48 protein-coding genes and 2 tRNA genes (2 of these 50 running past the window's edge) are annotated in these 57,035 nt (G+C 64.1%); 19 read left to right on the forward strand and 31 right to left on the reverse strand.

The genetic code is table 11. From position 1 onward, the window contains the following. From I6L39_RS13030 to I6L39_RS13060, 7 genes are all read right to left on the reverse strand, one after another. Positions 1–848: the 5' portion of a hydrogen peroxide-inducible genes activator gene (locus I6L39_RS13030; RefSeq protein ID WP_042077305.1), read on the reverse strand. 67 nt of this gene lie to the left of the window's left edge; 848 of the gene's 915 nt are visible here — the first part of the coding sequence; it begins with the start codon at positions 846–848; its stop codon lies beyond the left edge, outside the window. A gap of 300 nt (positions 849–1,148) precedes the next feature. Then, complete coding sequence (locus I6L39_RS13035; protein ID WP_042077307.1) at positions 1,149–2,114, reverse strand: alpha-L-glutamate ligase-like protein; 966 nt, start codon at positions 2,112–2,114, stop codon at positions 1,149–1,151. Positions 2,115–2,117: 3 nt separating this feature from the next. Continuing rightward, positions 2,118–3,656, reverse strand: a complete 1,539-nt coding sequence (locus tag I6L39_RS13040; protein WP_042077309.1) for an inactive transglutaminase family protein — start codon at positions 3,654–3,656, stop codon at positions 2,118–2,120. Between the two features lie 3 nt (positions 3,657–3,659). Next, positions 3,660–4,418 (reverse strand): ATP-dependent zinc protease, encoded by a 759-nt coding sequence (locus tag I6L39_RS13045; RefSeq protein ID WP_197068412.1) that lies wholly within the window; start codon positions 4,416–4,418, stop codon positions 3,660–3,662. 82 nt (positions 4,419–4,500) lie between these two features. Beyond that, positions 4,501–5,478, reverse strand: coding sequence for a tRNA 5-methoxyuridine(34)/uridine 5-oxyacetic acid(34) synthase CmoB (gene cmoB, locus I6L39_RS13050; protein WP_216989876.1), 978 nt, complete (start codon positions 5,476–5,478; stop codon positions 4,501–4,503). Further along, the gene (gene cmoA / locus I6L39_RS13055; RefSeq protein ID WP_209793528.1) at positions 5,475–6,218 is read right to left on the reverse strand and encodes a carboxy-S-adenosyl-L-methionine synthase CmoA; all 744 of its coding nucleotides are present in this window, start codon (positions 6,216–6,218) and stop codon (positions 5,475–5,477) included. Before cmoA ends, cmoB begins: the two co-directional genes overlap by 4 nt. A gap of 334 nt (positions 6,219–6,552) precedes the next feature. Then, entirely contained in the window at positions 6,553–7,401 is an 849-nt protein-coding gene (locus I6L39_RS13060) for a DUF72 domain-containing protein (RefSeq protein WP_216989877.1), read from the reverse strand. Positions 7,402–7,833: 432 nt separating this feature from the next. On the opposite strand from I6L39_RS13060, the gene aspS reads away from it, so the two are divergent. From aspS to I6L39_RS13075, 3 genes are all read left to right on the forward strand, one after another. Next, positions 7,834–9,600, forward strand: a complete 1,767-nt coding sequence (aspS, locus tag I6L39_RS13065; protein ID WP_216989878.1) for an aspartate--tRNA ligase — start codon at positions 7,834–7,836, stop codon at positions 9,598–9,600. Positions 9,601–9,704: 104 nt separating this feature from the next. Continuing rightward, entirely contained in the window at positions 9,705–10,445 is a 741-nt protein-coding gene (locus tag I6L39_RS13070; protein WP_042077319.1) for a YebC/PmpR family DNA-binding transcriptional regulator, read from the forward strand. Positions 10,446–10,749: 304 nt separating this feature from the next. Then, the gene (locus I6L39_RS13075; protein WP_216989879.1) at positions 10,750–12,375 is read left to right on the forward strand and encodes a phosphoethanolamine transferase; all 1,626 of its coding nucleotides are present in this window, start codon (positions 10,750–10,752) and stop codon (positions 12,373–12,375) included. 461 nt (positions 12,376–12,836) lie between these two features. Here the strand turns inward: I6L39_RS13075 and I6L39_RS13080 are convergent, their stop codons facing one another. From I6L39_RS13080 to nagB, 3 genes are read right to left on the reverse strand one after another with little or no spacing between them, the layout of a single operon-like run. Further along, positions 12,837–14,051, reverse strand: a complete 1,215-nt coding sequence (locus I6L39_RS13080; RefSeq protein WP_042077322.1) for an ROK family protein — start codon at positions 14,049–14,051, stop codon at positions 12,837–12,839. Positions 14,052–14,055: 4 nt separating this feature from the next. Beyond that, on the reverse strand, positions 14,056–15,201 hold the full coding sequence (nagA, locus tag I6L39_RS13085) for an N-acetylglucosamine-6-phosphate deacetylase (RefSeq protein ID WP_216989880.1): 1,146 nt from the start codon (positions 15,199–15,201) through the stop codon (positions 14,056–14,058). A gap of 9 nt (positions 15,202–15,210) precedes the next feature. Further along, the gene (gene nagB / locus I6L39_RS13090; RefSeq protein ID WP_216989881.1) at positions 15,211–16,011 is read right to left on the reverse strand and encodes a glucosamine-6-phosphate deaminase; all 801 of its coding nucleotides are present in this window, start codon (positions 16,009–16,011) and stop codon (positions 15,211–15,213) included. 271 nt (positions 16,012–16,282) lie between these two features. Here nagB and nagE point away from each other — a divergent pair, with 271 nt between their 5' ends. The 3 genes from nagE (at position 16,283) to glnS (ending at position 22,523) form a co-directional block, all read left to right on the forward strand. Next, positions 16,283–17,737 carry an N-acetylglucosamine-specific PTS transporter subunit IIBC gene (gene nagE / locus I6L39_RS13095; protein WP_042077327.1) on the forward strand — a complete coding sequence of 485 codons (1,455 nt, stop codon included), beginning with the start codon at positions 16,283–16,285 and terminating at the stop codon, positions 17,735–17,737. A gap of 121 nt (positions 17,738–17,858) precedes the next feature. Beyond that, positions 17,859–20,522, forward strand: a complete 2,664-nt coding sequence (locus tag I6L39_RS13100) for a beta-N-acetylhexosaminidase (RefSeq protein ID WP_216989882.1) — start codon at positions 17,859–17,861, stop codon at positions 20,520–20,522. 339 nt (positions 20,523–20,861) lie between these two features. Continuing rightward, complete coding sequence (glnS, locus tag I6L39_RS13105) at positions 20,862–22,523, forward strand: glutamine--tRNA ligase (protein ID WP_216989883.1); 1,662 nt, start codon at positions 20,862–20,864, stop codon at positions 22,521–22,523. 101 nt (positions 22,524–22,624) lie between these two features. Here the strand turns inward: glnS and fur are convergent, their stop codons facing one another. Further along, positions 22,625–23,053: a ferric iron uptake transcriptional regulator gene (gene fur / locus I6L39_RS13110; RefSeq protein WP_042077333.1), complete on the reverse strand. Its 429-nt coding sequence runs from the start codon at positions 23,051–23,053 to the stop codon at positions 22,625–22,627. 232 nt (positions 23,054–23,285) lie between these two features. On the opposite strand from fur, the gene I6L39_RS13115 reads away from it, so the two are divergent. Beyond that, on the forward strand, positions 23,286–23,759 hold the full coding sequence (locus tag I6L39_RS13115) for a DUF4442 domain-containing protein (protein WP_216989884.1): 474 nt from the start codon (positions 23,286–23,288) through the stop codon (positions 23,757–23,759). 64 nt (positions 23,760–23,823) lie between these two features. Here the strand turns inward: I6L39_RS13115 and fldA are convergent, their stop codons facing one another. The 4 genes from fldA to I6L39_RS13135 are packed head-to-tail and all read right to left on the reverse strand — an operon-like array spanning position 23,824 to position 25,747. Next, the gene (fldA, locus tag I6L39_RS13120; RefSeq protein ID WP_042077336.1) at positions 23,824–24,348 is read right to left on the reverse strand and encodes a flavodoxin FldA; all 525 of its coding nucleotides are present in this window, start codon (positions 24,346–24,348) and stop codon (positions 23,824–23,826) included. A 40-nt stretch (positions 24,349–24,388) separates the two neighbouring features. Then, a complete protein-coding gene (ybfE, locus tag I6L39_RS13125) occupies positions 24,389–24,685 on the reverse strand; it encodes a LexA regulated protein (RefSeq protein ID WP_005325670.1) in 297 nt (98 codons plus the stop codon). A 20-nt stretch (positions 24,686–24,705) separates the two neighbouring features. Beyond that, positions 24,706–24,927: a DUF2788 domain-containing protein gene (locus I6L39_RS13130; protein WP_042077338.1), complete on the reverse strand. Its 222-nt coding sequence runs from the start codon at positions 24,925–24,927 to the stop codon at positions 24,706–24,708. 55 nt (positions 24,928–24,982) lie between these two features. Continuing rightward, the gene (locus tag I6L39_RS13135; RefSeq protein WP_209793594.1) at positions 24,983–25,747 is read right to left on the reverse strand and encodes an alpha/beta fold hydrolase; all 765 of its coding nucleotides are present in this window, start codon (positions 25,745–25,747) and stop codon (positions 24,983–24,985) included. Positions 25,748–26,037: 290 nt separating this feature from the next. Here I6L39_RS13135 and seqA point away from each other — a divergent pair, with 290 nt between their 5' ends. Both seqA and pgm read left to right on the forward strand, forming a co-directional pair. Next, on the forward strand, positions 26,038–26,550 hold the full coding sequence (gene seqA, locus I6L39_RS13140; RefSeq protein ID WP_201996801.1) for a replication initiation negative regulator SeqA: 513 nt from the start codon (positions 26,038–26,040) through the stop codon (positions 26,548–26,550). 53 nt (positions 26,551–26,603) lie between these two features. Next, complete coding sequence (gene pgm, locus I6L39_RS13145) at positions 26,604–28,253, forward strand: phosphoglucomutase (alpha-D-glucose-1,6-bisphosphate-dependent) (protein WP_128273094.1); 1,650 nt, start codon at positions 26,604–26,606, stop codon at positions 28,251–28,253. A gap of 78 nt (positions 28,254–28,331) precedes the next feature. Here the strand turns inward: pgm and I6L39_RS13150 are convergent, their stop codons facing one another. Next, the gene (locus tag I6L39_RS13150) at positions 28,332–29,213 is read right to left on the reverse strand and encodes a DMT family transporter (protein ID WP_042077344.1); all 882 of its coding nucleotides are present in this window, start codon (positions 29,211–29,213) and stop codon (positions 28,332–28,334) included. A gap of 97 nt (positions 29,214–29,310) precedes the next feature. On the opposite strand from I6L39_RS13150, the gene I6L39_RS13155 reads away from it, so the two are divergent. Then, positions 29,311–29,793, forward strand: coding sequence for a MarR family winged helix-turn-helix transcriptional regulator (locus I6L39_RS13155; RefSeq protein WP_042077345.1), 483 nt, complete (start codon positions 29,311–29,313; stop codon positions 29,791–29,793). 44 nt (positions 29,794–29,837) lie between these two features. Here the strand turns inward: I6L39_RS13155 and mltB are convergent, their stop codons facing one another. The 10 genes from mltB to I6L39_RS13205 form a co-directional block, all read right to left on the reverse strand. Beyond that, a complete protein-coding gene (gene mltB / locus I6L39_RS13160) occupies positions 29,838–30,935 on the reverse strand; it encodes a lytic murein transglycosylase B (RefSeq protein ID WP_216989885.1) in 1,098 nt (365 codons plus the stop codon). Between the two features lie 96 nt (positions 30,936–31,031). Further along, the gene (locus tag I6L39_RS13165) at positions 31,032–31,634 is read right to left on the reverse strand and encodes a CDP-alcohol phosphatidyltransferase family protein (protein ID WP_042077347.1); all 603 of its coding nucleotides are present in this window, start codon (positions 31,632–31,634) and stop codon (positions 31,032–31,034) included. Further along, the gene (locus I6L39_RS13170) at positions 31,627–32,298 is read right to left on the reverse strand and encodes an ATP-binding cassette domain-containing protein (protein WP_216989886.1); all 672 of its coding nucleotides are present in this window, start codon (positions 32,296–32,298) and stop codon (positions 31,627–31,629) included. The genes I6L39_RS13165 and I6L39_RS13170 overlap by 8 nt, the downstream gene beginning before the upstream one ends. 2 nt (positions 32,299–32,300) lie before the next feature. After that, the gene (locus I6L39_RS13175; RefSeq protein ID WP_216989887.1) at positions 32,301–33,950 is read right to left on the reverse strand and encodes an ABC transporter permease; all 1,650 of its coding nucleotides are present in this window, start codon (positions 33,948–33,950) and stop codon (positions 32,301–32,303) included. A gap of 3 nt (positions 33,951–33,953) precedes the next feature. Then, complete coding sequence (locus I6L39_RS13180; RefSeq protein WP_216991793.1) at positions 33,954–35,123, reverse strand: ABC transporter substrate-binding protein; 1,170 nt, start codon at positions 35,121–35,123, stop codon at positions 33,954–33,956. A gap of 20 nt (positions 35,124–35,143) precedes the next feature. Then, positions 35,144–37,294 (reverse strand): FAD-dependent oxidoreductase, encoded by a 2,151-nt coding sequence (locus I6L39_RS13185; protein ID WP_216989888.1) that lies wholly within the window; start codon positions 37,292–37,294, stop codon positions 35,144–35,146. Next, positions 37,291–37,866: a carboxymuconolactone decarboxylase family protein gene (locus I6L39_RS13190; protein ID WP_216989889.1), complete on the reverse strand. Its 576-nt coding sequence runs from the start codon at positions 37,864–37,866 to the stop codon at positions 37,291–37,293. The genes I6L39_RS13185 and I6L39_RS13190 overlap by 4 nt, the downstream gene beginning before the upstream one ends. Continuing rightward, positions 37,856–38,566, reverse strand: a complete 711-nt coding sequence (locus I6L39_RS13195) for a DUF1499 domain-containing protein (RefSeq protein ID WP_216989890.1) — start codon at positions 38,564–38,566, stop codon at positions 37,856–37,858. The genes I6L39_RS13190 and I6L39_RS13195 overlap by 11 nt, the downstream gene beginning before the upstream one ends. A 134-nt stretch (positions 38,567–38,700) precedes the next feature. Further along, entirely contained in the window at positions 38,701–38,979 is a 279-nt protein-coding gene (locus tag I6L39_RS13200; RefSeq protein ID WP_209793545.1) for a peptidylprolyl isomerase, read from the reverse strand. 121 nt (positions 38,980–39,100) lie between these two features. Beyond that, complete coding sequence (locus I6L39_RS13205) at positions 39,101–39,475, reverse strand: hypothetical protein (protein ID WP_042077360.1); 375 nt, start codon at positions 39,473–39,475, stop codon at positions 39,101–39,103. Between the two features lie 536 nt (positions 39,476–40,011). Here I6L39_RS13205 and I6L39_RS13210 point away from each other — a divergent pair. Next, complete coding sequence (locus I6L39_RS13210; RefSeq protein ID WP_216989891.1) at positions 40,012–41,787, forward strand: autotransporter assembly complex family protein; 1,776 nt, start codon at positions 40,012–40,014, stop codon at positions 41,785–41,787. Between the two features lie 76 nt (positions 41,788–41,863). Continuing rightward, complete coding sequence (locus I6L39_RS13215) at positions 41,864–45,673, forward strand: translocation/assembly module TamB domain-containing protein (RefSeq protein ID WP_216989892.1); 3,810 nt, start codon at positions 41,864–41,866, stop codon at positions 45,671–45,673. A gap of 127 nt (positions 45,674–45,800) precedes the next feature. Here the strand turns inward: I6L39_RS13215 and I6L39_RS13220 are convergent. Together I6L39_RS13220 and I6L39_RS13225 are read right to left on the reverse strand one after the other, a co-directional pair. Continuing rightward, a tRNA-Tyr gene (locus tag I6L39_RS13220) sits at positions 45,801–45,885 on the reverse strand. A gap of 31 nt (positions 45,886–45,916) precedes the next feature. Then, positions 45,917–46,001, reverse strand: a tRNA-Tyr gene (locus I6L39_RS13225). 126 nt (positions 46,002–46,127) lie between these two features. Here I6L39_RS13225 and I6L39_RS13230 point away from each other — a divergent pair. After that, positions 46,128–46,652, forward strand: a complete 525-nt coding sequence (locus I6L39_RS13230; RefSeq protein WP_216989893.1) for a VC2046/SO_2500 family protein — start codon at positions 46,128–46,130, stop codon at positions 46,650–46,652. Between the two features lie 75 nt (positions 46,653–46,727). Here the strand turns inward: I6L39_RS13230 and raiA are convergent, their stop codons facing one another. After that, positions 46,728–47,060 carry a ribosome-associated translation inhibitor RaiA gene (gene raiA / locus I6L39_RS13235; protein ID WP_216989894.1) on the reverse strand — a complete coding sequence of 111 codons (333 nt, stop codon included), beginning with the start codon at positions 47,058–47,060 and terminating at the stop codon, positions 46,728–46,730. Between the two features lie 392 nt (positions 47,061–47,452). Here raiA and I6L39_RS13240 point away from each other — a divergent pair, with 392 nt between their 5' ends. From I6L39_RS13240 to yciA, 5 genes are all read left to right on the forward strand, one after another. After that, positions 47,453–49,972 carry a bifunctional diguanylate cyclase/phosphodiesterase gene (locus tag I6L39_RS13240; protein WP_042077365.1) on the forward strand — a complete coding sequence of 840 codons (2,520 nt, stop codon included), beginning with the start codon at positions 47,453–47,455 and terminating at the stop codon, positions 49,970–49,972. Between the two features lie 83 nt (positions 49,973–50,055). Further along, positions 50,056–51,972 carry a transglycosylase SLT domain-containing protein gene (locus I6L39_RS13245; protein WP_216991794.1) on the forward strand — a complete coding sequence of 639 codons (1,917 nt, stop codon included), beginning with the start codon at positions 50,056–50,058 and terminating at the stop codon, positions 51,970–51,972. Between the two features lie 177 nt (positions 51,973–52,149). Further along, a complete protein-coding gene (locus tag I6L39_RS13250) occupies positions 52,150–53,148 on the forward strand; it encodes a LacI family DNA-binding transcriptional regulator (RefSeq protein ID WP_216989895.1) in 999 nt (332 codons plus the stop codon). A gap of 246 nt (positions 53,149–53,394) precedes the next feature. After that, on the forward strand, positions 53,395–54,207 hold the full coding sequence (locus I6L39_RS13255) for an NAD-dependent epimerase/dehydratase family protein (protein ID WP_216989896.1): 813 nt from the start codon (positions 53,395–53,397) through the stop codon (positions 54,205–54,207). Positions 54,208–54,345: 138 nt separating this feature from the next. Further along, positions 54,346–54,744: an acyl-CoA thioester hydrolase YciA gene (yciA, locus tag I6L39_RS13260; protein ID WP_029314261.1), complete on the forward strand. Its 399-nt coding sequence runs from the start codon at positions 54,346–54,348 to the stop codon at positions 54,742–54,744. A 6-nt stretch (positions 54,745–54,750) separates the two neighbouring features. Here yciA and I6L39_RS13265 read toward each other — a convergent pair whose 3' ends face one another. Beyond that, positions 54,751–54,975: a hypothetical protein gene (locus I6L39_RS13265; protein ID WP_042077371.1), complete on the reverse strand. Its 225-nt coding sequence runs from the start codon at positions 54,973–54,975 to the stop codon at positions 54,751–54,753. Between the two features lie 111 nt (positions 54,976–55,086). Here I6L39_RS13265 and I6L39_RS13270 point away from each other — a divergent pair, with 111 nt between their 5' ends. After that, positions 55,087–55,932 carry an endonuclease/exonuclease/phosphatase family protein gene (locus I6L39_RS13270; RefSeq protein WP_216989897.1) on the forward strand — a complete coding sequence of 282 codons (846 nt, stop codon included), beginning with the start codon at positions 55,087–55,089 and terminating at the stop codon, positions 55,930–55,932. 69 nt (positions 55,933–56,001) lie between these two features. On the opposite strand, the gene I6L39_RS13275 is transcribed toward I6L39_RS13270, so the two are convergent. Then, on the reverse strand, positions 56,002–57,035 hold the 3' portion of the coding sequence (locus I6L39_RS13275) for a LysM peptidoglycan-binding domain-containing protein (RefSeq protein WP_244462930.1). The gene runs 223 nt beyond the window's last position; 1,034 of the gene's 1,257 nt are visible here — the last part of the coding sequence; its start codon lies off the right edge, out of view; its stop codon occupies positions 56,002–56,004.

Consider the following 57,035-nt stretch of genomic DNA (forward strand, 5'->3'; position numbering starts at 1 on the left):
CGGGTGGTGCTGGGGCGCCACACCAGGCCTATCTCCCGATAGGGCTTCTCCCCGGGCAGGGGGATGGCCACCAGATCCGAGTTGTCGAGGATGCCGGCATCTATGGCCATCTGGGGCAGGAAGGTGGTGCCGAGGCCCGCGCCCACCATCTGCACCAGGGTGTGCAGGCTGGTGGCGGCGAAGGGGTTGATCTTGCTCTTGTCCCGCAGCCGGCAGGCGCTCACCGCGTGCTCCGTCAGGCAGTGCTCCCGCTCCAGCAGGAAGATGCTCTGGTTGGGCAGCTCCTTGTAGTCGAACGGCATGTGCAGAGTGGCAGCCATATTTGACGGCATCACCATATGGAAGGGATCTATGCCCACCATCTTGCTGTGGAAGCCGCCGATCTCCACCGGCAGGGCCAGGATCAGCAGGTCGAGCTGGCCCTGCTCCAGCTGCTTGAGCAGGTTGGTGGTGGTGTCCTCCCGCAGCAGCAGCTCCAGATCCGGATAGGCCTTGCCGCACACCTGCAGCAGCTTGCTCAGCAGGAAGGGGGCTATGGTGGGAATGCAGCCGAGCCGGACGGTACCGTGCATGACGCCCCCCTGCTGCTGCCCCAGCTCCATCAGATCCCGGGCGTCGGAGAGCAGGTTGCGCGCCCGCGCCACTATCTCCATGCCGACCGGCGTCATGATGAAGCTCTTGTGATCCCGCTCCACCAGCTGCAGGTTCATCATGTCCTCCAGGGTCTGGATCCCGGTACTCAGGGTGGACTGGCTGACATGACAGGCCTTGGCGGCGCGGTTGAAGTTCTTGTGCTCGTCCAGAGCGACCAGATATTGCAGCTGTTTCAGGCTGGGCCAACGTTGCATAGGAGAAACCCGATCGATGCTATCTATTTGATTTGATTAATCTACCATCGAGAGACCGCTTTGTCGCCGACATTAGGCGCCCTCCTGGCAGGCGCAGTGCCTCACGGGACTGGGGGATGGCGCCCGCCCGGAGCGGTCGTGGCAGCTACCCCCGTCTGGAGCTTATCCCCTCGTGCCGTGTCGTTGAAGGGGCGCCGCCACGGGATGTGACGGGGATCGGCCTTCCCCGGCTCCGGTGAGGAGCGGCCATAAAAAACGCGCCAGGGGCGCGTTTTTGCAAGGGAAGGACGATGTCATCGCCTACTCGTCGAAGATGCCGAAGTGATCCTTGGCGAAGTTGACCCGCTGCTCCACGTTCATCTTGACCTGGCCCAGCTTCTCTATGGTCTTGAGGTTCGGCACCAGGCCGCGGCCGTTGGCGATCTGGATGGCGAGGCCGGGACGGGCGTTGAGCTCCAGCAGCATGGGGCCGCGGAACTTGTCCAGCACCATGTCGGTGCCGATGTAGCCCAGGCCCGACATCTCGTAGCAAGAAGCTGCGAGCGTCAGCAGGGTGTCCCAGTGGGGCACCTTGAGCTCGTAGAGATCCAGGCCGGTGTCCGGGTGGTGGCGCAGCGGGCTGCCAAACTGCACCGCCCGCAGGGCGCGGCCGGTGCGCAGGCACAGACCCACCCCCACGGCGCCCTGGTGCAGGTTCGCCTTGCCGTCGGAGGCCGAGGTGGAGAGGCGCATCATGGCCATCACCGGGAACCCCTTGAAGATGATCACCCGGGCATCGGGTACCCCTTCGAAGGAGTAGCCGTCGAACACGTCGTCGAAGTTGATGAGCCCTTCCACCAGCGCCACGTCGGGCTTGCCGCCCAGGGAATAGAGGCCCGCCAGTATGTTGGAGACATGGCGCTCCAGATCCTGGCCGTTGCAGGCGCTGCCGTTGGGCTTGTAGAAGAGGCCGTCCTCCTGGCGCAGGATCACCAGGATCCCCTTGCCGCCGGAGCCGCGGGCCGGCTTGATGCAGAAGCCCGGCCACTCCTTGACCAGCGCCGTGATGCGGCCCACGTCGTGCTGCTCGCGGATGGTGCCGATCAGTTCCGGCACCGTCACCCCGGCGTCCAGCGCGATGCGCTTGGTCTTGAGCTTGTCATCCACCAGCGGGTAGAGACGGCGCGGGTTATAGCGGCTGATGTAGGAGTGGTTGCGCTTGTTCATGCCGAGGATGCCTGCCTGGGACAGGCTCCACGGACTGGTGTATTTCTGCCAGAACCACATCTGTTACTTGTCCTTACCCGGGGTGGCACCAGACTTCATCTCGTCCACCAGCGGCTTGAAGCGCTTGAGTTCGCTCAGCTTGTAGCCGGTGTAGTTGCCCATCAACAGCACGGTCGCCATCAGCACCAGCTGCAGGCCGAGGAAGTTGAAGGTGAGGTGACGGATGAGCTCGTTGTCCATGGCGAGGTAGGCGATGACGGCCACCAGCAGGGAGCCGCCGCCCTGGCGGAACACCTCTTTCGGGCCCTCTTCCTCCCACAGGATGGACATGCGCTCTATGGTCCAGGAGAGGATGATCATCGGGAAGAAGGTGATCTTCATGCCGTCGGTCAGCCCCAGCTTGAAGGCGAAGGCCGAGAAGATGCCGATCATCGAGATCACCATGATGATGATCGCCGATATCCGCGCCACCAGGAGCAGGTTGAGCCGCGAGAGGTAGGAGCGGATCACCAGACCCGTGCCGACGATCAACAGGAAGCCCACCAGACCGGTGACGAGGGAGGTCTGGATGAAGGCGACCGCGATCAGCACCGGCATGAAGGTGCCCGAGGTTTTGATCCCCACGATGACCCGCAGGAACACCACCATCAACACGCCGATGGGGATCAGCAGCAGCCCCTTGAACAGGGCCTGCTCTTCCAGGGGCAGGCTGTGGATGGAGAAGTTCATCATCTCCGATTTTTCAAACTTCTGGGCCAGGGCCACGTTCACCGGCTGCTCCTGCTCGATCATCGAGAAGGTGACGCGGGAGTTGTGGCCGCCGGTGACGTCCAGCAGGGCGCCGGAGTTGTACTCCCACAGCAGCAGGTTGGCCGGTTGACCCTGTTCACCGCTTTGCGGGTTGAACAGCTTGTAGTCGGTCGGGCTGTTGAACACCTGCAGGTAGTCCACCAGCTCCTGACGGCGGCGGCCATCTTCCAGGCTCAGGGCATGGACGACGCGGGCCGGGACGTCGGCGTTGTTCAGCAGCTCGGCGATCAGGTTGGCACGGCTCTTGTGGGATTTCAGCAGCTCGGCGTTCTGCTCCTGCTTCTCGATCTCCTTGATGATCTCGCGGGTCAGGGTGTAGCCGTCGGCGGAACGCTCCTGGGCGCGCTCCAGGATCTGCTTCATGGCGGTGGCGTAAGGCTCGCTCTCGATCTGCTTCTCGATGGCGGGCGGCTGCGGATTCGCGGCCGGCTTGGCGTGGGCATCCGCCATCATGTCGACGCGGTAGTAGAGCTCCTGGCGGCCGGAGGCACTGCGGATGGACCACTCGGCGCGGGCATCCCCGTCCTTTTCCACGAACGACAGGCCATAACCCGGGCTCGCGGCGTTCTCGTTCATCAGGGTGAAGCCGGGCTGGGTGCCCGGAATGGCCAGGGAGGCGATGACGGGTTCGCCGGTCGCCTCGAACTCGAGCTTGGCCTCGATGGACCAGATCTGACGTTTTTCACCGGGCGTGAGGGGCACGTCCAGGGCGACATGGTGATAAAACGTCATTCCCAGGCCGACGATGAACAACAGGGCGACCAGCAGATAGAACGGCTTACGGGAAACCATGGATTATTTCACATCCTTGAGCTTGGGTTTGGGTTGGATATATTCGCGGGCCACGTCGACCACGGCGATGTCTTTGAGGAACTCACGGCCCAGCAGCACGGGGAAGGTCATGTCGCTGCGGTCTTTCAGGGTAAACTCGGCCTTCTCGGTCATGTCGCCGATGCGCACGGTGAGGCGCACCACGGGACGGCGGTCGAGGTCGTCGGCGGAGGCCTGGCGCACCCGCACGTGGCGCACCAGAGGCGCCTCGATCTGGATCTTGTCGTCCATCTCCTGGTGGCTCAGGAAGAAGCGCACCCAGTTCTTGCCGTTGCGCTCGAAGATGGTGATCTCCTGGGCGCTGATGGAGGAGGTGGTGGCACCGGTATCGACCCGGGCCTGGAAGGCGTCGTTGGCGGCGTCAACCCAGATCCACTCGGCTTCACCCACCAGCAGCTTGCCGTCTACCGTGTGACCCTGGCTCGGGGCTGGGCACTTCTCGGTGGGGATGGGCATGGCCTTGGGCGGCTCTGGCGGCAGTTGATCGAGCTTGCTGTCGACTTTGTTCACGGACTCTTTCATGTTGGTGACATCGGTGTTGAGCTGAACCAGCAGGTGCTGTTGCTGCACGTACTGCTTCTGTTGCTGTTCCATGGATGTTTGCAGGCGTTGCTCGCTCAGGGCAATCTCGTTGCGCAGCTCGGCCAGCGTCAGGGTCGGGACCGGGGGGGCTTTTTCCATACTGACACACCCGCCGAGACTGAGCAGGGAGAGCAGGGTCATTCCTTTTAATTTGCTTTTCATGTCATTCATTTAACTGTGCTTCCTGGAATTGGGTCAGTGTAACTTCCACAGCCGCCATCGGCTAGTCTTTGGCCTTTCTGGCGATCAGTACGGCACGCTTGGGTGCCGGGTATCCTTCGACCGTGAGTGCGGGATTGTCTGGGTCCAGATAATCACTCAGGGATTCGTTAATCATCCAGTCGGTACGACGCTGTTCGTCGATGCTGGTCATATTCTCGTCGACGATGCGCACCTCGGTGAAGCCGCAGCGCTCGACCCAGCGCTTGAGGGCGGCGCTCGAGGGGAGGAACCAGACGTTGCGCATCTTGCCGTAGCGATCCGCGGGCACCAGCACCTGGTTCTCGTCGCCGTCCACCACCAGCGTCTCCAGCACCAGCTCGCCGTCGTCTTTCAGCTGGTTGCGCAGCTGTTCGATGTGCTCGATGGGGGACTTGCGGTGATAGAGCACTCCCATGGAGAAGACGGTGTCAAACGCCCGCAGCGCCGGCAGCTCCTGGATGCCGAGGGGCAGCAGGTGGGCGCGCTGGTCGTTGCCGGCGAAGTGGCGAATGGCCTCGAACTGGCAGAGGAAGAGCGGGCTGGGGTCTATGCCGACCGCCAGTTTCGCCCCTTCCCCCACCATGCGCCAGAGGTGGTAGCCGCTGCCGCAGCCCACGTCCAGCACATAGCGCCCCTCGAGGGGGCTGATGTGGGGCAGCACCCGATCCCACTTCCAGTCGGAGCGCCACTCGGTGTCGATGTGGATGCCGTGCACATGGAAGGGGCCCTTGCGCCAGGGCATGAGCTGGCGCAGCAGGCTCTCGGTCTTCTTGCGCTCCCCCTCGCCCAGGCTCTCGTCCCCGCCGATGGCGACCCGCTCTTTGAGCTCGATCTGTCCGGGGGGCACGACCGGCAACTTGGCAAGGGCACGGTTCCAGCGCGGCAGATCCCCGTGCAGGTTGTCGTGCTGCCAGGCGTGCAGCTGGGCCGGCAGGGTGTGCAGCCAGTGGCTCAGCCGGTTCTTGGCGATCAGTTGATAGAAGTTGGCGAAGTCGATCATGGCTGGGTCGGGTCGCTGGCTTTGATGGCGATCATGGAGCCGAAGTTGAAGCACTGGAACCAGAGATCCTGATGGGTGAAACCGGCGTCCCGCAGGCGCGCCTGATGGACCGCCAGGGTATCGGTGCGCATCACGTTCTCAAGGGCGGTGCGCTTCTGGCTGATCTCCAGCTCGCTGTAGCCGTTGGCCCGCTTGAAGTCGAGGTGCAGGTCGATGAGCAGCTCGTTGACCTGCTCGTCATCGAAGCGGAACTTCTCGCTCAGGATGAGGATGCCGCCGGGGCGCAGGCCGTCAAAGATGCGCTGGATCAGGGCCGCCCGCTTCTCGGGCGCGACGAACTGCAGGGTGAAGTTGAGCACCACCACGGAGGCGTTCTCGATGGCGATGTCGCAGATGTCCGCCTCGATGAGCTCCACCGGTACCTCGGACTTGAAGCCGGAGAGGTGGGCGCGGGCCCGCTCTATCATGGGGTGGGAGAGATCCACCGCCGTGATGCGGCAGCCGGGCTGATTGACGTGACGGCGCATGGCTTGGGTCGCGGCGCCCAGGGAGCAGCCGAGGTCATAGAGGCGGCTCTGGGGCTGGGCGTAGCGGGCGGCCATCATGCCGATGGCGGAGATGATGTTGCTGTAACCGGGCACCGAGCGCTGGATCATGTCGGGGAAGACGTCGACGACCTGCTCGTCAAAGCAGAAGTCTCCCAGACGGGCGATGGGGGCGGCAAAAATCTGATCGTGCATGCTGACGCAACCTGACAGCCGGTGGAGTCCACGGCTGTTTTGTTCAATTGAATCTTGGGTAGACGGGCATCGAAATGGCGTCGTCACCGGTTGACGAACGGGGTGGCTTGCTCCGGGATCCTTCGGGCTTGCCCTGCTCGCAACGGGCCATGGTCCGGGCCCTGCCTTGGTGCCGGGCACTGGTGGGCAACGCATTGCCATGCACCCAGGGCCGGGACCTTACTTGGGGCGCTAGTGTAGAGGAAAGGTCGGCGTTTGTCTTGACGCCAAGCCCCGTGGGGCCACAAAAAAACGGCTTTTTTTAGCGTCGGGGAAGGGGCGGGGAGAGCGCCGCTCAAAAGGGCAGCACACCCTGGTGCGCGCGATCGTTTTCTCCCGGCCAGGGGGCCATCTCCTGGCCGAGCAGGCGGCTGATCTGCCGTGCGAGTTCGGGGGCCCGTGCGTTGTCGGCGGTGTGGACAAAGAGGTAGAGATCCTTGCCCTCCCGGAGCCATTGTTGCCAATGGGGCAACCAGGACGGCAAAAAGGGGTGATTGTCCTCGGGTTGAGGCAGACCTATCAGGCGCACTACAGGGTGGTTTGCCGTGGCCAGCAGGTGGACCGGCAACCTGGGTTTCTTGCCCTGGGCGTCCACCAGGGCGGCCGAGGTGGCGGGCACCGAGAACAGCGGGCGGCTGTCGAGCATGATGCGGTTCACTCCCTTCTCCATCAGCATCCGGTTGAGGGCGCGCTCCGCCTCCCCCTTGGCGAAGAAATCGGGGTGGCGCACCTCGAGGGCATAGCTGAAGTCCTTCGGCAGCCGCTCGAGGAAGGCTGTCAGGCGGGCAAGCCCGTCGGGCCCGAAACGGGCGGGCAGCTGCAGCTTGAGCAGCCCGAGCTTGGGGTGCAGTGGTTCGAGCAGGCGGATAAAGGCCACCACCTGTTTGTCTGCGCTCACCAGATCGCTCTGGTGGCTGATTTCTTTCGGAAACTTGAAGCTGAAGCGAAAGTGGTCAGGCACCGCATCGGCCCAGCGCCGCACCGTATCAGGGGTCGGCGAGGCGTAGAAGGTGGTGTTGCCCTCCACTGTGTTGAACACTCGGGCGTAGTGGGCGAGGTGCTCGGCGGGCCTGGCGCCCACCCCCAGCAGTTGACCGGGCCAGGCCGGGTGCGACCACTGGGGCAGGCCCAAATAGAGGCTCATGATGGTTCCTGTCGGCAGCTTGGCGCACGTTTATCCCCCCTTTTTGCGCCAGAACAACAAAAAACAGGGTAAAGGGGGCTGCGGGCCATTTTACCCAAATGGAGGTTTTCCTCTATAATGCCAACCCTTTTGTTTGCCAGATTGTCGTGATGCGCGCGACCGTGCCCCCCGGGTGACGGTGATCGCGGCCCGGCAGTGGCCAGACAACAACGCTTGCCGATGGCTTCTCGCCCACTCGTCATCCCTGCCGGGAGCGGGGGACCAGCCTGCCTTGGCGGCCAGATTCCGGCTCAGGGAAGCCGGATGACACGAGACTGATTTCAAACCGGGCAAGAAGCCGGATCTGGCCAGCTGTGATACGGACGGTGCTTGCCAGTCGTGCCCGGCGACTCAAGATGAACCGTCTCTCTACCATTTCGAAGGAAGAAGTCCATGCGCTCTATCTATTGCGGACAGGTCAATGAGGCCCATGCCGGGCAGACCATTACATTGTGCGGTTGGGTCCATCGTCGTCGCGATCTCGGCGGCCTCATCTTTATCGACATGCGCGACCGCGAGGGCATCGTGCAGGTGTTCTTCGATCCGGACAAGCCGGACGCCTTCGCCCTGGCCTCCGAGCTGCGCGGCGAGTTCTGCATCCAGGTGACCGGCGTGGTGCGCACCCGTCCCGAGTCCCAGCGCAACAGCGACATGGCCACAGGTGCCATCGAGGTGTTCGCCCACGAGCTCACCATCATCAACCGTGCCGAGCCGCTGCCGCTGGACTTCAACCAGGTCAACAGCGAAGAGGTGAGCCTCAAGTACCGCTACCTGGACCTGCGCCGTCCCGAGATGGCCAAATATCTGAAGACCCGCGCCAAGGCCAGTGCCTTCGTGCGCCGCTTCATGGACGAGCACGGCTTCCTCGACATCGAGACCCCCATGCTCACCAAGGCGACCCCGGAAGGGGCCCGCGACTACCTGGTGCCGAGCCGCGTGCACAAGGGCAAGTTCTACGCCCTGCCGCAGTCCCCCCAGCTGTTCAAGCAGCTGCTGATGATGTCCGGCTTCGACCGCTACTACCAGATCGTCAAGTGCTTCCGCGACGAAGACCTGCGTGCCGACCGCCAGCCGGAATTCACCCAGATCGACGTGGAGACCTCCTTCATGACCGCGCCCCAGGTGCGTGAAATCATGGAAGAGATGATCCGCAAACTGTGGCTGCACATCCTGAACGTGGATCTGGGCGACTTCCCCATCATGACCTTCGACGAGGCCATGCGCCGCTTCGGCTCCGACAAGCCGGACCTGCGCCTGCCCATGGAGCTGGTGGACGTGGCAGACCTCTTGACCGAGGTGGAGTTCGCCGTGTTCGCGGGCCCCGCCAAGGATCCGAAAGGCCGCGTCGCAGCCCTGAAAGTCCCGGGCGGCGCGGAGCTGTCCCGCAAGCAGATCGACGAGTACACCAAGTTCGTCGGCATCTACGGTGCCAAGGGGCTGGCCTGGATGAAGGTCAACAACGCGGCCAGCGGCCTCGAGGGCGTGCAGTCCCCGGTGGCTAAGTTCCTCTCCGACGCCATCGTGCGCGAGATCCTGGCCCGCACCGGCGCGGCCGACGGCGACATCCTCTTCTTCGGCGCCGACTCCAAGAAAGTGGTGTGCGACGCCATGGGCGCCCTGCGCCTCAAGGTGGGCCGCGATCTGGGTCTGGTGGAAAACGTCTGGAAGCCGCTCTGGGTCATCGACTTCCCCATGTTCGAGGAAGACGGCGAAGGCGGTCTGGCGGCCATGCACCACCCCTTCACCGCGCCGAGCAACCTGGGCCCGAGCGAGCTCAAGGCCAACCCCCTGGGTGCTTACGCCAACGCCTACGACATGGTGATCAACGGCTACGAAGTGGGTGGCGGCTCCGTGCGTATCCACAACAGCGAGATGCAGGCCACCGTGTTCGACATCCTGGGGATCACCCCGGACGAGCAGCGCCTGAAGTTCGGCTTCCTGCTGGATGCCCTCAAATACGGCACCCCGCCTCACGCCGGCCTGGCGTTCGGTCTGGATCGCCTCAGCATGCTGCTGACCGGCACCGACAACATTCGGGATGTCATCGCCTTCCCGAAAACCACCGCGGCCGCCTGTCTGATGACGGACGCCCCGAGCTTTGCCAACCCGGCCCAACTGGGCGAGCTGGCGATTGCGACCACCGTCAAGGGTGACGAATAAGCCTTCACAGGCACCGAAGGCCGCAGCGATGCGGCCTTTCCCGTTTTCCCTCGCGCAGTCGCAACCTGTGTTACTGAAATTTCAAACTATAACGGAGAGTCCCTATGGCAGGTCACAGTAAATGGGCCAACATCAAACACCGCAAGGCGGCGCAAGACGCCAAGCGCGGCAAGATCTTCACCAAGCTGATCCGCGAAATCACCACCTCCGCGCGTCTGGGTGATGCGGATCCTGCCAACAACCCGCGCCTGCGTGCGGCGGTGGCGGCAGCCCTGACCAGCAACATGACCCGTGACACCATCAACCGTGCCATCCAGCGTGGCGCCGGCGGTGGTGACGGCGAACAGCTCGAGACCATAGTCTACGAAGGTTACGGCCCGGCCGGTTCCGCCGTCATGGTGGAGTGCCTGACCGACAACCGCAACCGCACCGTGGCCGAAGTGCGTCACGCCTTCAGCAAGTGCGGCGGCAACCTGGGGACCGATGGCTCCGTGGCCTACCTGTTCACCAAGAAGGGCGTTCTGACCTTCGTGGGCGCCGATGAAGACGCCCTGATGGATGCCGCCCTGGAGGCGGGTGCCGACGACGTGGTGACCGAAGAGGATGGCACCATAGAGGTGTACACCACCCCGAACGACTTCGGTACCGTGCTGGACGGTCTGGAAGCCGCCGGCTTCAAGCCCGAGAGCGCCGAAGTGACCATGATCGCCTCCACCGAGGCTGAGCTGGATGCCGAGACCGCCCCCAAGCTGATGCGCCTCATCGACATGCTGGAAGATCTGGACGACGTGCAGGAGGTGTACCACAACGGCTCCATCTCCGACGAAGTGGCGGCAACCCTGTAAACCCGCCCTGGAGGGCCGCAATGGCGGCATCCTCCTTAGGCGAGGCGGCAACGCCCCTGAGCGCCCGCCTCCCAACCCGCACCAACAACGGCAGCAACCGGCTGCCGTTTTTTTATCCGCCAGACTCTGCCAACTCCCGCTTTTCTTCGCGCCCCCCCTTAATGTCCGCTTAAGTTTGCCCCTCTAGGATCAGCTTGCATCCTGGCCGCTCCGGTCATCACTCCGTTCGGGAAGAGGGAGGGGATGCGCACAACGGAGCCTCCTTGCAAGGCTTCAGGAATCACTGGTTTGTCGGAGTCTCTCTATGCGTCCCACTCTGGGAGTGATCAAGGTCAATCTGTTGCTGGTGCTGCTGTTTGCACTGGTGTTCAACTGGCCCATCTTTCTGCACTTTTACCGGATCCTCAGCGCCCTCGAGCATGTGAAGGCGGGCTTCGCGCTCTCCATTCCCTTCGTGCTGATCGCCGCGCTCAATGCGGTCTTCCTGCCGTTCACCTTCAAGTATCTGCTCAAGCCCTTCTTCACCTTCCTGATCGTCACCGCCTCCCTGGTCAGCTACGCCATGCTCAAGTACGGGATCATCTTCGATGTGGGCATGGTGCAGAACGTGGTCGAGACCAACAGCGGGGAGGCGGGCTCCTACCTCAACGGCTCCGTGGCGCTCTGGTTCCTGCTGACGGGCGTGCTGCCGGTGCTCTGCCTGCTCTGGATCCGGGTGGAGTACCCGAGCCGCTGGTACAAGGGGCTGGGCATGCGCCTCGGGGGCATCAGCCTCTCCCTGCTGTTCCTGCTCGGGGTCGCTGCCCTCTACTATCAGGATTACGCCTCGGTCGGGCGCAACAACCACAACATCGTCAAAGAGATAGTGCCCTCCAACTATGTGCGCGGCGTCTATCGCTATGCCAGGGACATCCTCTTCGCGACCCCCATTCCCTATGAGCAGATTGGTACCGACGCCAGGATCACGGCCAGGGGCGGCAAGCCGACCCTGATGTTCCTGGTGGTGGGGGAGACGGCCCGCAGCCAGAACTACTCCCTCAACGGCTATGGCAAGGAAACCAACGGGTTCACCGCCAGGGAGGCGGGGCTGGTCTCCTTCAAGGACGTGCGTTCCTGCGGCACCGCCACTGCGGTCTCCGTGCCCTGCATGTTTTCCAACCTCACCCGCCGCGGCTATGACGAGACCCTGGCCAAGTCCAGGGACGGCCTGCTGGACGTGCTGCAACACGCCGGCGTCTCCGTGCTCTGGAAGGAGAACGACGGCGGCTGCAAGGGGGTGTGCAAGCATGTGCCCACCATAGAGATCGAGCCCAAGGCCTTCCCGCAATATTGCGAGGGGGATGCCTGCCATGACGAGGTCCTGCTGCAGGGGCTGGATGAGCAGATCGCCGGGATGCGGGGCGGGCAGGGCGGCAAGCTGGTGGCCTTCCACCTGATGGGCAGCCACGGTCCGACCTACTATCGCCGCTACCCGGCCGCCGACCGCGCCTTCCTGCCGGACTGCCCGCGCAGCGACATCGAGAACTGCAGCAACGAGGAGCTGGTGAACACCTATGACAACACCATACGCTACACCGACAAGGTGCTAGCCCAGCTGATCGACAAGCTCAAGACCCTGGAAGATCAATACGATGTGGGCCTGGTCTATCTGTCGGATCACGGTGAATCCCTCGGGGCCATGGGGCTCTACCTGCACGGTACTCCCTACAAGTTTGCGCCGGACGATCAGACCCGGGTGCCGCTCCTGACCTGGCTCTCCCCCCAGTTGCAGGCGGATCGCCAGCTGAGCCTGGACTGCCTGCAGCAGGAGGCGAGCAGCAAGCGCTTCTCCCACGACAACCTGTTCCACTCCATGCTCGGCATCATGGACGTGCAGACCCAGGTGTATGACGGCAAGCTGGATCTGTTCAAGCCATGTAGAGCGGGGTGAGTCGGATGGATGGAACACGACAACCTGTTGCCCCGCACCATGCTCGGCATCATGGACGTGTAGACTCAGGTGTATGACGGCAAGCTGGATCTGTTCAAGCCATGTAGAGCGGGGTGAGTCGGATGGATGGAACACGACAACCTGTTGCCCCGCACCATGCTCGGCATCCTGAATGTGCAGACCGAGGCCTGTAACGGCAAGCTGGATCTGTTCAAGCCATGTAGAGCGGGGTGAGTCGGATGGATGGAACACGACGACCTGTTGCCCCGCACCATGCTCGGCATCCTGAATGTGCAGACCGAGGCCTGTAACGGCAAGCTGGATCTGTTCAAACCCTGCCGGGCGGGGTGAGCCACGGCGTCCGATTACGCCGCTACGCGGCTAATCGAACCTACGCTCGAAGCATCCATCAATAAAAAACGGCAGCCACTGGCTGCCGTTTTGGTTTGCAAGGTGAAGTCTTACTTCTGCTCCATGATGATCTGCAGCAGATCCCCTTCCAGCAGGGAGCGCTTGACCAGGGCGAAGCCGCCGATGGTGGGCTGATTCTGGAAGCGCGCCTTTACGATGGGCAGGCCGCGGTGGAAGCTTGGCAGGGACTGGTGCTCGACGCAGCGGCGGATGGCCGGGATCAGGATCTCCTCGGCGGCGGTGATTTCGCCGGCGATCAGCACCTTCTGCGGGTTGAACAGGTTGACCGTGATGGCGATGGCCCGGCCCAGATGTTCCCCCACGTTCTCGATCACGCTGCGGGCCAGCTCGTCCCCGGCCAGGGCCGCCTTGCACACCTCCTGGATGGTGATGTGCTTCTCCTGCAGCGAGCTCAGGTGGCCGCGGCTGATGAGCTCCTTCACCTTGTCGACGATGGCCTCGTTGGAGGCGATGGTCTCCAGGCAGCCGAAGTTGCCGCAGTGGCAGCGCTTGCCGAGGGGCTCGACCTGGATGTGGCCGATCTCGCCGACGTTGCGGTTCTGGCCGAGGAACACCTTGCCCTTGGTGATGATGCCCGAGCCCGTCCCCTGATGGACGCTCACCAGTATGGAGTCCATGCAGTCGCGGGACTCGCCGAAGAAGTGCTCTGCCAGCGCCAGGGATCGGGTGTCGTTGCCCACGTAGCAGGGGAGGTTGAAGTGGTGCTCCAGGAGCTTGGCCAACCCCAGATTGCGGATCTGGTAGGTGGGGGTGTAGATGACCATGCCGGATTCCGGATTGACCAGGCCCGGCATGGTGAGCGCGATGCTGATGAGGTTGCGGCTGCGGTCGTTGTTGGCGTCGATGAAGGCGCCGATCTCCCGCAGCAGCATGTCGATCACGGGTTGCTGCTCTATCTCGGTCACCTGGGTGACGTGCTGATCGAGCTCCTTGCCGTCGAGATCGTACAAGGAGAGCTGCAGATAGCCGCGACCGAGCTTGGCGGAGACAAAATGAAAGCGATGCTTGATGGTGGTCAGGGAGATGGCGCGCCGTCCGCCGGTCGATGCCTGGGGCGACGTCTCCCTGATGAGGCCATGCTCGATCAGTTGCCGGGTGATCTTGGTCACGCTGGCCGGGGCCAGCTGACTCAACTCGGCAATTTTGACCCGCGAGATGGGCCCCTGCAGGTCGATGAGCCGATAGACGACCGCACTGTTCACCTGCTTGATAAGATCTACGTTTGCTATTTGTCCGCCAGTCATAGTGTCACTGTGTTGTGTAGTGTCCGTTAACCACGGTCCCGCAGACCGTGAAGGCCTGATCAAAGACGGTGAGGTTGGCAATTTTTCCGACCTGGATACTACCGAGACGTGAGTCCCATCCAATGGCGCGCGCGGGGTAAAGGGTGGCCATTCTCAGTGCTTCGTCGAGCGGCAATCCGACCTGTTTGACCAGATTTTCCACCCCTTCGATCATGGTGAGGGCGGAGCCGCCGAGTGTACCATTCTCGTCGACGCACTGACCATCGCGGAAATAGACGGTTGCGCCACAAAAATCAAACTGCTCAAAGCCTTCCGGTGCCCCGGCCGCGGCGGTGGCATCGGTGACCAGCACCAGCCGCTCCCCCAGCATCCTGTGCGCCAGGCGCACGTTGGCCCAGTGCACGTGGTGGCCGTCGACGATGATGCCGGCATAGACATCCTTGCGATCATAGATGGCCCCGACCACGCCGGGCTCGCGACCGTTCAGGGTCGGGGTCATGGCGTTGTAGAGGTGGGTCGCAAAGCGCATGCCGTTGTTAAAGCCGGCCATGGCCTGGTCGTAGTTGGCGGCGGTGTGGCCGGCGGAGACCAGGATGCCGGCCTCCACCAGGCGGCGGATGTGCTCGGGCTTGTTGCGCTCCGGCGCCAGGGTGATCTTGGCGATGGCGTCCGCGTTGTCGCAGAAGAAGTCGATCATCTCGTCGGCGGGCTGGCGGATCTGCTCGGCCGGGTGAATGCCCTTGCGCTTGAGGTTGGTGTAGGGCCCTTCCAGGTGGACGCCCAGCACCTCGTTGGGGTGGGCGGCCATGTAGTCGCGGGTGACGGCGACGGCCTGCTTCATGTCCGCATCCGGGCTGGTGATCAGGGTAGGCAGGAAGCTGGTGGTGCCGGATTTCAGGTTGGCCGCCTGCATGGTGGCCAGGGTCTGAGCGGTGATGTGACCGTTGAACATGACGCCGCCGCAGCCGTTGAGCTGGACGTCGATGAAGCCGGCGCTGAGGTTGGCGCCCTTGAGGTCGATCTGCTCGATGCCGGCGGGCAGCTCGGCCCGGCGTGAGATGGCGACGATCTGGTCGCCATCGATCACCACGCCATAACCGGTCAGCACGCAGCTGCCGGTGTAGATAGTGCAATTAGTCAGAGCGTACATGGCGGCTCCTCAGAGGTGCTTGATGTTGTCGGCTTCCAGCTGCTGGAAGTAGCGCACCGTCTTGACCTTCAGCTCCATGGTGGAGGGCTCGTCACACACGACGATGCCTTTCGGATGCAGCTGCAGGGTGGAGATGGTCCACATGTGGTTGACGCTGCCTTCCACCGTGGCCTGCAGGGCCTGGGCCTTGGCATGACCGATCACCAGGATCAGGATCTCTTCGGCATCCATCAGGGTGCCCACGCCCACGGTCAGCGCCAGCTTGGGCACCTGCTCCATGTCGCCACCGAAGAAGCGGGAGTTCGCGATCCGGGTGTCCTCGGTCAGGGTCTTGACCCGGGTGCGGGAAGCCAGGGATGAGGCCGGCTCGTTGAAGGCGATGTGGCCGTCGTTGCCGACCCCGCCCATGAACAGGTTGATCTTGCCGTAGGACTTGATCTTGTCCTCGTAGCGCTGGCACTCGGCTACCAGATCCGGCGCGTTGCCGTTGAGGATGTTGATGTTTTCCGGGCGAATGTCCACGTGGTTGAAGAAGTTGTTGTACATGAAGCTGTGGTAGCTCTCCGGGTGTTCCTTGGGCAGCCCCACGTACTCGTCCATGTTGAAGGTGACCACGTGCTGGAAGCTCACCTCGCCGGCCTTGTGCAGTTCAATCAGGCGCTTGTAGGTGTTGAGCGGCGTGCCGCCGGTGGGCAGACCCAGCACGAAGGGGCGATCGCTGGTCGGTTTGAACGCATTGATGCGGTCGACGATGTAACGGGCGGACCAGAGACCCACCTGGCTGGCAGACTTCAACGGGATCAGGCGCATTCTATATACCTCTGTACGGGTTGCAGCTGTCTATTGACGGCAAGACTAAAAGACACATCTAAGTTGTTTTATAGCGTAAATAAAGATTGCGAACTAAGCCACATCTATCCGCTACCTTTATCTCTGATGAGTGATAATGATCACGAATGTGGGTTTATTAATTTGCGCAGCGAAATAAAAGCCCTAGACTGCCAATCAAGCCTTGATGGCTTATGCGTCGAACGTGATAAGCACTTAATTTCTAGAAAAACACCAACTAAGGAGAGGAACCGTGAACATTCTCGGTTATTTGCAAAAGATCGGCCGTGCCCTGATGGTGCCGGTGGCGGTATTGCCTGCCGCAGCGATCCTGATGGGGATTGGCTACTGGATTGACCCGAACGGTTGGGGTGGCGGAAGCCCTCTGGCTGCGTTTCTGATCAAGGCGGGCGCCGCCATCATCGACAGCATGCCCATTCTGTTCGCCGTGGGCGTCGCCTATGGCATGTCCAAGGATAAAGACGGCTCCGCCGCGCTGGCCGGTCTGGTCGGCTTCCTAGTGGTCACCACCCTGCTGAGCCCGGGCGCCGTGGCCCAGATCAAGGGCATCCCGGCCGACCAGGTGCCGGCAGCCTTCGCCAAGATCAGCAACCAGTTCGTCGGCATCCTGTGTGGTGTCATCGCGGCCGAGCTGTACAACCGCTTCAGCAGCGTGGAGCTGCACAAGGCGCTGGCCTTCTTCTCCGGCCGTCGTCTGGTGCCGATCGTGACCTCCGTGGTGATGATCGTCGTCTCCTTCATCCTGATGGCGGTCTGGCCGGTCATCTACGGTGGCCTGGTCTCCTTCGGTGAATCCATCGTGAGCCTGGGCTCCACCGGCGCCGGCATCTACGCCTTCTTCAACCGCCTGCTGATCCCGGTCGGTCTGCACCACGCCCTGAACTCCGTGTTCTGGTTCGACGTGGCCGGCATCAACGACATCCCGAACTTCCTGGGTGGCCAATCCTCCATCGACGCCGGCAAGGCCGTCGTAGGCGTGACCGGCATGTACCAGGCCGGCTTCTTCCCCATCATGATGTTCGGTCTGCCGGGTGCCGCGCTGGCCATCTACCACAGCGCGAAGAAAGAGAACAAAGAGAAGGTTGCGTCCATCATGATCGCCGCCGCCTTTGCCGCCTTCTTCACCGGGGTGACCGAGCCGCTCGAGTTCTCCTTCATGTTCGTGGCACCGGTACTGTACGTCATCCACGCCCTGCTGACCGGCCTGTCCGTGTTCATCGCCTCCAGCATGCACTGGATCGCCGGTTTCGGCTTCAGCGCCGGTCTGGTGGACATGGTGCTCTCCAGCCGCAACCCGCTGGCCACCCAGTGGTACATGCTGCTGGTACAGGGTCTGGTCTTCTTCGGCCTCTACTACGTGGTCTTCCGCGCCGTGATCGCCAAGTTCAACCTGAAGACCCCGGGTCGTGAAGACGACGAAGCCGTGCCGGTACAGGCCCAGACCACCGACCGCACCGAGCTGGCCAAGCAGTATCTGGAAGTGCTGGGCGGCCAGGAGAACCTGGTGACCATCGACGCCTGCATCACCCGCCTGCGTCTGACCCTGAAAGACCGCAGCATCGTCGACGAGCGCAAGCTCAAAGCCCTAGGCGCGGCCGGTGTGGTCAAGCTCGGTGAGCAGAACCTGCAGGTGATTCTGGGCCCATTGGCCGAAATCATCGCCGGTGAGATGAAAGCCCTGCGTTAATCGAGCGACTCGCTCACCTCAAGTCTAAGTCCATTGTTGACATAACTAAGGGCCCCGCCTCGGGGCCCCATATAAAAAAGCCAAGAAAATCCAACCTTTACTTCAAACGAGAGCAGCAGTTATGAACTTGAAACATTCTCTGTTAGCCATTGCCATGTCTACCGTTTTCGCCGGCCCAGCACTGGCAGCCGATGCCGCCAAGCAAGCCGTGGTCGACGCCCTCGCCAGCAACCTCGTCGTCAAGTACGAAGTCGTCACCAATGACGGTGCCGGCGCCGGCCTCGACTGCCAGGCACTGGGTTCAGAGTGGGCGAGCTGCGGCGTTGCCAAGCTGCACCTGACCAACACGGGGGCGGATGTGACCTCCAAGGACTGGAGCATCTATGTCTCCTCCATCCGCCGCATCCAGCGGGTGGACAACGACCAGTTCACCATCACCCACCTGACCGGCGACCTCTATCGTTTGACGCCGACCGAGAAGTTCCAGGGCTTTGCCAAGGACGCCACGGTCGAGGTGCCCCTGGTGGTGGAATACTGGGTACTGTTCGAATCTGACATCATGCCGAACTGGTATGTCGCCAGCGAAGGGGCCGAGCCGAAAGTGCTGGCCAGCATGAGCAACATCGACGACGCCAGCACCTACGAGAAGCCGATGCCGGCCGACGGCTGGAAGCGCACCAAGGATGACAACAACATCCTGATGAACAGCGAGACCCGCTTCGCCGCCAACCAGACCAGCACCCTGCTGCCTGCCGGCAAGATTGACGACCGCATCCTGCCGAGCCCGATGAAGCAGGTGGTCAAGGCCGGCCCGCAAATCGACTTCTCCACCATCAAGCTCAATGCCCTTGACCTGCCGAGCGATCGCGCCGAGGCCATCAAGGCTCAACTGACCAAGCTGGGTGTTACCCTCTCCGACACCGGCTACCCGGTCACCATCAAGCTCGGCAGCAAGCTCAAGCAGGCCGAAGGCTACGACATGACCATAGGCCAGAAGGGCACCGTCATTCAGGGCCACGACATTGACGGCGCCTTCTGGGGTGCCCAGTCCCTGATCTCCCTGCTGGGCGTTGACGACAAGCTGGTGAGCCAGATGACCGTCGAGGATGCGCCGCGCTTCGAATACCGTGGCATGCAGACCGACGTGGCCCGTCACTTCAGAAGCCCGGAGACCCTGAAGAAGCTGGTGGACCAGATGTCCGCCATGAAGCTCAACGTGCTGCATCTGGGCCTGACCAACGATGAAGGCTGGCGCATCGAGATCCCGGGCCTGCCGGAACTGACCGACGTCGGCAGCCAGCGTTGCCACGATCTCTCCGAGACCCAGTGCCTGATGCCGCAGCTCGGCTCCGGCCCGACCAGTGACAACCAGGGCTCCGGTTTCTACAGCAAGGCCGACTACATCGATCTGGTGCGCTATGCCAAGGCCCGCGGCGTGACCGTGATCCCCGAGATCAACATGCCGGCCCACGCCCGTGCCGCCGTGGTCTCCATGGAGGCGCGTTACAAGCGTCTGATGAGCGAGGGCAAAGAGGCGGAAGCCAACCAGTTCCGACTGACCGACCCGGCCGATACCTCCAACGTCACCTCGGTCCAGTTCTACGACAAGATGTCCTTCATCAACCCCTGCCAGCCGGGTGCCGCCACCTTCGTGGCCAAGGTGATGGACGAAGTGGCCCAGATGCACCAGGCCGCCGGCCAGCCGCTGACCGCCTGGCACTACGGTGGTGACGAGGCGAAGAACATCATGCAGGGTGGTGGCTATCAGGATCCGGCCGTCACCAAGAAAGAAGAGCTGGTCGCCTGGAAGGGCAACGTCGACTCCAGCAAGCAGGACAAGCCGTTCGGCAAGTCGCCGATGTGCCAGAAGATGATCGACGATGGCAAGATCAAGGACGTGGCCGAGCTGCCGGTCCATTTTGCCAAGGAAGTGAGCGAGATGGTCAAGGGCCACGGCTTCTCCACCCTGCAGGCGTGGGAAGATGGCCTGAAGTACGCCACGGATGCCAGCGTGTTCGCCACCGACAAGACCCGGGTCAACTTCTGGGAAACCCTCTACTGGGGTGGCTTCAACGAGGCGATGAAGTGGGCGCACAAGGGCTATGAGGTGGTGCTCTCCAACCCCGACTACCTCTACTTCGACTTCCCGAACGAGGTACACCCGGCCGAGCGCGGCTACTACTGGGCCACCCGCTTCAACGACACCCGCAAGGTGTTCGCCTTCGCCCCGGAAAACCTGCCGCAGAACGCCGAGACCTCGGTTGACCGCGACGGCAACGCCTTCGTGGCCAAGGGGGATCAGGATCCGGTCAAGTTCAAGGGGATCTCCGGTCAGCAGTGGAGCGAAACCGTGCGCACCGATGCCCAGTACGAGTACATGGTCTATCCGCGCATCTTCTCCGTGGCCGAGCGCGCCTGGCACAAGGGCGGCTTCGAGCTCGACTACGTGAAGGGTCGCGAGTTCTCCGGCACCACCAAGCACGTGAACAAGGCCACCCTGAACAAGGAGTGGAACCAGTTTGCCAACGTGCTGGGTCAGCGCGTATTGCCCAAACTCGACCAGGCCGGGGTGGAATATCGCCTCTCCGTACCGGGTGCCAAGGTGGTGAACGGTGTGCTTGAAGCGAACGTGGATCTGCCGGGTCTGCCCATCCAGTACAGCCTGGACGGCACCAACTGGACTGCCTACGACGCCGCGGCCAAGCCGACCGTCAATGGCAAGGTCTGGCTGCGTACCACCAGCTTCGATGGCAAGCGCACCAGCCGCGTCACCGAACTGAACTGATAGCCCTCGTTTCTTAACGCAAGGTGGGTCGCAAGACCCGCCTTTCCCAAGGGCGATAGGCCATCGGGCTTGGGAAAGGTTGACTCTGCGTGTGAACCTTTGTTGTGTGTGTTTTGTCTGTTTTTCATCACTTGAGACCCCGCCCCGTGCGGGGCTTTTTTTGACCAGGATCTCTGCAATTTCTCCCGTTTCGCCGTTTTTGGTGCGCCAATGACCCGAATTGGCCAAATTCAGGTTGAGGCAGGGCGCGTAATGAGGGATCATACCCGGCTTGACGGCGGGGGTATGAGGGTGCCAGCCGGCACAACGTCCGCCAGTGACGCATTTTTGAGGTGAGCCATGAGTCAGGCGAACAGCCCAACTAACTTTATTCGTCAGATCATTGATGAAGATCTGGCCAGCGGTAAGCACAACCGCGTGCATACCCGTTTCCCGCCGGAGCCGAACGGTTATCTCCATATCGGCCACGCCAAATCCATCTGCCTGAACTTCGGCATCGCCCGCGACTACCAGGGCCAGTGCAACCTGCGCTTCGATGACACCAACCCGGCGAAGGAAGACATCGAGTTCGTGGAGTCCATCAAGCAGGACGTGCAGTGGCTCGGCTTCCAGTGGAGCGGCGAGATCTGCTACTCCTCCGACTATTTCCACAAGCTGCACGGCTATGCCATCGAGCTCATCGAGAAGGGGCTGGCCTATGTGGACGAGCTCTCCCCGGAGCAGATGCGCGAATACCGCGGCACCCTGACCGCGCCGGGCAAGAACAGCCCGTTCCGCGATCGCAGCGTGGAAGAGAACCTGGCCCTGTTCGCCAAGATGAAGAACGGCGAGATGGCCGAAGGCAGCGCCTGCCTGCGCGCCAAGATCGACATGGCATCCCCCTTCATCGTGATGCGCGATCCCGTCATTTATCGCATCAAGTTTGCCCACCACCACCAGACCGGTGACGAGTGGTGCATCTACCCGATGTATGACTTCACCCACTGCATCTCGGACGCCCTGGAGGGGATCACCCACTCCCTGTGCACCCTGGAGTTCCAGGACAACCGCCGCCTGTACGACTGGGTGCTGGACAACATCAGCATCGATTGCCACCCCCGTCAGTACGAGTTCTCCCGTCTGAACCTCGAATACACCGTCATGTCCAAGCGCAAGCTGAACCTGCTGGTGACCGAGGGGCACGTCAGCGGCTGGGATGACCCCCGCATGCTGACCGTCTCCGGTCTGCGCCGTCGTGGCTACACCCCGGCTTCCATCCGCGAGTTCTGCAAGCGCATCGGCGTGACCAAGCAGGACAACATCGTCGAGATGAGCATGCTGGAAGCCTGTATCCGCGACGATCTCAACGAGAACGCCCCGCGCGCCATGGCCGTGCTGCACCCGGTGAAGGTGGTGATCGAGAACCTGGCGGCCGACGAGGTGCTGACGGCGCCTGCGCACCCGAACAAGCCGGAGATGGGCAGCCGTGAGCTGCATTTCTCCCGCGAGATCTTCATCGACGAGGCGGACTTCAAAGAGGAAGCGAACAAGCAGTTCAAACGTCTGGTGCTGGGCAAGGAAGTGCGCCTGCGCAACGCCTACGTCATCAAGGCCGAACGGGTCGAGAAGGATGCGGACGGCAAGGTCACCTGCATCTACTGCTCTTACGATCCCGAGACCCTGGGCAAGGATCCGGCGGACGGCCGCAAGGTGAAAGGGGTGATCCATTGGGTCAGCGCCAGTCACTCCCTGCCGGCCGAAGTGCGTCTCTACGACCGTCTGTTCAAGGTGCCTAACCCGGGCGCCGAGGATGACTTCGAGGCGGCCCTGAACCCGGAATCCCTGGTGATCATCGAGGGGGCCCGAGTGGAGGCTTCCCTGAAGGACGCCAAGCCGGAGTTTGCCTACCAGTTCGAGCGCGAAGGGTACTTCTGCGCCGACAACAAGCTCTCCAGCGCCGAGCACCTGGTGTTCAACCGCACCGTGGCCCTGCGGGACGTCTGGGGCAAGGCCGAGGCCTGATATGAGAGGGCAGGGGAGACCCTGCCTTTCTTGTCCGGATTGCGGACACAAAAAAGCCAGCGTGATGCTGGCTTTTTTTCATGGCACGCGCGGTGAAGCGGTTATTCGTCGTGCTTGCAGTCACCGTTGGCGCAGTGGCCATACAGGTAGAGGCTGTGGTTGGTCAGGCGGATGTTGTGCGCCTTGGCGATGTCGCGCTGACGCTGCTCGATCACCTCGTCGGAGAACTCGATCACCTTGCCGCAGTCCAGGCAGACCAGATGGTCGTGATGCTCCTGAGTCGCCAGCTCGAACACCGACTTGCCCCCTTCGAAGTGGTGACGGGTGACGATACCGGCATCATCAAACTGGTTGAGAACGCGATAGACGGTGGCGAGACCAATCTCCTCACCCTGATCGATCAGCCGTTTGTACAGATCTTCCGCACTGGTGTGCTGGCAGTCCGGCTGTTGCAGGATTTCCAGGATCTTGACGCGGGGCAAGGTGATCTTGAGCCCGGCCTTTTTTAACGCTTGGTTGTTGTCTGCCATATTCTATTTATTCGCATTCTCGAAGGTGTGGTTATTCTGATTGACTGCCGCTGGAATGGCAACCACGAACTCGCTTGGCCTGTCATTATAGGTCGTAGCCAAGTTAAAAATAAACCCAGCAATTCAATGGGTTTAGCACATTTACCCCACTGGAAGATTAATCCGGCCCGCTTGCTCCACGAGAGAATGTTGATACTATGTGATCTCTTCATAGTCTGGTCGGATGAGATCCATGGATTGGCTTTTTGGCAACGCGGCCTGGGTGCGCTGTGCCCTCAACGCCTGGCCCCCGTTCTGGGGCGCCGGCATCAAGATAGAGACATTGAGTTCCGATTTTCGCTTCTGCCGGGTGACCCTCAAGTCCCGCTGGTGGAACAAGAATGCCAACCGCACCCAGTTCGGTGGCAGCATGTTCGCCATGACGGATCCCATCTATCCTCTGATGCTGATGGGTCATTTCAAGAACCGCTATTACGTCTGGGACAAGGCGGGCAGCATCAACTTCATCAAGCCTGGCAAGGGCAAGCTGGTGGCGGAGTTCACCCTGACCGACGGCAAGCTGGCGTCGATCGTGGCGGCGACCGAGGGGGGAGACAAGCACTTCCCCGAGTTCGAGGTGCTGGTGCAGGATGGCCAGGGCGAGCTGGTGGCCCAGGTGAAGCGCACCCTCTATGTCAGATCCAAGCCCCAGCACAGGGGCGGCTGAGTGCGGAGGACAGATGCAACAAGGGCCCCGTCGGGGCCCTTGTTGCATGGAGAGGGGAGGGAGATCACTCCAGCTCGCTCAGGCACATCTCTTCGTGCAGTTGCTTGCACCAGCCCTTGACGCGCTCTGCGGTCAGCTCCGGCTGGCGATCCTCGTCGATGCCCAGACCCACGAAGTGCTTGTCATCCACCAGGGCCTTGGAGGCTTCGAACTCGTAACCTGCGGTCGGCCAGTGACCTATGATGATGGCGCCCTTGGCTTCGACGATGTCACGCAGGGTGCCCATGGCGTCGAGGAAGTACTCGGCATAGTCTTCCTGATCGCCGCATCCGAAGATGGCGACCAGCTTGTTGGTGAAGTCGATCTCTTCGAGCTCGGGGAAGAAGTCGTCCCAATCGGCCTGGGCCTCGCCGTAGTACCAAGTCGGGATACCGAACATCAGCAGATCGAAGCTGTCGATGTCGGCCTTGCTGCTCTTGGCAATGTCACGGACTTCAATCAGTTGCTTGCCCAGTTCTTTCTGGATCATCTTGGCGACAGCTTCGGTATTACCGGTATCGCTGCCGAAAAACAGACCTACACTAGCCATAGTGTTTAGTTACCCGTATCTGGTGTTGATGCTTAACGGTTCAGATTGCGATGCCTGCTGCATGAGCAGACTCGATCTGTTGCTTCAGGATAGATTGGATCAGCTCGGCTCGGCTGACGTTCTGTTGCAGCGCAAGTTGGTTCAGGCGCTCCAGCAACTCGGCTTCCACCTTCAACTCGACCCGCTTCAGCCCGTTCTCCCGATCGCGCTTGAGCTGGTTGCGCTTGTTGATCTTGAGCTGGGTCTCACGGGGGAGTGGGTTGGTCTTTGGCCTGCCGGGGCGCTTCTCAGTTGCGAACAGATCCAGTGTTGTTCGATCAGTTTGCTGTTTGGCCATACATCACAGATGAAAAGTAGTTAGCCGATCCCTGAGCCTTCCCAGCCCATTTCGATCAGCCCCTTGGCGACAAAACCCGCGCAACCCAGAAACAGCACCAGCCAGACGACGAAGCGGCCAAAACGGGGCACGTTGCCGCGTTTGAGCACATCCTGAATGGCCAGGCCAATCAGCAGGAAGATGGCCACGAAGAACAGCTTCAGGCCCAGACTCTCGATGAGATCGATGTGTTCACTCAGCATGGATTGCGCGCACTCCTTAAGACGGGCGCACTATATCACAAAGGATTTGAAACTGTTAACCGCCTGTCGACAGGAAATCCACAACCAGTTTGTTGAACAAAACCGGCTTTTCCGCGTGCAGCCAGTGGCCGGTTCCGGCGATCACCCGCACCCTGGCCGCCGGGAACTGGACCAGGGCCGTCTCGCTGTATTGGGGCAACATGTAGTCCGACTCTCCCCCCTTGATGAAGAGCGTCGGCCCCTCGAAACGGCGCTCGTCATCGGGCCAGCCCATGATGTTGGCGTAGTTGCGCTCGAGGGCCGGCACGTTGAAACGCCACCCCCACCCTGACTCCCCTTTGGCGAAGGATTTGAGCAGGAACTGGCGCACCCCGGCGATCTCGATGTGCTCCGCCAGCATGGCTTCCGCCTCGCTGCGGCTTTGGGGAGCGTGCTCGAGCGTGGCGTTGAGCCCGGCGAAGACGTTCTTGTGGCGGGCGTGGGGATAGGCCACGGGGGCGATGTCGGCCACCACCAGCTGGCTGACCCGTTCCGGTGCCTGCTTGGCGAGCTGCATGGCGACCTTGCCCCCCATGGAGTGACCCACCAGGGCCACCCGATCGAGCCCAAGGTGGTCCAGCAGGGCGAGGACATCCGCCGCCTGGGCCGGGTAGCTCATCTCGTCCGAGTGAAAGGAGGCGCCGTGATTGCGCAGATCGACGCTGATGACCCTGTATTGCTCGCCGAGCGGGCGCGCCAGCAGGCCGAGGTTGTCCAGGCTGCCGAACAGGCCGTGGATCAGCACGACGGGGGCCCCCTGGCCCTGCTCCTTGAAATTCAATAATGAGTTTTGTTGCAAAATGACACCTTGTCGGTCGTGGGCTGTGTCGCCAGGTTTTTTAACACACTGAAAGAAAAGGATTTCATTCCTGATGGGGCATTTTTTTGTGGTTTTTTTCCAAAAAAAGTGCCCCGGGATCGGCTATCAGTGCGGGGGATCACACACTTGGCCCGCCATTATGCCGTATTCTCGGGGAGATTCATGCACATCTGCCAGCCCCTCCCTTGGGCTGCCGGGTCTGCCTATGTATAATCGCCGCATCCGAATTTCGACGAGTCCAGCGCATCCCTATGAAAACCATCGAGCTTGATGACGATCTCTACCTCTTTATCGCGAGCCAGACCCGGCACATCGGCGAGAGTGCGTCCGATATCCTGCGCCGTCTGCTGGAGCAACCCGGTCAGCTGACCCCGGTCGCCCCTGTCGCGGCACCGACCCAGTCTCAGCCCCAGCCGGTGGCCGATGCGCTGGGGCTGGAGGCCCTGCTGGATTCCGGCGAGCTGCAGAAGGAAGAGAAGTCCATCAACCGCTTCATGCTGGTATTGAGCACCCTGTACCGGGACAACCCGGAGGGCTTCACTCAGGCGACCGAGATCAAGGGGCGCAAGCGCGTCTATTTCTCCCGGGATCCCGAGGCGCTGCGTGCCAGTGGCAGCACCACCAAGCCCAAGCCGGTGCCGGATACCCCGTTCTGGGTGATCACCAATACCAACACCAGTCGCAAGCAGAACATGGTGGCCCAGCTGATGACCAGCATGGGTTATGACGAGGATCTGACGGCTCGGGTGTGCGGCGCCGTTTAACGCATCAACGACTCAAGGCCTTGCCGGGCAAGGCTCAGCTCAAGGAAAACGCCATGGCACAGCATTCCCACGCCGGTCAGCCGGCTCGTCTCTGCGATTTGACCAACATCCCCCGTCTGGTCAGCGCCTACTACCTCAACAAGCCGGACATGAGCCGCCCCGAGCAGCGGGTCGCCTTCGGCACCTCGGGCCACCGTGGCAGCGCCCTGCACAGCGCCTTTACCGAGTCCCATATCCTGGCGGTGACCCAGGCCCTGGTGGAGTATCGCCAGCAGGCCGGCATCACGGGCCCGCTGTTCGTCGGCATGGATACCCACGCTCTGTCCGAATCGGCGTTTGCCAGCGCGGTGGAAGTGCTGGCGGCCAACGGCGTCGAGACCCGCATTCAGGCCGGTCTCGGCTTCACGCCGACCCCGGTCATCTCCCACGCCATCCTGCGCCACAACGCAGGCAAACCTGCTGCCCTGGCGGACGGCGTGGTGATCACCCCGTCCCACAACCCGCCGGAAGATGGCGGCTTCAAGTACAATCCCCCCCACGGCGGCCCCGCCGAGGGCGAGATCACCAAGTGGGTGGAGGACCGCGCCAACGCGATTCTGGAAGCGAACCTGGCCGGCGTGAAGCGCATGCCGTTCGCCGAGGCGCTGGCCAGCGAGTTTGTGGTCGAGCACGACTATGTCACCCCCTATGTGGACGATCTCGAGAACGTGCTGGACCTGGCCGCCATCAAGCAGGCCGGCATCAAGATCGGGGTGGATCCGCTCGGCGGCTCCGGCGTCGCCTACTGGGACGTGATCGCCAAGCGTTACGGCCTCGACATCGAGGTGGTCAACTACAAGGTCGACCCGACCTTCTCCTTCATGACCCTGGACAAGGACGGCAAGATCCGGATGGATTGCTCCAGCCCGTTCGCCATGGCGAGCCTGATTGCGCTCAAGGACAAGTTTGACATCGCGCTCGGCAATGACCCCGACTACGACCGTCACGGCATCGTTACCAAGGCGGGGCTGATGAACCCGAACCACTACCTGGCGGTGGCCATCCAGTACCTGTTCACCCACCGCACCGGTTGGGCCAAGGAGGCCGCCGTCGGCAAGACGCTGGTCTCCTCCTCCATGATCGATCGGGTTGCCGGCGAGATCGGTCGCACCCTGAAAGAGGTGCCGGTCGGCTTCAAGTGGTTCGTGGATGGCCTCCATAGCGGCGAGTTCGGCTTTGGCGGCGAGGAGAGCGCGGGCGCCTCCTTCCTGCGCAAGGATGGCACCGTCTGGACCACAGACAAGGATGGCTTCATCCTGGCGCTGCTGGCGGCCGAGATCCTGGCCGTCACCGGCAAGGATCCCCAGGCTCACTACGACGCCCTGGAGGCCAAGTTCGGCCGCTCCAGCTACCGTCGCATCGACGCCCCGGCCAACAGTGCCCAGAAGGCGGTGCTCTCCAAGCTGGATCCGGCGCTGGTGGAGGCCTCCATGCTGGCGGGTGACCCCATCACCGCCAAGCTGACCCGCGCCCCCGGCAACGATGCCGCCATCGGCGGTTTGAAGGTCGTGACCGAACACGGCTGGTTCGCGGCGCGCCCGTCCGGCACCGAGTCCATCTACAAGATCTACATGGAGAGCTTCAAGGGGGAGGCACACCTGGACCTCATCCAGCAGGAGGCCCAGCAGATCGTCTCCGCCGCCCTGGCAAAAGCCGGCGTCTGAGCCCGCGCCAGCCTGACGTCATCACCAAGAAAAGAGGAGCCGCATCGGCTCCTCTTTGCTTTTCTGTCGGTCGAGCGATCAGCCGTTTCCCGGGTGTTCGGGGCAAGCCTTGCGGGCCTGCCAGCGCTTGAAGAAGGGGCGGGCCGGTAGCTTCATCAGGAAGAGGGAGAGCAGGATCACCCCGATGCCGAGCCACTGGCGGCCGTCCAGCGCCTCGCCCACCAGCAGCACGCCGAGGGAGACCGCCACCATGGGATTGGTGAGGGCCAGCATGCCCATCACCTCGGGACCGTGGCGCTTGAGCCCCCACAGCCAGGCCCAGTAGGCGAGCGCGGTGTTGAGCAGGATGAGCCAGCCAAAGGCGGGGGCACTCGCCAGTTGCGGCACAGGCATGGGGCCCGCCAGCCACCAGGCGAGCGGGATCAGCATCAGGCCGCCCAGCAGCAGTTGCCAGGCGGTGAGCGCCAGCAGATCGCTGACCGGCCAGCGCTGCATCCAGCGGCTGGACTGGCCGATGAGCACGGTGGCCAGCAGGGCGCACGCCACGCCGACGGGGTCCAGGTTGGCGGAGGGGTTGAGCAGCAGGAGCACCCCGGCGAGCCCCATCAGCCCCAGCAGCAGCCATTTCAGCGACGGCCTGACGCCATCCTGCAACCAGGCCAGCGCCATCAATACCAGCGGCAGGGTGGCGCCCAGGGTGCCCGCCACGGCGCCCGGCAGGCGGAAGGCGGCCACGAACAGCAGGGCGAAGAAGGCGGTGATGTTGCAGAACGCCAGCAGGCACTGGCGATTCCAGGTCAGCGGTGGCCAGCGGGGATGGATCAACAGCAGCAGCACGCCGGCGGGCAGGGCTCGCCACACGGCCACCCAGTAGGGGGAGTAGTCGGTCAGGTAGAGACTGACGACGGCATAGGTGCTGCCCCACAGCAGGGGGGCGAGCAGGGCGATCAGCAGCGGCATGGTTGTCTCACAAAAAAGTATCTTCAAGTAAAGATAAATTAGCCGCGAGTTGGTTTATTATCAAGTATCTTTATATAAAGATAAAAAGGGAGCCCGAATGGACAGTGATCACGTTGACCTGCTGCTGGCCCAGTGGGCGCGGCAGCGCCCGGATCTCGACTGCTCGCCCATGGGGGTGCTGGGACGGGTGGCGCGCATGGCGGCCATCGCCGGGCGCGAGGTGAGCGAGGAGCTCAAGGAGTGCGGCCTGCTCGGCTCGGATTTCGATATCCTGGCGACCCTGCGCCGGGCCGGTGAGCCGCTCACCCCGACCGCCCTCTACCAATCCGCCATGCTGAGCTCGGGGGCCATGACGGCCCGGCTCGACAAGCTGGAGCAGCGCGGCCTGATCACTCGTCAGGCGGCCCCAGATGACAGGCGCAGCCTGCTGGTCAACCTGACCGACGCGGGCCTGGCCCTGGTGGACGAGGCGGTGGAGCGGCACCTGGCCAACGAGCGCCGCCTGCTGGCCCCGCTGACGGGGGAGGAGCAGGCGCAGCTGGCGGCCCTGCTCAAGCGCTGGCTGCTGGAAAACGAATAGCAAAACGGGCCCGCGGGCCCGTTTTTGTTGGCTGTATGCCTGGCTCAGTAACCGCCGCGGGCATCCCTGACGGCAAGGCCGAGCTGCCACACCGCCATGGCGTAGTGGGTGCTGTGGTTGTAGCGGGTGATGGCGTAGAAGTTCGGCAGGCCGTACCAGTACTGGTAGCCCGTGCCCACGTCCAAGCGCAGCAGGCTCGCCTCCTGGTGGTTGCCAAGGGAGGCGATGGGGGCCAGTCCGGCACCGCGCAGGGTGGTGACCGGATAGCGGGTCTGGAAGCCGTGCTCATAGCCAGGCAGTTGCCCCTGACCACGCACCGCCACCGGTTGCCCCTTCTCCCAGCCGTGGGCCTTGAAGTAGTTGGCCACGCTGCCGATGGCATCCACCGGATCCCACAGATTGGTGTGGCCGTTGCCGTCGAAGTCCACCGCGTAGCGCTGGAAGCTGGAGGGCATGAACTGGCCGTAGCCCATGGCGCCGGCGTAGGAGCCCTTGGGTTCGGTGGGATTCATCCCCTCGTCCCGGGTCATCACCAGGAAGGCCTCCAGTTCGCTGGTGAAGAACTCGGCGCGGCGCGGGTAGTCAAACGCCAGGGTCGCCAGGGCATCCAGGATGCGGGTCTTGCCCATCACCCGGCCCCAGCGGGTCTCCACCCCTATGATGCCGACGATGATCTCGGGCGGCACGCCGTAGATCTGCTGCGCCCGGTTGAGCTCGCCCTCGTACTCGCGCCAGAAGCTGACGCCGTTTTGCACGTTGTCCGGGGTGATGAACTTGGTGCGGTAGCGGTTCCAGGCGCCGGTAGGCCCGGTGGGGGGCGTGCGGGTGGGCGCCTGGGCATCCATCAGCCGGATGATCCAGTCATAGCGCTCGGCCTGGGCCAGCAGCTGGTGAAGCTCGGCGCCGTTGAAGCCGTGCTTGTCGATCATGCGCTGCACGAACCTGTCTACGTTGCTGCGGTTGGAAAAATCCCCCTTGCTGACGCCAAGACCGACCCCGCTCTGGTAGACCGGCTTGGCGGGAGGCGCCTGGTTGATGAAGGCGCTGTTGGGCTGGGGTTTGACCACGGGCTTGGGCGCCGGCGTGCTGCTGCAGCCATAGAGCAGGGGAAACAGGGAGAGGACACAGACAAGGCGACGCATAGGGTTCTCGTGAGCCTGAAAAAGAGTGCCGTCATGGTAAAACATTGACGTCCATGCGCAAGTGTTCCGTACCGGGCCGGCTCCCCGCGACACCCGTCAGCGCAGGGTGTGATAACCGCTCCAGACCCGGGTCAGGGTGGTGATGGCGCAGAGCAGGGCGAAGCCGTAGGCCAGGGGAACGAAGGCGGCGGGCCAGAGGCACATCAGCACGAAGAGCGCTATGGTCTCGCTCCCTTCGGTGAGGCCGCCCAGATAATAGAGGGACTTGTGGTGGTAGACCGGATTGTCGATGCCCCGCTTGCCCGCCATGACGGCAAACGCCAGAAAACTCGAGCCCGTGCCCATGAAGGCGAACAGCAGGGTGGCGGCGGGCAGCGCGTTGGCGGGGTCGGCGAGGGCGAAGCCCAGCACCACGGCGGCATAGAAAATGAAGTCGAGGGTGATGTCGAGGAAGCCGCCGCAGTCGGTGATCCCGGTTTCTCGCGCCACGGCGCCGTCCAGCCCGTCCAGCAGCCGGTTGCAGAGGATGGCGGCGAGCGCCCAGCCATGAGCCCCCAGGGCCAGCAGCGGCAACGCCAGCATGCCGATGGCAAAGCCGGCGAGGCTTATCTGGTTGGCGCTGATCCCGGCCCGGCACAGGGGCCGCGCCAGGGTGGCGAGGGGGCGGCGGACAAGGGGGATCAGGTGGCGGTCAAACAAGGTCGCTCTCCTCTTCATCGGTGGCGGGTGGGATCAGATGCAGTATGGCGCCCGGCGCATCCTCCTCGTCGTGGGTCACCAGAATGGCGGGGATGCCCAGCGCCTTTATGCGGGCGAACACCAGGGTGCGAAACGCCGAGCGCAGCGGCTTGTCGAGGCGCGAGAAGGGCTCGTCCAGCAGCAGGGCGCGGGGCTCGGCGAGCAGGGCCCGCAGCAGGCCGACCCGCGCCTTCTGGCCGCCGGAGAGCTGGTCTGGCCGCTTGTCCCCCTGGCTCGCCAGGCCCACCTCGGTCAAGGCCGCCAGCGCCTTCGCCCTTCTGGCCGCCGCACACCTGATGCTGGCCGGCATGCCGAACATCAGGTTCTCGGCCACCGTCAGGTGGGCAAACAGCAGATCATCCTGGAACAGGATGCCGATCTGCCGTTCCTGGGGGGGCAGGGAGGTGAGCCGGCGCCCATCCAGGCGAAGCTCTCCCTCCAGCCGGAACCGGCCTCTTCCCCTCACGCCGGGCAGTACCCCGGCCAGGGCCGCCAGCAATGAGCTCTTGCCGCAGCCGCTCGGGCCCATCAGGGTCAGCACTTCACCTGGGGCCACCGCCAGGGGGGGCAGCGTCAGCAGGGGGCGCTCGTCCAGAGAGAGGCAAAGCGGGGTGGTGTGGAGCATGTTCAGGGCCTCAAGGCGGGGTTGATGCGGCGCGGCAGCCAGAGTACCAGACCGTAGATGAAAAGCGGCAGCAGCAGTTGCAGCAAGCCGTAGAGCCCTGCCAGCCGCCGGTTGAGGCCGCTGCCGATGGCCACCGCCTCCGTGGTGATGGTGACCACCCTGCCCGCGCCAAACAGCAGGGTGGGCAGGTATTGGGCCAGGCTCACCGCGGCGCCGACGCCGAAGGCGAACAGCAGGGGGCGGGCCAGCAGGGGACCCTTCACCCGCCACCAGGCTCGCCAGGGGCTGGCGCCCAGGCTGAGGGCCACCCGGGTGAGGCGATCGTCGAACTGGCGATAGGGGCCGTGCAGGCAGAGATAGACGTAGGGAAACACGAACACCAGCTGGCTCCAGAGCACCCAGCCCGGGCCGATGCCGCCGAGCCCGAGGCCGTCTATCTGCAGGCGCAGCCCGAACAGCAGGCTGGCCTGGGGCAGCAGCAGGGGCAGGCAGACGAGCCAGAGGGACCAGGAGGCTCCCCGCGGGCCGCGCCCCGGCTGCGCCTCCAGGCAGAGCACCGCCAGCAGGAGCGACAGGGCGGCGCAGAGCAGGGCCAGCCACAGGCTCTGCCACAGCAGGGGTCCCAGGGTGGGCAGCAGCGCCAGCCAGTGGCGGTCGCTCCATTCGCTCGGCCAGAGGGCGGGGAAGGACCAGCGCCTGGCCAGGGACCAGAGCAGCAGGGAGGCGAGCACCAGCAGGTTGATGGCGAGCAGGGCCCAGACCCCGGCCCGGGTGAACCGCTCTGGCCAGGGGGAGGGCACGGCGCGCCTGCCGTCCAGCCAGCGGACCTTGCCGAGAGTCACGTGACCCCACTCCAGCAGCCGCAGGGCGGCAAGCAGCAGCAGGTTGAGCGTGAGCAGCAGCAGGGCGCCGCTGCTGCTCGCGCCGCGCCAGCGCAGATTCGCGTCCTGATACCAGAGCCAGAGGCGCACCGCCAGGGGGGGCGGGGCATCGGGGCCCAGCAGCAGGGCGAGATCCACCACCGCCAGGCCATAGGCGGCGACCGCATAGAGGGGCAGGCGCAGGGCGGGCCAGAGCGCCGGCAGCAGCAGGCGCCACCACAGCTGGGGCCCGCTGAACCCGAGGCTCTCCCCCAGCCACTGCTGGCGCGCCACCCTGGCGGGATCCTGCGCCGCCAGGGCCATCAGCAGCAGGAACGGCGTCTCCTTGAGGATGAGCGCCACAATGAGGCCGAGCCCCCAGGGATCTCTCAGGGTTTGCCAGTCCGGCGGCAGGTCGCCGACGCCGAACAGGGGGGCGAAGAGGCGCAGCAGCCAGCCGGAGGGGGCGAGCAGGAAGGCAAAGCCGATGGCGAAGGCGACGTGGGGCAGGGCCAGCAGGGGGGAGAGCAGACGGTGCAGCCAGCGCATCCAGGGGCGCCCGCTGCCCAGGGCGAGCAGCAGGGCGGTGAACGCCAGGGCCCCCAGGGTGGAGGCCCCCGCCACCCAGAGGCTCAGGCCCGCGGAGTGCCAGAGCCCCGGCTGGGCGAGCAGCAGGCCGAGATTGCCTGAAGCGATGCCCTCCCGCGCCAGCAGCAGCAGGCCGCCGGCGAGCGGTGCGCCCAGCAGACAGGCGCACGTCAGCAGGACGAGGAGACGTGCCTTGGCCTGCATGGATCAGTGGCCATAGCGCTCGGCCCAGGCCGCTTCCAGCCTGAGCTGCCAGCTGGGGTGGGGCTCAGGCTTGGCCTTGAAGCGCAGGGCTGGCCGGCTCGCCCCCGGCAGGGCCTCCTGGCGCAGCACGCTGGGATCGCCCCAGAAGGCGGGATCGGCCTTGCGGGCCTGGGCCGCCGGGCTCAGCAGGAAGTTGGCCGCCACCTTGGCCCCGGCCCGGGCGCTGGCATTGAAGGGAATGGCGAGGAAATGGCTGTTGGTGAGCGCCCCCTTGCTCATGGCCACCGCCCTCACCGAGGGGGGCAGGGTGCCGTTCTGCACCGCGCTTTGGGCCTCTCCCGGATTGAAGCTGATGGCCATGGCGAGCTCGCCGTCGTCCAGCAGCTGTCTGGTTTCGGCGGCGCCGGTGGGAAACAGCTTGCCCTTGCGCCAGAGTGCGGGGTGCAGTTGTTCCAGCCAGGCCCAGAGCGGGGCTGTCACCTTGGCAAACTCGGCATCGGTGGCCTCCCGATAGAGGGGGGCGGGATCCGGAGTCAGTTCCAGCAGGATCTGCTTGAGGAAGCTGGAGCCGTGAAACTGGGGCGGCTTGGGATAGGTGAAGCGGCCGGGGTGTGCCTGGACCCAGGCGAGCAGCGCCGCTGCGGAGGCGGGCGGGGTCTCGACCTGGTCGCCGTCCACCATGAGGTTGAGCTGGCCTATGCCCCAGGGGGCCTCCAGCCCTTCCACCGGCACGGTGAAGTCCTCGCTCACCGGCAGGGTGCCGTCCACCAGCGCCATGTTCGGCAGCTCCCGGGTAAAGGGCGCGCCGAGCAGCCCCTGCTCCTTGAGCGCCTTGAAGTTCTCGCCGTTGACCCAGAGCAGGTCGATGGGGCCGCCGTCTCGCTTGCCGGCCTGTTTGGCGGCCAGCAGCTGGCTGACGCTCTGGGCGATGTCATCCACCTTCACCTGCACCAGCCTGACCCCGTACCGCCGCTCGAGCTCCTGCCCCGCCCACACCAGGTAGGCGTTGATCTCCGGGCTGCCGCCCCAGGCGTTGAAATAGACGGTCTGGCCCTTCGCCTCGGCGAGGGTCTGCTGCCACGGCGTCTCGGCGGCGTGGGGCTGGGCCGCCAGCAGCAGGGGAGCGGCGGCGAACAGGGAACGGAGCAGGGCGCGAAGCCGGGTCTTGATCATGGTGTTCATCTCGTGAAGGGTCAGGCGCCACGGCGCCAACCGTGGTAACGGGCCAGCAGCGCCAGCAGGCGTCCGGGCTGGCGGGCGCGGCGCCAGGCGCCGGCCACGTACTTGTTCCCCTCCGTCAGGGTGGGATAGGGGTGGACGGTGGCGAGGATCTTGCCAAGGCCGAGCCGGTGGCGCATGGCGAGCACGAACTCGGCGATCCGCTCGCCGGCGTGAGCGCCCACCAGGGTCGCTCCCAGGATCTGATCCTTGCCGGGGGCGGTGAGCACCTCGATAAAGCCGCCGGTCTCCCCGTCGGCGATGGCGCGATCCAGCTCGGCCATCTCGAAGCGGGTCACCTCGAAGGGGATGCCCCGGGCCCCGGCCTCTCTCTGGTTGAGGCCGACCCGGGCGATTTCCGGGCTGGTGTAGATGGCGGCCGGGATCACCCGGTAGTCCGCGCGAAAGCGCTTGAAGGGGCCGAAGAGCGCGTTGACGGCGGCATACCAGCCCTGGTGGGCGGCGAAGTGGGTGAGCTGGTAGGGGCCCGCGACGTCCCCCACCGCCAGTATGCTGGGGTAGTTGGTGGCGAGGAAGCCGTCGACCTTGAGGGTACCGCGCGGGGCGAGTTCCACCCCCAGCTCCTCGAGGCCGAAGCCGCTCACGTTGGCCACCCGGCCCAGCGCCAGCAGCAGCTGATCCCCCTCGATGGCCCGGGTCTCGTCGCCCCGGCGCAGGTGCAACCGGATGGGCAGGCCTTCCTCCACCGGCCTGGCATCGACCCGCTCGGCGCGCCAGCCGGTGAGCACTTGTACGCCGTCGCGGGCCAGCTGCGCCGCCAGCGCCTCGGCCACGTCGCGCTCCTCCCGGGGCAGCAGCTGATCGGCCAGCTCCACCAGGGTGACCGGGATGCCGAGCAGGGCCAGGCTCTGGGCCAGTTCGCAGCCGATGGGGCCGCCGCCGAGCACCAGCAGGTGGCGGGGGGGCTCGCGCAGCTGCCAGAGGGTGTCGGAAGTGAGGTAGGGCACGTCACCGAGCCCCGACAGCTCGGGCACCAGGGGCCTTGCACCGGTGGCGATCACCAGGTGGCGGCTCGACAGGCGCCTGCCGTTCACCTCCACCTCCCAGGGGGAGACGAGGCGGGCCCGCCCCTGGATGCACTCCACCCCCAGGGCCTGATAGCGCTCGATGGAGTCGTGGGGCTCGACCTCCCTGATCACCGCGGCCACTCGCTCCATCACGACGGCGAAGTCGGCGCGGGAAGTGCTCTGGCTGAACCCGAGCTCCCCGGCCCTGCGCTGCTCGGCCGCGAAGCGGGCGCTTCGGATCAGCGCCTTGGAGGGGACGCAGCCGGTGTTGAGGCAATCCCCCCCCATCCTGTGCTGCTCGATGAGCGCCACCCTGGCCTTCATCGCCGCGGCAAGATAGCTGGTGACCAGCCCCCCGGCCCCGGCGCCGATCACCAGGAGGTTGTAGTCAAAGCGCGCGGGTTTGCGATAGGGGGCGTGCAGGCGGCGCAGGGCGAGACGGCGCTGCAGCCAGCGCATCAGCCAGGGCATCAGGCCGAGCAGGGTCAGGGCCGCCACCAGCCCGGGGGAGAGAATGTTGCCGGTGCTGGTGAGGGTGGCGAGCTCGCTGCCCGCCAGCACGTAGACGAAGGTGCCCGGCAGCATGCCGAGCTGGCTGACCCAGTAGTAAGTGCTGACCCGGATGGGGGTGAGCCCCATCACCAGGTTGACCAGGAAGAAGGGGAAGAGGGGGATGAGGCGCAGGCTCAGCAGGTAGAAGGCGCCATCTTTCGCCATGCCAGCCTGAACGCTGGCGAGCTTGTCGCCAAAGCGCCCGGCTACCCAGTCCCGCAGCATGAAGCGGGCGCTGAGAAAGGCCAGGGTGGCCCCCAGGGTGCTGGCAAAGGAGACCAGCAAGAGTCCCCACTGGATGCCGAAGACGGCGCTGCCCGCCAGGGTCAGCAGGCTGGCACCGGGCAGGGAGAGGGCCGCGGTGATCACGTAGATCAGCATGAAGGCGAGGGCTGCCGCGGCGAAGTGCGCCTGCACCCAGGCCGAGACCTGGGCCTGCCGCGCCTGCAGTTGGGCGAGGCTTAAGTAGCCGTCGAGATCCAGGGCGAAGAAGGCGCCGACAAGGGTGCCCATCACCAGCAGCAGAAGGAGGCGTGCCCTGGTCATTGGCGATCCCGTTTGGCAGGGCGCTCGGGCTGCACCGGCAGCTGGCAGAACCCCTGGGGCGGGATGTCGAGGGCGGCGTTGAACTTGGCGGACATGTTCTGGAAGGCGATGAGGCCGGTGAGCTCCACCAGGGCGTCGTCATCGAACCAGGGCTTGAGGCGGGCGACCTGCTCGTCACTCACCCCGTCGAGGCCGGTCATGGCCTCGGCGTAATCGAGCACGGCCCGCTCCCGCTCGTCGAACAGGGGGCTGGTGCGCCACTGGGCGAGCGCCTCCACCTTGTCGCTCGACCCCGCCCGCTGGATCAGGGTCATGGCGTTGATGTCGACGCAGAAGCGGCACCAGTTGAGCTGGGAGACCCGCACCGTCACCAGGGAGCGCAGCACGGGATCGACGGGGGAGCGCCTGCGGTTGATGACGCCGTAGAGGGTGGCGACGGCGGCGAACAGGCACGGAGAGCGGCCCCAGCACTTGCCGGGGATCAGCACCTGGCCGTAGTTGCGTTGCTGCAGCCAGAAGAAGGGGCGGATGAACCAGGCGTAGGCTCGATCCGGTTTGACCTCAATGCGCATGTTGTTCCTCGTCGAGTTTCTGCATCTTGGGCTTGTAGGCGCCCCCCAGCCGTTCGTTCAGCCGGTTCAGGAAGTCCAGGATCCGCGCCCGGTTGACCCCCAGATCGCTGCGCCCCTGGCGGGAGGCGGAGCGCATGTCGATCCGGGTCTCTTTCGGCCCGGCGAAGACCCGCAGCGCCACGTCATCCTGAAAGCCGAACCAGCCGGTGGTGACGACTGCCTCGAGGCCATTCGGGCTCGGCTGAACCCGCCAGCCCAGCTCCGTCATCAGCTCGTCCGCTTCGGCGAGCACTTCGGCGGGGGAGGCGTGGGTATAGAGAGGACCGGGGTTGCCGGGAAATACTTGCAGGGGCGGAGTGTTGACGGGGAGATCCTCTGCCGTTCTCAACTGCTCGGCCCACTGGAGGCGGGGAGGATGATGGGGATCCGTGCTGACGTCGTTGGTGAGCGGCGAGCGCAGCGCCTGGACGAGGAACAGCAGGGGCAGCACCAGGGGGGCTATGCCCCAGATGTCGGGCCACAGGGTGGGGGCGTTGCGATAGCGCCAGGGAAGGCGCAGCAGGAGCCAGAGGCCGATCAGGGCGCTCACGATGCAGAGGGCGAAACCGAGCCACCAGGGCCAGAGGTGGGCGCGGCTGCCGAGGGCGCCCCCCAGGGGCAGCAGCCAGGCCAGCAGGGGCCACCACAAAGAGCTGTGCATAAGACGGATCCACTGGTCAGGATGGAACTATGCCCAGAAGGATAAACTTAATTGCCTGATAACGTTAGTAAATTATCGTTGCGTCTTTGGGCTTCAGGGGCCGGGAACCTGGGGCCGACCCCGGGCAGCAGCCCTCAGCTGCGATAGAGCACCTTGATGAGATGGAAGCCGAACTTGGTGCGCACCGGCCCCAGCACGGTCAGCAGCTCCCCCTTGAACACGGCATCGTCGAAGGCCTTGACCATGTCCCCCTTGGAGAACTCTCCCAGGTCGCCGCCGCGCTTGCCGGAGGGGCAGGTGGAGAAGCGCCTGGCCATCTGGCCGAAGTCGGCGCCCTTGGCGAGCTTCTCCTTGATCTCGAGGCACTGTTTCTCGGTCTTGACCAGGATGTGCTGGGCACAGGCTTTTTTCATCGGGGCGCTCCTCGGTGGCGGTAAAGGGGCGCAAGATTACTCCAATTGCGCCCCTGCGTCAGCCCCTTGCGGCGCAGCCTGATGGCGCGTCCTCCTGGCCGTCGGCAGATGGCTGGCAGGCTCAGCCGCGGGGATGGGTTGCCAGGCGGACCCTGGGGCGAGACTGCCAGAGGATCTCCAGCCCCAGCAGGGCGTAGAGGCACCAGATGGCCAGGGGATTGAGCCAGTCGCCACCCAACTGCAGTGTCAGCAGGGCGCCGCCGACCAGCAGCAGCACGATCCCGGGCAGGCGCCAGTGGGCCGGCAGCGGGGCCAGCAGGGCCATGCCCAGCAGCAGGGCGAGGCCGAAGGGCAGGTTGAGGGCGGTGAAGGCCAGGGCCTGCTGGCCGTTCATCCCGGTCAGCAGGGCCAGCAAGGCGCTGCAGCAGGCCAGGAAGGTGATGAATTCGAGCCGGTCGGCGATGTAGTCAGCCAGTTGTTCGCTGCGTAAGGTCATGGGAGCTCTCCTGCGATGAATGGAGTCAGTGTGAGGCAGGCGGGAGATCAGTGGCAGCGGGATAAATCGATTGAATTGAACGAAGCTTTAGTGCTTCCTATCAAGTTATTGATTTAAACTTATTTTCTGGTGCAATCGCCGGCAGGAAGGCGGTGGAGCCAGACGATGACGTCAAGTCGGCCGGGTCGTCCCCCCTCGCAAAGTCCGGTGTGATTCGACAGGAACTGTCGCTCGGAGGGAGGCTGCGAACAGGAGACGGCACTGAGTGCGGGCAGGCGGCGGACGTTTGAAGAGACGGTTTTTTGTACGACCCTCGCCGAGAGAGTGCACAGTCTGGTCGCTCTGGCAGGGAGGCGAGCCCGATGGCCGTCGTTCGGGTCGCGGCCCGGGGGCGGGCATCATGGTCAGGACTGGGCCCGATCGGGGGATCTCGCGACGGGGATTGTGCTAGGATGGGCGGCATTTGGCCGGGGTGAGTCCCGGTATCGTTCTGAATAGAACAATTTTTCAATCATGTTATTCGGGGAAATTGACGTTTGACAGGATGCTATCCTACTTTTCCAGCCGGGAGCACTTCATCCGGGCGATCCCGTCGCCCCGGGCCCGGCACCTTGCTGCTGCTCCTCGCCCTCTGGTTGCTGGCCACCCCCGCCATGGCGGCCAAGCTGACCTATCAGATCAAGGGGGTCAAGGGGGAGCAGAAGGATAACGTCGAGGCCTATCTCAATGCCCTGCCGGTCTACCAGGAGCGCCAGTACCGCCCCGCCCGCGCCAAGATCACCGAGAGCGTGCAGAAGGCCCTGCAGGTCTACGGCTACTACCAGTCGAAGATCACCCTCACCCGCGACAAGAAATCCCCGGCCAGGGTCGTCATCGAGATCGAGCGGGGAGAGCCCGTGATCATCTCGCGCCTCGACATCCTGCTGGAGGGGGATGCGGGCAGCGACGAGGTCTACAGCGAGCTGCTGGACAAGCTGCCCCTGAAGGAGGGGGATCCCCTCAACCACGGCAAGTACGAATCCATCAAGGCGGATCTCGGCAGCCTGGGGCTGGCGCGGGGCTACTTCGACGCCAAGATCAGCAAGAGCCAGGTCAAGGTCTTCCCGGATCAGGGCAAGGCGGAGATCTACATCCTGTTTCGCTCCGGCCCCCGCTATCATTTCGGTGAGATCCGCTACGACGCGACGCCGGAGGCGCTGCGCCTCATCCGGCCGCTCATCAACATCCAGACTGGCGACCCCTATCTGGCGATCCGGCTGGCCGAGATGTCCCAGGACGTCTCCTCCACCAAGCTGTTCAAGCAGGTGGACATCAAGCCCCTGATCAGCCAGGCCGAGGACAACCGGGTGCCGGTGCAGGTGACCCTCTCCAACCGGGTCGACCACGAGATAGAGACGGGTATCGGCTATGCCACCGACGTGGGGCCGCGCCTGAGCGCCACCTGGGAGAAGCCCTGGGTCAACCGCTACGGTCACAGCCTCTCCAGCACCGCCAAGATCTCGGCCCCTGAGGCGGAGCTGAGCTTCGACTACCAGATCCCGGTCGGCAACCCGCTGCGGGACTACTACTCCCTGCAGGCCGGCTACCAGTACACCGACAACAACGACACCCGTTCCGATCTGGCCACCTTCGGCGTGCACCGCTGGAAGCGGCGACCCGAGAGCTGGGACAGGGATGTCTTCGTGCGGCTGGAGAACGAGCGCTATGTGCAGGGCAACGACGAGGGGAACAGCCTGCTGCTGATCCCCGGGGTCTCCTGGTCGCGGCTGCGGGTGCGCGGCGGCCTGGTGCCGGACTGGGGGGATCGCCAGCAGCTGACGATGGAATTCTCCAGTCCCTACTGGGGCTCCGACATCAACTTCATGCGGGTGTGGGGACGCAGCAAGTGGCTGCGCACCCTGGGGGAGGATCACCGCTTCCTGATGCGGGTTGAGCAGGGGGCCATCGTCGGGGATGACTTCTCCCTGGTGCCCCCCTCCCTGCGTTTCTTCACCGGCGGCGATCAGACCATCCGCGGCTACGGCTATGAGACCGTCTCGCCGAGGGACGAGGAGGGCAAGCTCACCGGGGGCCGTTACACCAGCGTGGGCAGCCTGGAATACAACTACCGCTTCAGCGACAAGTGGCTCGGCGCCCTGTTCGTGGATGGCGGTACCGCCACCGTCGACTACAGCGAGGCCTGGAAGATAGGCACCGGGGTCGGGGTGCGCTGGGTGACCCCCATCGGTCAGGTCAGGCTGGACTTGGCGGTGGGCATCTCCGAAGAAGACAAGCCGCTGCGGCTGCATTTCGCGCTGGGGCCAGAACTATGATCCGGTTTGAACGCCTTCGTCCTCTTCGCTCTCTTTTCTGGCCGCTGCGGCTGCTCTCCTTGCAGGGGTCTGCATCGTGATCTGGGTAAAACGCATCTTCCTGTGGCTCATGGGCCTCTTCTTCCTGCTGCTCATCGGCGTCAGCCTGCTGGGCTTCACCCACCAGGGCAACAAGTGGCTGTGGCAGCAGGCCAGGGGCGCGCTGCCCTCCCTCAAGGGGGAGCTGGTGGCGGGTCAGCTCGGCTATGGCTGGATCCTGGAAGGGGTCGGCTGGCAGGACGAGCTGGTGGATGTCACCGTGGAGCGGGCGGTGCTGGACTGGGATCTCGGCAAGCTCTTGCAGGGCAAGCTCTGGATCAAGTCTCTCGCGGTCACCCGTCCCGTGGTCCGGGTGGCCGAATCCGAACCTGCGCCGGAAGCGCCGTCGGAGCCCTTCGTCTGGCGCCCGCTGCCGCTCAAGATCCAGGTGGACAGCCTCAGGGTGGCCGGCCTCGATCTGGCCGTGCCCGGCGTGGTGGTGACCCTCAAGGATCTCGAGATAGGCGCCACCCTGGATCGCAAGGGGCTCATGGTGCGCGGTCCCGTGCTCGATGGTCTCGACATCGTGCTGGCACAGGCCCCCAAGGAGGCCGGCAGCAAGCCCCCCGCCGACAAGGGGAAGGAGCCCGCCAAGCAGGGGCAGGGCAAGGGCGAACCGCAGAAGGCGAAGGAGGTGGCGGCCAAGGCGTCCGAGGGGCGCCAGGCTGACAAGGGCAAGGCCGCGAACAAGCCCGAGCCCATAGTGCTGCCCGAGATCCGCCTGCCTTTCCCCATCCAGCTGGAAGGCCTGAACGCCACCAGGCTGCGCTACCAGCAGGGGGAGCTCGTCGAGGGGCTCGACACCCTGCTGCTGTCGGCCAAGGCCCAGGATGAGCGCATCGACGTGCGGGAGCTCTCCCTGCGCCACGCCATGGCGGATCTGGCCTTGAGCGGCCATGTGCGCCTGGTCGAGGATTATCCCCTCGCCCTGACCCTGGATGCCAAGGCCCGCAAGGGGCTGCTGGAGAACCAGCTCAAGGGGGAGCAGGCTAACCTGACCCTGGCGGGGTCCGTGGGCAAGCTGGGGCTGGCGCTCAAGGCCAAGGGGCCGGTCACCGCCAATCTCAAGGGATCGCTCGCGGCCCTCGATCCGGAGCTGCCGTTTGATCTGGCGCTGGACTGGAAGAGCCTCGCCTGGCCGCTGCACAAGCCAGCCAAGGATGAACCCAGTTACCGGCTGGACAAGGGCACCCTGAGCGCCAAGGGCAAGCTCTCCGGCTACCAGTTTGCGCTGAAGACCGCCGGCAAAGGCACCGATGTGCCGCCCTTCAAGGTGGCCCTGTCGGGCAAGGGGGATCTCGGCCAGCTCAGCCGCATCGAGCTGCTGCTGGGTGCCCTCAAGGGGGAGCTCAGGCTCGACGGCAAGCTGGCCTGGAACAAGGGGGTGCAGTGGCAGGGCACCACGGAATTCAAGGGGATCAACCCGGCCGAGCTGGTGCCGGAGATCAAGGGGACGCTGGCGGGCAGGATTGCGAGCCGCTTCGAGCTGGACGAGGCGGGCCACTGGCAGCTGGCGCTGCCGGAGCTCAAGGTTGACGGCAAGCTCAACCAGTATCCTCTGGCGCTCAAGGGAGCCCTCAGCGGCAACGACAAGATGGAGTGGACCATCCCGGCCCTGGCGCTGCAAAGCGGCCCCAACCAGTTGCAGGCGAAGGGCTCCCTCACGACCCTGGCCTGGAAGCTGGATGCGCAGATCGACGCCCCCAAGCTAGGCGGCATCTACCCCGGCCTTGGCGGCGATCTCAAGGGACAGGTGCGCGTCACCGGCAGCCAGCAGGCACCCAGGGTGAGCGTGGATCTGGCGTCGAGCCGCCTCTCCTATGCGGGGACAGTGCTCAAGGAGACGGCCATCCGGGGCAATGCCCTGGCGGGGGACAAGCCTGCGGGCGAGCTGGGCGTGACGGTGGCGAGCCTGGCGCAGGGGGCGACCGCGCTCTCCCAGATCGCCCTGAACCTGAGCGGCGATCTCAATCGACACGACCTGACCCTGACCATGAAGGGGGAGCCGGTGGCCGCGGATCTGCGCCTGAATGGCAGTCTGCGCGGGGAGCGCTGGCGTGGCGCTCTCTCAGAACTCAGGCTGAAGACCCCCCTCAAACGCTGGTCCCTGACCGCCCCCTGGGCGCTGGACCTGGATCTGCCGAGCCAGCAGCTGACCATGGGGGATCTCTGCCTGGGGTCCCAGAAGGCCAGCCTCTGCGTCAAGGGCAGCCGCATCTCCCCGGCCCAGGGCAGCCTGGAGTTTGCCCTGAGCCAGTTCGATCTCAAGCGGCTGCGCCCCTGGCTGCCTGACAACTTCCGCTGGCAGGCGGTGCTGTCGGCGGACGGGCGCGCCAGCTGGCGCGGCAGCCAGCCAACCCTGCACGCCACGGTGCGCACCACGCCGGGCACCTTTGTCGCCGACGAGCTCAAGACCGACTACCAGCGCCTGGAGCTGGGGGTGGACTTCGAGCGCCAGCAGGCCGCCATCCGGGTCGACTTCGCGTCCCAACAGATCGGCAATATCGACACCGATCTGCTGATCAGGGAGCCCGCCGGTCGCGGTCAGCTGTCGGGCCAGCTCAGGTTTGACGATCTCAAGCTGACCACCTTCGCCCCCCTCATCCCCGAGGTGCGCTCCCTGCAGGGGATCATCTCGGCGGATGCCCGTTTCGACGGCACCCTGGCCGCGCCCCTGCTGTACGGCGAGCTGGATCTGCGGGAAGGGGAGGTGCAGACCCACTCCGACATGGTGACCCTCTCCAAGCTGGTGACCCGCCTCAAGATCGATGGCAACCGCGCCGAACTCGACGGCTCCATGCTGGTGGGCAAGGGGCCCCTGGCGCTGGGAGGCTGGCTGAGCTGGGCCCGGCAGCCCGTCACCGGCAGTCTTACCATCCAGGGCAAGGATCTGGAGGCCCAGTATCCGGGCATGGGCCGGGTGCGGGTGACACCGGATATCGCCATCTCCCTGGGTGAGGAGACCCGGGTCACCGGCCAGGTGGACATCCCCTGGTCGCGGATCCTGGTCAAGACCCTGCCCGAGAGCGCGGTGGCGGTCTCCGATGACGTGACCGTCATCTACGACGATCTGCCTCCCGTACCCAAGGCGGCGCCGCTGCCCATGGAGATCAAGCTCGCCGTCCGGCTCGGGGACGATGTCCGGCTGGAGGCCATGGGGCTCAAGACCAAGGTGACGGGGGCGCTCAACATTCGCCAGGATCCGTCCAAACCCTTGGCGGGCAATGGACAGCTGGAGCTGAAAGACGGGCGCTTCAAGGCCTATGGCCAGAACCTCATCATCAAGGAGGGGCGTATCCTCTTCTCCGGCCCCATCGATCAGCCCTATCTCAACATCGAGACCTACCGGGATCCCGATACCATAGAGGACAACGTCACCGTCGGGGTGCGGGTGACCGGGCCGGCCGCCAAGCCGAAGATCACCGTCTATTCCGAGCCGCAGATGGCGCAGTCCGAGCAGCTCTCCTACCTGCTGCGCGGCAAGGGGCTGCAGACCAGCGGCGAGGATGGCGGCTTCAATGGCCTGCTGGTGGCGGGGGCCGTGAGCCAGGCGAGCGGCGTGGTCTCCAGCATAGGGGAGTCCCTCGGCATGAGCGACGTGGCCCTCGACACCGCCGGCAGCGGAGACGATACCCAGGTCACCCTGTCGGCCTACCTGCTGCCCGGCCTGCAGTTCCAGTACGGGGTCGGGGTGTTCAGCCCCATCGCCGAGTTCAAGCTGCGCTACGAGCTGATGCCCAGGCTCTACCTGCAGGCCATGAGCGGGGTGGCCCAGGCGGTGGACATCTTCTATCGCTTCACCCTGTGAGGACGCGGGATGCGAAGACGGGAGGCCAGGGGTCTCCCGTTTTTTATTGCCCGGGGAGGGAGGCGCGGTCGGGAGCGGGGAGCCGGAAAAGCGAAAACCCGGCGCGAGGCCGGGTTTTCTGGAAGAGTGGTGGAGGGAGAAGGATTCGAACCTTCGAAGGCAGAGCCGTCAGATTTACAGTCTGATCCCTTTGGCCGCTCGGGAACCCCTCCACGGGGCATTGCCTGATGGTGCGCACTTGAATGGTGGAGGGAGAAGGATTCGAACCTTCGAAGGCAGAGCCGTCAGATTTACAGTCTGATCCCTTTGGCCGCTCGGGAACCCCTCCCCAAGTGCGAGGCGCATACTAACAGATCTGCCGCGCTTGTGAACCCCTTGGTAGGGATTTTTAATGCTTAAAGGATCGGGTTGATGGCCGATAAGCAATGAAACCCTTATTTCCAAGATTTATCTCATGCTGCCCAGTGCGATTCGTGACCGACTGCTCGTCGATGAGGCCCAGCTTGGCCAGCGGCTCAACCAGGATCTCCGCCAGGGAGACAGGGCCGACTTCAGGCTGCACCTGGCGCTCCTGACCGAGGCGGTGGAAGAGCAGCCCTGGTTTGAGGACCCGCCCCCGGCTGCCTACGGCACGACGCCGTGGCGCACCCGCTTTGGCCTGATGCCCCAGGCCCCCCTGCAGGGGGGAATGGAGGAGACCGGGGCCGGGGCGCTGAACGAGTGCCTGCAGCAGGGGGGCTGCATGGCGGACGTCCGGCTCTGGCTGGCGCTGCGATCCCCCCCGCTGGTGAGCCGGGCGCCGGCGCTGGATCCCGCCGTCTATGACAACCTCTCGGCACTGGGCCGCGAGCGCTGGCTGGGGAAGCAGGCCGCCAGCCCCCTGGGTGGCGAGCCCAGGGGGGAGGAGCCCCTGCTCATGTTGCCGCTGCTGGATGAACTCTCTCGCGAAGTGGATGCCAGGCTGCGCTGGCTGGGGTGATGGGCGCCGAGTCGGCGCCATGCAAAAAGGCGGGATGACCCGCCTTTTGCTCAATGGATGGAGAGGTGAACCGGATCAGGCGTCCGCTTCGTCCGGCTGGGCCACTTCCTTGCCGGCGGCACGGCGGGCGATGGGCTTCTCCGTGTGACGGTTGAGCTGGCGCTCCAGCTTCTGGCCCAGATCCGTGATGGCGGCATAGAGATCCTCATGCTCTGCCTGCGCAAACAGCTTGCCGTTGGGGATGCCGGCCGTGGCTTCGACGATATACATCAAACGCTCTTTGGAGATGATCACGTGGGGTGTGATAAGAGGCACCTGAAGACGCTCGAGCTTTTCAAAACGGGATTCAATGCGCTCGCGGATGGCTGGGGTGATGTCAATGATTTTGCTGGTCATTTCAATTTTCATATTGGCCCCCTTCGGGTCGTCTTGCTTGTGTCTTCACCCTCAGATTACCCATGTGGCTAAATCAGAATGTGATCTGCATCACGAAATATCCCCCTGGCGATCTCACCGTCCCCAAATTGTGAGCTTTTCCCGTTTCATGCCAAAAACCGCTTGAGCTCAGTGAAACAGGAAGGCAGTATCAGGGAATAGGATCGTTTCTGTCCCCCTCTTGGCAGCGCCTTGTGCCGACCCGATATCCGGTTTTCGCCGCACCGCCTCGTATTTTCTCTATTCACATCGCGTTATCGCATCGCAGAAGATTGCCATGCGCCGGTGGAGATATGCGCGTAAACGGATATGCTTTTCTGCAAGAGTCGGGGGTGGATGACGTGGTTGTCGTGTCGGAGTCGTAAATGAAGCAGCAAGCCACCCAGATGATGTGGTTTTATGATCGGCAGCATGAGCAGTGGAGCCTGTCGGATCATGTCTCTTGTGAGCCCTGGGCAGGGGAGGGGCCTCATCCCTGGGCCGGGCAGCTGGTGCCGGAAGACGAAGCGGGTTTCGCCGATTTTCTCTCCAGACTCCACCACAGTGGCCAGTCCGGCCAATTCATCGGTCACCTCGGCGACGAGACGGGCAATGTGCACCATGTGCTCTGGTACGGTCAGTATGTGGCGGCCCAGCAGCTCTGCTGCGGCTGGCTGGCCCCGCTCGAGATGATCCACCGCGAGATGAGCCGCACCGAGCCGCCCGCCGGGATCATTCCGCCACTGCCCCTGTTGCAGGCCCCCTTGCTGGCCAAGCTGGCACAGGCGCTCTCCGCCAAGACGGGGCTCGATTTCTGCCAGACCCTGGTGAACGAACTGGCCCATATCCTGGGGGCCAGCGCGGTCTGGCTGACGGAGCGGGTCGGGCTCGACCGGCTCAGGGTGCTGGCGAGTCACGGCATCGACGTCAAGGAGTACGCCCTGGGCGACATGCCTTGCCAACAACTCTATCGGCAGGGGGCCACCAGCCCTTCCCCCGTCAGTGAACCATTGAGCGAGGGCCAGGGCCTGCCCGCCGGCCTGCATTACTACGCCCAGCCACTGCTGGATCGCGGTGGTCAGCTCCTGGGCCATCTCGCCCTGCTGTTCCCGAGCCAGACCCAGACCGCCGATCTGGGCTCAGTGCTGACCATCTTCTCGGTGCGCATGGTGGCCGAGCTGGAGCGTCTGCAGAGCGACGCCCTGATGCGGCTGTCTGCGGTGGCGTTCGAAACCCACGAAGGCATCATCATCACGGATCCCGAGTTCAAGATCCTGCGGGTCAATTACGCCTTCAGCCAGATCACCGGCTTCGACAGTCAGGGGGTCATAGGCCTGCACCTTGGCAACGATCTCTGGTCGGGACTGGGCGGGCTGGGCTATGAGCTCAACGCCCTCGATCGCTGGCAGGGGGAGACCCTGCGTCTGCATGCCGACGGCCGCGCCTATCCCCAGTGGGAAATCGTCACCCCGGTGCAGGACGACAAGGGGGGCATCAGCCACTACGTCATCTTCTTCGAGGACATCTCCGAGCGAAAGGCGGCGGAGCGCCGCATCCAGGATCTCGCCTATTACGACGAGCTGACTGGCCTGCCCAATCGCCGCCAGTTGCACGAGACCCTGGCCCAGGCGTTCGCGGAGGCGAGCCGTGAGCACCTCATCGGCGCCCTGCTGTTCATCGATCTCGACCACTTCAAGACCATCAACGACTCTCTCGGCCACGCCACCGGTGACTGGCTGCTCAAGGAGGTGGCCAGCCGGCTCAAGCGGCTGGTGCGCCAGGGAGATTGCCTGGCCCGACTCGGCGGCGACGAGTTCGTGCTGCTGCTGCCGGCGCTCTCCATCAGCCCGCCCCAGGCGGAGATGCAGGCCGACCTCATCGCGGAGCGGCTCATCGGTGAAATCGCCGCCCCCTACAGCCATGGGGGACAGGTGCTGCATATCGGGGCCAGCGTCGGCATCACCCTCTTCCCCGGACGGGAGCAGGAGGCGGGGGATCTGCTCAAGCAGGCCGACACAGCCATGTACCAGGCCAAGTCGGCGGGCCGCAAGACCCGGCGCTTCTTCGATGCCTCCATGCAGTTGCAGGCCGACCGGCGTCTGCTCATCCACAACGAGCTGCGCAGCGCCCTCGACAACCAGGAGTTGACCCTGCACTACCAGCCCCAGCACATGGTCGAGGGGGGGGACCTCATCGGGGTGGAGGCGCTGATCCGCTGGCAACCGCCGGGCCGGGCCCTGGTCTCCCCCGCCGAGTTCATCCCCATCGCCGAGGAGACGGATCTCATCGTCGACATCGGCAACTGGGTGCTGCACGAGGCGTGCACCCAGTACGTCTCCTGGGAAGAGAACGGAATCCACGTGCCCCAGCTGTCGGTCAACGTCAGCGCCAAGCAGTTCCATGCCCCCGATTTCGTCGATCGCATTCACGACGTGCTGGCCTCGACCGGCATGGATCCCGCGTGCCTGAACCTGGAGATCACCGAGTCCGTGGTGCTCGGCCATGCGGAGGACACCATCAGCAAGATGACCGAGCTCAAGACCCTGGGCATCAGCTTCGCCATCGACGACTTCGGGGCCGGCTACTCCTCCCTGAGCTACCTCAAGCGGCTGCCGGCGGACGAACTCAAGATCGACCGCTCCTTCATCCAGGACATCCCCAAGGATGGGGACAACATGGCCATCGTCGAGGCGGTGATCGCCATGGCACGCCACATGGGGTTCAACGTGACGGCGGAGGGGGTGGAGTCCCGCCAGCAGCTGGAGTTCCTGCAGGCGCAGGGCTGCCATTTCTTCCAGGGGTATCTCGCCTCCAAGCCGCTCCCCGTGCCCTATCTGGAACGCTATGTCAGCCGCCTGGTGCGCAGCGAACGCAGCGCCTTTGCCGACAAAAATAGTGTGGCGTAGCCCGGGGGCTTAGCGGGTAGAATGAAGGTATGTCACCACCGCCAGCGGGCGGTGGCCGTGCCTTTGAAGGGAGAATGCCATTCGTGAAAGCCGTGCAGGGAATCATCTTATCGGCGCTGTGTGTGCCAGGGCTAGTGGCACCCGTCTTTGCGCAAACCATGGAACAGTCCCTCTATCGTGAGGGCTATGACGCCGTGCGGGCCAATGATCAGACCCGTTTCGAGCAAATTCGTGCCCGCCTGAGCCATTACCCCCTGCGGCCCTATCTGGACTACTACCAGCTCGCCTTCAGGCCGGGGGCGGCGGACTATGACGACGTGACCCGCTTCATCCGCCAGCACGGGGACACCCCCCAGTCCAACCGCCTGGAGCGCGCTTACCTCAGCTATCTGGCCCAGAGCCAGCAATGGTCCCAGTTCCTGCGCTTCTACCCGGCCAAGCCGAGCTCCACCGATCTGCTCTGTCAGCACTATCAGGCCCGCTATTACACGGGGCACAAGAGCGAGGCCCTGAAGGAAGCCGGCAAACTCTGGTTGAGCGGCCAGTCCAGGCCCGATGCCTGCGATCCCCTGTTCGATCTCTGGCAGCAGGCTGGACTGCGCACCCAGGAGAAGATCTGGCAGCGCATGAGCCTGGCCTTCGAGGCGCAGAACCCCAATCTCATTCGCCACCTGGGGGCCCAGCTCGGCAGCGGCATGAAGGGATACGGGGATCAGATGATCGCCCTGTATGAGCAACCCGTGCGGGCGATGAATCCGGCCAACTTCATGGCGACACCGCCATCGCGCCAGCTGCTCTCCCTGGGACTGGCCCGCTATGCCAATGAGCAGCCGGATGCGGTCTTGCGCCAGCTGGGGGAGATGACCCGCCGCTTCGGCCTGAACCACACCGAGGTGACCCGGGTGGAGCGGGCGGCCGCCCGCCGCCTGCTGCTCGATCGTTCCCTCGCCCAGCGCAGCTGGCTGGACGCGGCCCTGGTGCGCCTGAAGGATGGCGAGCTGATGGAGCTGCGTGCCCGCCTGGCCGTTTGGGAGCAGGACTGGCGCGGGCTGGAGGGCTGGGTCAAGCGGATGCCCATGGCCCTGCAGAAGGAGGATCGCTGGCGCTACTGGATGGCGCGCTCGCTGGAGGAGCAGGGGCGGCAGAAATCGGCGCGGGAGCTCTATCTCGAGACCGCGAACCTGCGCGGCTTCTATGGCTTCATGGCGGCGCAGCGCACCGGGGTGCCCTATCGCATCAAGAACCAGAGCGTGGCGCACAAGGTGCCGGACTGGCGTACCGCCAGCCAGCGCTGGCCCTTCCTGCTGCGGGTGCGCGAGCTGCTGGCGATGAACGAGATCACGGCGGCCCGCTCTGAGTGGATCCACAACATGGATCGCAACAGCGTGGCACAGCGTCTCGAGTTCGGTCACATCGCCCTCAACCAGGGCTGGCACGAGCTGGCCATCCTCTCCAGCATCCGGGCCGAGGCCTGGGATGCGCTGGACTTGCGCTTCCCGCTGCCGCTCAAGCGCACCTTCTCCCAGATGGCCCAGGAGCGGACCATGAACACCAGCCTGCTCTACGCCATCTCCCGCCAGGAGAGCGCCCTCTACCCGCTGGCGCAGTCGCCGGTCGGGGCGCGGGGCCTGATGCAGCTGATGCCGGCCACCGCCAGGGAGACGGCGGGCAAGCTGGGGGTCCCCTATCGCAATGAGCAGCAGCTGTTCGATCCGGCCATGAACATTCGCCTCGGCAGCGCCTACCTCAAGCGCCTGCTGGACGTGTATGACGGCAACCGGATCCTGGCGGCGGCGGCCTACAACGCGGGCCCGGGCCGGGTGAAGCGCTGGCGTGAGCAGAGCGAGAACAAGCCGATGGATGTCTGGGTGGAGAGCATTCCCTATCGGGAGACGCGCAACTATGTCCAGAACGTCCTCTCCTTCGACCTCATCTATCAGCACAAGCTGCAGCAGCCCCTGCGTTTCATGTCGGAACGCGAGCTGAATCACGCCTACTGAGTCAGGGGGCAGTCGTTGTCGCGGCTGCCTCCCATTCTTGCCCAAGAATGGTTATCATCCCTTAAGCTTTGTTACAAAAGGAAACCTGCCAGGTGATCGGGCCCCGCGTCTTGGTCTGGCAGGTTCGATACAATGCCCGATCATCACAGACAGGCTTTCCCAACAAAGGAATCGAGAGTGGCAACGATCAAAGATGTGTCTCAGCTGGCGAATGTCTCCATTTCGACGGTGTCTCGAGTGATCAACAACACGGCTCAGGTGGCGCCAGAGAAGCGCGAGGCCGTGCTCGCGGCCATGAAGGAGCTCAGCTTTCGTCCAAACAGCTTCGCCCAGGCCCTGGTAAGCAAACGTTCCAACTGCATCGGCGTGCTGGTGGGCGATCTGTGTGGCGGCCCCTTCTTCGCCCAGATGATGCGCGGCATCGAGAGCATGGTCGACAAGGCGAACAAGTTCACCATCGTCGTCTCCGGCAACCACGATGCGGCCAGGGAGCGTCACGCCATCCAGGCGCTGCTGCAACGCCAGTGCGACGCCCTGATCCTGCACAGCAAGGCCCTGCCTGACGAAGAGTTGAGCGAGCTGGCGTCGGGCACGACCCCCATCGTCTTCATCAACCGCCAGGTGCCGGGTTGCGAGGAGCGCTGTGTCTGGCTGGACAACCAGGCGGGCATCACCACGGCCTGCCAGCATCTGCTGGACGCGGGCCACCGCAAGATAGCCTTCGTCACCTCGGATGACGAGGAGTTCGTCGATGGTCAGCAGCGGATGGCCGGTTATCGCTTCGCCCTGCAACGGGCGGGCATCGAACTGGATCAATCCCTCATCGGTCGCGCCTACGCCGACGAGAAGGGCGGCTATGTGGCCATGAGCGAGCTGCTGGAGCGCGGGGTCGAGTTCACCGCCGTCCTGGGCTTCAACGATGCCATGGTGGCGGGGGCCATCTCCTGCCTGCTGGAGCGGGGTTACAAGATCCCCCAGCAGGTGTCGGTGGTCGGCTTCGACGACATCCCCTATGCCCGTTACATCTATCCCAAGCTCACCACGGTGCGCTACCCCATCGAGGAGATGGGAGAGCGGGCCGCGGAACTGGCCCTGCGCCTGCTGGATCACAAGCCGGTAGAGGGGCTGGCGCTCAAGTTTGAAGCGGAACTGGTACGTCGGGAGTCGGTGGCCTGAGTCATAAGGTTGGCCCCAAGTGGGCCGACTTTCTCGCAAAACATTGAAAGCGCTTTCAGAAATCCTTTTCAACTGTGATCCGCTTCAAAGCTTTTTAGTGGCGCTGCCACTAGGATAGGCCCACGAATTAGGAGCGTGCGCTCCCGATTTTCCCGCTGTGGGAGGTAACCGGCTCATCCGGCTATTTCCTTCGTTACTTTCGACGGTCATCATTGGATGGCCGTTTTTTTTTGTCAGGATCCTGGAATGACGCACGAACATGAGTATCAGACGGGCATCGTCGGCGCCGGCTGGCTGGGGTTGCCGCTGGCACAGGTGCTGCAGCGGTCGGGCCAGCGGGTCGCGGTGACGGTCAGCAGCGCCGAAAAGGCCGGGCGACTGCGAGGGGAGGGCATCGCCGCCTGGCCGTTGCTGCTCGCCCCCGAGATGGAGACGCTGCCGTTTCGCTGCCGTGACCTGGTGATCTGCGTGCCCCCCAGCAAGACCCGGGATTACCCGGCATCGGTGGCCCGGCTGTGCCGGTTGGCCCTGATGGCGGGAGTGCAGAGAGTGCTGTTTATCAGCGCCACCTCGGTATGGACGCCTGGGCAGGGGGAGGATGAGACGCCTGCCCCTGCCCACGAGAGAGGGATGCGAATGCGGGCAGCCGAGCTCGCCGTGCTGGACGCCGGCTTTGCCTGCGCCATGGTGCTGCGCCCGGCCGGCCTCTACGGCCCCGATCGCCATCCAGGGCGTTTCCTCGCGGGCAAGACGTTGGCGGGGGGCGGGCAGGCGGTGAATCTGGTGCACCTGGACGACGTGGTGGCTGCCTGCCAGCTGATGCTGGCTCAGGGGCTGGATGGGGAGACCTACAACCTGAGTGCCCCTGTCCACCCGAGGCGGGAGCAGCTCTACCCCTTCGCGAGCCGTCTGCTCGGGCTGGTGCCCCCGCAATTCATCGAGCCGGCCGGCGACTTTGCCCCCATCGAGGGGCAGCGCATCTGCCTGCGGCACGGTTTCGTCTATCGCTGGCCGGATCCGGCCCACTGGTTTGCCGAGCAGGCTGCCCTGAAGGGGTGAGCCAGGGATGCTGTCGGATTGCCATGGCGGCTGACCACGTGTGGGAGCCAGGTCTGGCGCGGGCCTGAGGGCAATTGAGGTTTGCCAAGGGCGGGATCGCCCCCTATCATGCCGCCATCCATGACAGAGAGAGCGGTAATGATGGAAGAGACAAAGCGTCACCCCGATGGGGAACTGTTGCTGAGAACCCTGGCGATGCCAGCCGATACCAACCCCAATGGCGATATCTTCGGGGGGTGGATCATGTCCCAGATGGATATAGGTGGGGGCATCATGGCCAAGGAGCTGGCAAAGGGACGCATCTGCACCGTCTCGGTCGAGGGGATGACCTTCCACAGCCCGGTCAAGGTGGGGGACGTGGTGTGCTGCTACGGGCGCTGCCTGAAGATAGGGCGAAGCTCCATGCGCCTCAAGCTGGAGGTCTGGGTCAAGCCGGTGCTGCGGGAGAACGAGGCCCAGCGCTACTGCGTGACCGAGGGGGTATTTACCTACGTGGCCATCGACGATCAGGGTAAATCCCGCCCGGTCCCGGTCTGACGCGGGTCAGATCAGCCGGGCATTGATGATGGATATTTCCTGCTCAAGCCCGGTTTTTTGCCGTATCATGCGCTCCAGCATCTCTTCCGAGCCGACGCACTGATGAGTGTCAAAGAGGCAGAGATCGCACTGGGGATCCCGCCTGATCTGATAGACGGTGGAAAGCTCCACTTGATGACAGGTTCCTTGTTGATCATAAAATGTCACGCGGTACTGGTGCTGTCTCGCCATGGCGGGATCCCTCGTGGGTGAATCGGGCCGGACACGAATAATGAGACTAGTTGGCGATCATGAGCTCTGTGAGGGCCATGGCGCCTTGCAGAGGCAGGTGATTGTTAGCCAATGAAAAATAGTTATCGGATTCTGGGGACCTCCCTGCTGACACTGGGGCTGGTCGGCTGTTTCGAGGTGCCGGATCAGGATCATCTGGTCACGGCCGCCGGCATAGTGCCCGGCGCCAGCTGCGATCGCCCCCCGCTGGTGGCTCTCGCCTCCACCGCCTTGCCCCGGGAGTTTGGCATCACCGTCTGGAATCTCTATAAGGGACAGCGCAAGAACTGGCGCGAAGGGCTGGACCAGTATGCCAAATCCCAGGATCTGGTGCTGCTGCAGGAGTCTGCAACCCGACCCGAGATGCTGGACTGGTTGCGGCGAGGCGATTTCCAGTGGCAGCAGTTGCAGGCCTTCACCCAGGGCGGCGTCTCCTTCGGCGTCATGACGGTCGCCAAGACGCCCCAGGCCTTCGTCTGCGGTGTACGCTCCCCCGAGCCCCTGCTGCGCATCCCCAAGTCCGGGCTGGTGAGCCTGTATCCCCTGCAGGGGGATCCTGACGGCGTGCTGGTGGTGAACCTGCACGCGGTCAACTTCGAGTTGGGGATGGCCACCTTCCGCGAGCAGCTCAACGATCTGACCGCCCTCGTCCATCGCCACCAGGGGCCGGTCATTCTGGCCGGGGATTTCAACACCTGGAGCGACAAGCGGGAATTCTGGCTGAACAAGCTGGTGGGAGAGCTCGGGCTGCAGGAGGCCGTCCCGGTGCCCGACTTGCGCCGCACCGCCTTCGGCCGCCCGCTGGACCACCTCTACTACCGCAACCTGGATCTGGTGGAGGTGAGTTCCCCGGCCACCGATTCCTCGGATCACAATCCCATCCTGGCACGTTTCGCGGCCCAGGCCATCACCCCCTGAGGTTCGATGGAATGCAGATAAAAAAATACCCCGCACTCGCGGGGTATTTTTTTGGGTTTTGATGAGCGATCAGCTGTTGTTCTTCACGAACAGGGTCAGCTCCTGACCCGGCTTGAGGTAGTCGCTCTTGCCGAGCTGATTCCAGCGCATCACGTCGTTGACGGCGACCTGGAAACGGGCGGCGATAGAGGAGAGGGAGTCACCGCGGCGCACCTGGTACACCATGGACTTGTTGCTGCCCTTGCCTTGCTTGGGCCAGACTACCAGCTTCATGCCCGGCTTCAGGGACGACTTGGCGTTCAACCCGTTCCACTTGGCCAGATCGGCGTGGGTGACCCCGTGTGCCTGGCTGATGCTCCACAGATTGTCGCCGGAGCGCACCCGGTAATGCACCTTGCTGCCACTGCGGCTCGCCAGTTGCTGCGGCTTGCTCTGGGCGGTCTGGCTCACCATGGCTTTGCCGCCATTGGGGATGATCAGGCTCTGGCCACGGCGCAGGTTGTTGCCGCGCAGATTGTTCGCGAGCTTGAGCTGCTGCACGCTCACCCCGTGATTCTGGGCGATGCGGGACAGGGTGTCGCCGCTGGTGACCTGATAGGAACGCACACCTCGGGTTCGCTCACGCTGGGGCAGATCGGCCAGGGCCAGCTCCAGCGTATCGGCATACTCGACGGGCACCAACAGGTTGTAGGGACCCCGCGGCGAGGTCATGCCCCGCTTGAGTGCCGGGTTGAGCGCCTTGAGCTGGGAGGCGGAAATGCCCGCCAGCTGCGCCGCCACGTTCAGATCGATCTGGCCACCTGTGTTGATGGTCCGCAGCTGCGGCTTGTTGGCCAGCACCGGCAGGGTGACATTGTATTGGTCCGCATTGCGGATCATGTCGGCCATGGCCAGGATCTTGGGCACATACATCCGCGTCTCGCGGGGCAGGTCCAGGGACCAGTAATCGGTCGGCCGGCCCGCCCGCTCGTTGCGTACGATGGCATTGCGCACCCGACCTTCGCCCGCGTTGTAGGCAGCCAGGGTCTGCAGCCAGTCGCCGTCGAAGAAACGGTTCAGGTACTCCAGGTAGTCCAGTGCGGCATTGGTGGAGGCCAGGACGT

It is taken from the genome of Aeromonas sp. FDAARGOS 1409 (assembly GCF_019048705.1).
In the GTDB taxonomy this organism is placed as follows: domain Bacteria; phylum Pseudomonadota; class Gammaproteobacteria; order Enterobacterales; family Aeromonadaceae; genus Aeromonas; species Aeromonas sanarellii.

Excerpts from the sequence above, each read along its gene's own strand:
- I6L39_RS13035 (WP_042077307.1), bottom strand. The coding sequence starts at position 2,114 with ATGTGGTTCTGGCAGAAATACACCAGTCCGTGGAGCCTGTCCCAGGCA.
- I6L39_RS13040 (WP_042077309.1), bottom strand. The coding sequence starts at position 3,656 with ATGGTTTCCCGTAAGCCGTTCTATCTGCTGGTCGCCCTGTTGTTCATC.
- I6L39_RS13045 (WP_197068412.1), bottom strand. The coding sequence starts at position 4,418 with ATGACCCTGCTCTCCCTGCTCAGTCTCGGCGGGTGTGTCAGTATGGAA.
- cmoB (WP_216989876.1), bottom strand. The coding sequence starts at position 5,478 with ATGATCGACTTCGCCAACTTCTATCAACTGATCGCCAAGAACCGGCTG.
- cmoA (WP_209793528.1), bottom strand. The coding sequence starts at position 6,218 with ATGCACGATCAGATTTTTGCCGCCCCCATCGCCCGTCTGGGAGACTTC.
- I6L39_RS13060 (WP_216989877.1), bottom strand. The coding sequence starts at position 7,401 with ATGAGCCTCTATTTGGGCCTGCCCCAGTGGTCGCACCCGGCCTGGCCC.
- aspS (WP_216989878.1), top strand. The coding sequence starts at position 7,834 with ATGCGCTCTATCTATTGCGGACAGGTCAATGAGGCCCATGCCGGGCAG.
- I6L39_RS13070 (WP_042077319.1), top strand. The coding sequence starts at position 9,705 with ATGGCAGGTCACAGTAAATGGGCCAACATCAAACACCGCAAGGCGGCG.
- I6L39_RS13075 (WP_216989879.1), top strand. The coding sequence starts at position 10,750 with ATGCGTCCCACTCTGGGAGTGATCAAGGTCAATCTGTTGCTGGTGCTG.
- I6L39_RS13080 (WP_042077322.1), bottom strand. The coding sequence starts at position 14,051 with ATGACTGGCGGACAAATAGCAAACGTAGATCTTATCAAGCAGGTGAAC.
- nagA (WP_216989880.1), bottom strand. The coding sequence starts at position 15,201 with ATGTACGCTCTGACTAATTGCACTATCTACACCGGCAGCTGCGTGCTG.
- nagB (WP_216989881.1), bottom strand. The coding sequence starts at position 16,011 with ATGCGCCTGATCCCGTTGAAGTCTGCCAGCCAGGTGGGTCTCTGGTCC.
- I6L39_RS13100 (WP_216989882.1), top strand. The coding sequence starts at position 17,859 with ATGAACTTGAAACATTCTCTGTTAGCCATTGCCATGTCTACCGTTTTC.
- glnS (WP_216989883.1), top strand. The coding sequence starts at position 20,862 with ATGAGTCAGGCGAACAGCCCAACTAACTTTATTCGTCAGATCATTGAT.
- fur (WP_042077333.1), bottom strand. The coding sequence starts at position 23,053 with ATGGCAGACAACAACCAAGCGTTAAAAAAGGCCGGGCTCAAGATCACC.
- I6L39_RS13115 (WP_216989884.1), top strand. The coding sequence starts at position 23,286 with ATGGATTGGCTTTTTGGCAACGCGGCCTGGGTGCGCTGTGCCCTCAAC.
- fldA (WP_042077336.1), bottom strand. The coding sequence starts at position 24,348 with ATGGCTAGTGTAGGTCTGTTTTTCGGCAGCGATACCGGTAATACCGAA.
- ybfE (WP_005325670.1), bottom strand. The coding sequence starts at position 24,685 with ATGGCCAAACAGCAAACTGATCGAACAACACTGGATCTGTTCGCAACT.
- I6L39_RS13130 (WP_042077338.1), bottom strand. The coding sequence starts at position 24,927 with ATGCTGAGTGAACACATCGATCTCATCGAGAGTCTGGGCCTGAAGCTG.
- seqA (WP_201996801.1), top strand. The coding sequence starts at position 26,038 with ATGAAAACCATCGAGCTTGATGACGATCTCTACCTCTTTATCGCGAGC.
- pgm (WP_128273094.1), top strand. The coding sequence starts at position 26,604 with ATGGCACAGCATTCCCACGCCGGTCAGCCGGCTCGTCTCTGCGATTTG.
- I6L39_RS13150 (WP_042077344.1), bottom strand. The coding sequence starts at position 29,213 with ATGCCGCTGCTGATCGCCCTGCTCGCCCCCCTGCTGTGGGGCAGCACC.
- I6L39_RS13155 (WP_042077345.1), top strand. The coding sequence starts at position 29,311 with ATGGACAGTGATCACGTTGACCTGCTGCTGGCCCAGTGGGCGCGGCAG.
- mltB (WP_216989885.1), bottom strand. The coding sequence starts at position 30,935 with ATGCGTCGCCTTGTCTGTGTCCTCTCCCTGTTTCCCCTGCTCTATGGC.
- I6L39_RS13170 (WP_216989886.1), bottom strand. The coding sequence starts at position 32,298 with ATGCTCCACACCACCCCGCTTTGCCTCTCTCTGGACGAGCGCCCCCTG.
- I6L39_RS13175 (WP_216989887.1), bottom strand. The coding sequence starts at position 33,950 with ATGCAGGCCAAGGCACGTCTCCTCGTCCTGCTGACGTGCGCCTGTCTG.
- I6L39_RS13180 (WP_216991793.1), bottom strand. The coding sequence starts at position 35,123 with ATGATCAAGACCCGGCTTCGCGCCCTGCTCCGTTCCCTGTTCGCCGCC.
- I6L39_RS13185 (WP_216989888.1), bottom strand. The coding sequence starts at position 37,294 with ATGACCAGGGCACGCCTCCTTCTGCTGCTGGTGATGGGCACCCTTGTC.
- I6L39_RS13190 (WP_216989889.1), bottom strand. The coding sequence starts at position 37,866 with ATGCGCATTGAGGTCAAACCGGATCGAGCCTACGCCTGGTTCATCCGC.
- I6L39_RS13195 (WP_216989890.1), bottom strand. The coding sequence starts at position 38,566 with ATGCACAGCTCTTTGTGGTGGCCCCTGCTGGCCTGGCTGCTGCCCCTG.
- I6L39_RS13200 (WP_209793545.1), bottom strand. The coding sequence starts at position 38,979 with ATGAAAAAAGCCTGTGCCCAGCACATCCTGGTCAAGACCGAGAAACAG.
- I6L39_RS13205 (WP_042077360.1), bottom strand. The coding sequence starts at position 39,475 with ATGACCTTACGCAGCGAACAACTGGCTGACTACATCGCCGACCGGCTC.
- I6L39_RS13230 (WP_216989893.1), top strand. The coding sequence starts at position 46,128 with ATGCTGCCCAGTGCGATTCGTGACCGACTGCTCGTCGATGAGGCCCAG.
- raiA (WP_216989894.1), bottom strand. The coding sequence starts at position 47,060 with ATGAAAATTGAAATGACCAGCAAAATCATTGACATCACCCCAGCCATC.
- I6L39_RS13240 (WP_042077365.1), top strand. The coding sequence starts at position 47,453 with ATGAAGCAGCAAGCCACCCAGATGATGTGGTTTTATGATCGGCAGCAT.
- I6L39_RS13255 (WP_216989896.1), top strand. The coding sequence starts at position 53,395 with ATGACGCACGAACATGAGTATCAGACGGGCATCGTCGGCGCCGGCTGG.
- yciA (WP_029314261.1), top strand. The coding sequence starts at position 54,346 with ATGATGGAAGAGACAAAGCGTCACCCCGATGGGGAACTGTTGCTGAGA.
- I6L39_RS13265 (WP_042077371.1), bottom strand. The coding sequence starts at position 54,975 with ATGGCGAGACAGCACCAGTACCGCGTGACATTTTATGATCAACAAGGA.
- I6L39_RS13270 (WP_216989897.1), top strand. The coding sequence starts at position 55,087 with ATGAAAAATAGTTATCGGATTCTGGGGACCTCCCTGCTGACACTGGGG.